This is a genomic window from Aeromicrobium fastidiosum (assembly GCF_017876595.1).
Classification (GTDB): Bacteria; Actinomycetota; Actinomycetes; order Propionibacteriales; family Nocardioidaceae; genus Aeromicrobium; species Aeromicrobium fastidiosum.
Map to the genome: position 1 here is coordinate 618053 of NZ_JAGIOG010000001.1, position 56711 is coordinate 674763.

Sequence of the window (56711 nt, forward strand, 5' to 3'; positions counted from 1 at the left end):
GGCTTGGGGTGCGTGATGTCCTCGATGAGCTCCATGCGCTCGTCGTACTCGATGCCGTCCATCTTCATCTCGTTGATCGCCTCGCCGCGAGCGCGGTGGCGCTGGGCGTTGATGATCGGACGGGGATCGTCGAGCGTCGCCTCGATGACCGAGACGACGTCGAGGGCGTACGTGGGCGACTCGCGGTCGAGCAGCTCGAGCGAGGCGACCGCGAACGGCGACAGGGGTTGGTTGAGGGCGAAGTTGGCCTGCAGGTCGATCGTGAGCCGCAGGGTGCGGCCGTCCTCGTCGGGCGGGTCGATGCGTTCGACGACCTCACCGGCGAGCAGCGCCTCGATGATCTCGTCGACCTGCGCCAGCATCCGGTCCTGGGCGTCCTCGGTCTCGCCGCTCTCGCGCAGCAGGCGCTCGAGGGACGCTCGCGCGTCGCCGGGTCGCGAGACGATGTCGAGCACCATCGCGTGGCTGACCTTCATGCGCGAGACGAGAGCCTCCGGCGTACCGGTCGACAGCTTCTCGAACGTCCCCTGCCCCCACGACACGAAGCCCTCCTGGGGCTTCTTGCGGTTGATGCGCTTGAGCTTCTTGGGGTCGTCGCCAGCCTTGCGGACGAGCCGGGCGTTCTCGATCTCGTGCTCGGGCGCCTCGACGACGACGTGGCCGATCGTGTCGTAGCCCGCGCGTCCGGCCCGGCCGGCGATCTGCTGGAACTCGCGCACCTGCAGCTGACGCTGACGGACGCCGTCGTACTTCGACAGGCCGCTGAACAGCACCGTGCGGATCGGCACGTTGATGCCGACGCCGAGCGTGTCGGTGCCGCACACGACCTTGAGCAGACCCTGCTGCGTCAGCGTCTCGACGAGGCGGCGGTAGCGCGGCAGCATGCCGGCATGGTGCACGCCGACGCCCATGCGGATGAGCCGCGACAGCGTCTTGCCGAACGCCGACGAGAACCGGAAGTCGCCGAGCGCGTCTGCGATGGTGTCGCGCTCCTCGCGGGTGGCGACCTTGATGCTGGTCAGCGCCTGCGCCCGCTCGAGCGCAGAGACCTGAGTGAAGTGGACGACGTAGACCGGGGTCTGGCCCGTCTCGATGAGCTGCTCGAGGGTCTCCTGGACGGGCGTCGAGACGTACTCGCTGACCAGAGGAACCGGACGCTCGGTCGAGCTGACGACCGCAGTGTCACGACCTGTGCGCCTGGCGAGGTCGGCCTCGAGCTTCGTGGTGTCGCCGAGCGTCGCCGACATCAGCAGGAACTGCGCCCTCGGCAGCTCGATCAGCGGCACCTGCCAGGCCCAGCCACGGTCGGGGTCGGCGTAGAAGTGGAACTCGTCCATCACGACGAGCCCGATGTCGGCGTCGGCGCCCTCGCGCAGCGCCATGTTGGCCAGGATCTCGGCGGTCGCGGCGATGATCGGCGCGTCGGCGTTGACGGCCGCGTCACCCGTGACCATGCCGACGTTCTCGGCACCGAAGATCTCGCACAGGTCGAAGAACTTCTCGCTGACCAGCGCCTTGATCGGCGCGGTGTAGACGCTGCACTCGCCACGGGCCAGCGCTGCGGCCATCGCGCCGGTCGCGACGAGGCTCTTGCCCGAGCCGGTCGGCGTCGCGAGGACGACGTTCGACCCCGCGACGCACTCGAGGATCGCCTCGTCCTGCGCGGGGTACATCGTCAGGCCGCGCGACTCGACCCACTCGGTGATCGCGCCGTAGACGGCATCCTCGTCGTAGGCCGCTCCGGTCTTGGGCAGCAGGTCGATGAGGCGCATGCCTCCATTGTCGCGGGTGAGCGCGACCCGCTCAGCCGCCGGCCTGCTGCCGCAGCCCGGCCAGCAGCAGGTCGAGGCCGGCTCGGAAGACCTCCGAGTCGTCGTGCTTCTCGAACTCGCCCGCGGTCTGCTGCAGGAACGGGAACTCGTCGGGGTCGAGCGCTCGCCAGCGATCGGCGTACATCCGCAGGAACTCGTCGGGCGACAGGCCGCTGTCGACGAACTCCTGCGGCGGCGGCTGCGCCACGTCGATCGCGAGGCCCACGACGTAGCCGACGAGCGTCATGACGGCTTCCATCTGCTGCTTGGGCGTGAGGTCGAGACGCATGGCCTGCCTCCCCAGACGGTCGAACATGCGCATGGTGTTGGTCTGCAGGTCGGTGTTGCGCATCAGGAAGATGCCGAGCCACGGCCGGCGCAGCATCTCGTCGTAGAGGGCTACCGACAGCTGCCGCAGGTTCTCGATCGGGTCGGGGTCGTCGAGCAACTGCTCGGTCGCGACCAGCACCTCGCCCATGACGTGGTCGGCGGCGCGGTCGAGCAGCTCGTCCTTGCCGTCCACGTACCAGTAGATGCTGCCGACGCCGCCACCCAGGCGCGATGCCAGCGCGCGGAACGTCAGCGCACCCTCGCCGGCCTCGTCGAGGAGGGCGACGGCGGCCTCGACGACGGCCTCGAGCGAGTGGGACGCCCGGCGGCGTACGGGGGCTGGCATGAGCCCATTCAACCACCCACTTGCGCTGGACCGAACGACGTTCTATATTTCGAACGTCGTTCGATAACCGAACAACGTTCGATCCACGAAGGAGGTGTCGCCATGGGTGACACGACCACCCCTCCGGCAGCCGGCCAGTCCGCCAGCTCGTCGCCCCCCACCCACCAGTCCCTGCGCTCGGCCGCCCTCCCCCTCACCGCCCTGTGCCTCGCCTTCTTCGTCGAGATGGTCGACAACACGCTGCTGTCGATCGCCCTGCCGACGATCGGGCGCGACCTCGGCGGCGGAACGACCGCGCTGCAGTGGGTCACGGGTGCCTACTCCCTGACCTTCGGCGGACTGCTGCTCACGGCCGGCTCGGCCGCTGACCGCCTCGGCCGCCGCCGCGTGCTGCTGACGGGACTGACCCTGTTCGGGCTCATCAGCCTCGGCGCCCTGGCCGTGTCGTCGCCCGGCGAGCTCATCGCGCTGCGCGCGGCCCTCGGCGTCGCCGCGGCCATGATGGCCCCCGTCACGATGTCGCTGATCTTCCGGCTGTTCGACGACGAGGCCCTGCGGTCACGCTCCATCACGATCGTCATGATCGTCGGCATGTCCGGGTTCGTCCTGGGCCCGTTGCTGGGCGGCACGGCCCTGACCCACGTCGGCTGGGAGTGGCTGCTCGTCGTCAACGCGCCCGTCGCCCTGATCGCCTGGATCGGTGTCCGCGTCGGCGTGCCGAAGGACCGCCGCGAGGACCTCACCGGCGATGCGCTCGACCTGCCCGGCGCGGCGCTCAGCGTCCTCGCAATCGGCCTCGGCTGCTACACCCTGACCAGCGGCGTCGAGAACGGCTGGCTGTCGCTGGCCACGTGGGCGTCCGGCGTCGGATCGCTCGCCGCGGTGATCGCGTTCGTGCGGCACGAGCGGCGGACCGACGCGCCGATGCTCGACCTCGGCATCTTCTCGACGGGGCCCGCCCGCGGCGCGGCCCTGGCCCAGATGGGCGCCGCGATCACGATGGCCGGGGCGATGTTCGGGCTGATCCTGCACTTCCAGTACGCCTACGGCTGGAGCCCCGTCCGGGCCGGCCTGGCGAACCTGCCCCTCATCGTCACGATGCTGGCCGCGACGCCACTGTCGGAGCACCTGGCCAAGAAGTACGGGCACCGCATCTCGTGCCTGATCGGCGCGGTGCTGCTGGCCGGATCACTGGTCGGCCTGGCCTGGTCGGTCGAGCACGGCTACCTCGCGATCGCGATCTCGATGGTCACGATGACGATCGGCCTGCGGACCATCATGACGATCTGCGCCATCGCCCTCGTCGAGGCGATGCCCAAGAACCGCACGACGATCGGCGCTGCCCTCAACGACACCGCGCAGGAGGTCGGCTCGAGCATCGGCACCGCCGTCGTCGGGACGCTCATCGCGGCGCTCGTCACGTCGACCCTGCCCGCGGGCACGTGGACGTCCGCGATGGTCGCGTCGTTCTTCGACGGCGAGCGCACGACCTACCTGGTGCTGGCCGCGGTCGTCGGCGTCGTGTCGACCTGGGGTGCGCTGTCGCTGACCGACTCGCACACGTCGGACGAGCGCTGAGCGGCGACACCGCAGGGGCTAAGCAAGCGCTTAGCCCCTGCGCTATCGTCGTGCCATGAAGGCGATCCAGATCACATCACTCGACGGCCCCGAGGCACTCGAGCTGCACGACGTCCCCGAACCCGTGGCAGGCGAGGGACAGGTGCTGATCCGTGTGCGCGCGGCCGGCGTCGCCTTTCCCGAGGTGCTGCTGTCCCGAGGGCTCTATCAGATGAAGCCCGAGCTGCCGTTCGTACCGGGTGCCGAGATCGCCGGTGAGGTCGTCACCGCACCTGAAGGGTCGGGCTTCGCACCCGGCGACCGCGTCGCGGCCCTGTGCCTCCTGGGTGGGTTCGCCGAGCTCGCCGTCGCACCGGTGACCGAGACGTTCGCACTGCCCGACAACATCTCGTTCGAGCAGGGCGCGTCGATCATCTTCAACTACGGCACGGCCTACTTCGCGCTGATCGAGCGCGGCGGGCTTGTGCCCGGCGAGTCGGTGCTGGTGCAAGGCGCTGCCGGCGGCATCGGCACCGCCGCGATCCAGGTCGCCAAGGCCTTCGGTGCCGGCCGCGTCGTCGCCGTCACCTCGACCGCCGAGAAGGGCGCCGTCGCGCTCGAGGCAGGTGCCGACGAGTTCGTGCTGGCCGACGGGTTCAAGGATGCCGTCGTCGCGGGCGGCAAGGTCGACGTCGTCGTCGACCCGGTCGGCGGCGACCGCTTCACCGACTCGCTGCGCTGCCTCAAGGACGACGGCCGGGTGCTCGTGATCGGATTCACCGCCGGCGACATCCCCACCGTCAAGGTCAACCGACTGCTGCTCAACAACGTCTCGGTCGTCGGCGTCGGCTGGGGCGCCTACGTGATGCAGCGCCCGGGCCACATCGGCACCGAGTGGGCGGCGCTCGAACCGCACCTGGCCAGCGGCGCACTCACCCCTGTCATCGGGCCGTCGTTCCCGCTCGCCGAGGCGTCGAAGGCATTGCTGACTCTCGACGAGCGGCGGGCGACCGGCAAGGTGCTGATCACGCCTTAGTGCTGCAATCACGGGACTTTGTACCCTGATGTTCGAACACCTATTCGAACACAATTGGCACATGGACCCGCAGCCGACCCTCGACGCGATGAACGCCACGGCGCGCGTCCTGACGTCGGGCGACGTTCGGGAGCAGCTCCACGCCCTGCAGATCCTGAGCGATGCCGTCGACGGTGCAAAGGCGGCGCTCCTGGCCGACCTCGACACCTCCAAGGACTACGAGATCGACGGCGCAGCAACGCTCAACGCGTGGGTGCGCAACCAGCTGCGAGCCAGCACCAAGCAGGCCTCGATCCTCGTGCGCAACGCCCAGGCCCTGCGCGACCTCCACGTGGTCGCCGAGGCGGCGCTGGCAGGTCAGATCGGCTCCGCGCACGTGCAGGCCTTCGTTTACGGCCTCAAGCACGTCGGGATCGAGGTGATGCGTCAGCACGAGCAGGTCCTGGTCGACGTGGCACTCGAGAACGGTCCGGGCGAGCTGTTCGAGGTCGTCAAGCACCTCAAGGACGTCCTGCACCCCGAAGATCTCGACGAGAGGTGGAAGGACGGCATGGACAAGGAGGACTTCGCCGTCGACGCCGTCCCCGACGGCTGGCACGTCACGGGGTTCCTCAACACCACGACCGGGGCAAAGCTCAAGCGCGTCCTCGATTCCATCTCCGCTCCCCACGACAAGCACGACGACAGGTCGGGGGCGCAGCGCCGGGTCCAGGGGCTCGACGACCTGCTGTCGTCGATCCTCGCCAACGGTCTGCCCGACGACAAGGGCGTCAAGCCGCACATGACGGTCTACGCCGACGCTGACACGGTTGCCGCAGCGGCCGAACGCGTCAAGCAGGAGACCGAGAAGCCGTGGCGCACGCCCGACCCCATGCCGGACGTCGAGCCGGCCACCCTGGCCGGCCACGGCCATATCGGACCCCACCTGCTCATGTACTTTCTGTGCATCTCCGACGTCACGGCGTTCCTGATGAAGGCCGGCGGCGGCTGGCGACAGGACCAGGTGCTCAACGCCGGCCGCACCCGCCGCCTCGCGACGCAGAAGCAGCGCCTCTCGGTTCTCGCCCGCCAGAAGGGCGTGTGCGCCACACCCGGTTGCCAGCACACACACCTGGAGATCCACCACACCGTCTGGTACTCCCGCGGCGGTCGGACCGACCTCGACCTCCTCGTCGGGCTCTGCGTCAGGTGCCACCATCTCCTGCACCGCGGCGGACTGCACATCACCGGCGACGCTGTCACGGGCTTCATCTTCACCAACCGTGACCACCAGCCACTGCGGCGACGACGACGAAGCAGCTACCGCCGAGCCGCCTGACGCCCCCGGTCCGGCGGCCCGTCGCCATGCCCGGGTTGAGGCAGCTCGTCGCGGGTGACGAAGGCCAGCTGGGCAGTCTTGTCGGGCAGCTCGACGACGTCGCTGCGGCGCAGCCCGGCCCGCTCGAACCGGGCGATCGAGGCCGCGTTGCGGACGTCCGGCTCGACCACGATGCGCTGCACCGCGGGGTCGGACAACACGACGCCGAACAGGTACTCCAAGAGGTGCCCCGTGAAGCCCGGTTCCGGCACGTCGGCCGGACCGACGAACAGGTGGCAGCCGAGGTCACCTTCCTGCACGTCGTACGTCTCGCCGACGGCGTCGTGCTGCGGCTCGTAGGTCTGGAAGATCGCGACCGGTCGGTCGTCACGGTGCACGAGGTAGGCGTGATGGGTCGACAGGCCGTCGAGGAACGCATAGACCTCGCCGACCTCGTCGCGGGTGTACGTCGTCATCCCCCAGAACTCGGCACGCGGCTGCGTCACCCACGCGTGCAGCAGGTCGAGGTCGCCGACCGGGTCGACGGGGCGGTGCGTGAACGTCATGGCTGCTCCTGAGGGATAGGCACGAGACGGCCTGCGGCCCAGTGCTCGAGCTGGTCGTGGTGGTGCGGGTCGGCTGGGTCGCCGGACGCGCCGAGCGGCACGATCCACCGGCTGGCAGAGCGGTCGGCGAGGTCCCACACGTAGCGGGCGACGGGCCCCCTGAGCACCACGTCGGTGACGCCCGGGACGCTCGACGTCGACAGGACACACTCGGTGTCGCCAGACAGGGCGACCGCAGGGACGCCGGCCGGTGCCCACACGTGCGTCGCGCCCCACGTGGCGGGCGCGCCGGTGCGGCCGATCTCCTCGAGTGCCTGCCCCGCCAGCGACACGAGATCGATGCCCCACGGGGTCGGCGTGCGCGCCAGCAGACGGTCGAGCTCTTGCGCCAAGCGACCGGTCAGGTCGGTCCACGGGTCGAACAGTGCCGGGTACGGCGACGCCTCTCGCAATCCCCCGAAGGCCGGCTGCTCGGCGAGCAGCCGCACCAGGGCGCCCCGCACCGCCGCGAACGTCGCGGCACCGGCACTGTCGGCATCCATGCGCCCGTCCCAGGAGTCGATGACGGCGCGCACCCGCTCGGCGTCCTCCCCGAGATCGATGGCACGGCCGAGCAGCCCTCGCAGCGCGAAGGAAGGAGCCAGCGTCGTGTCGACGTGGAGCGCGGCGGCGTCAGCGACCGTGAGGTCGTCGAGGTCCCCGATCAGGGTGCGGAGCCGGTCGGCCCGGTGCGGCGGAGCGAACTCGTGACCCACCGCGGCACTCTCGGGCCCACGACGCTCGTTGGCCGTGACGAGAACGTCGTCCGGCGCGAGCTCGGTGGCCGGCAGCGGGTCGAGCCAGCCCGTCCAGGCATGGCGCTCGTCCCACGCCGGGACGGGCACGCGTCGGGCCTGCTCGTCGCGCGTCGGCACGCGTCCGGCCACCCGGTAACGGGTGCGGCCGGTGCGATCGGCGATGACGACGTTGTTGACGGGCAGCACCCACCGGTCGAGCGCTCGGTCGACGTCCTCGACCGAGCGCGACCGCAGCAGCGGCACGATCGCGTCGAAGCCGAGATCGCGCCCGACGCGGGCCGAGGTGCGCAGGCTGAGCCCCTCTCCGGTGTCCGGTCCGCCGACGACCACAGGGCCCTGACGTGTCACGACGACCTCGACGTCGATCGGGTCGGCTCCGCGGACGGCGATCGTCTCGGTGCGGACGTCCGCGGCGTACCAGCCCTCGGACCCCTTGGCCTCGACACCGTCTCCGGTGCGGCGCAGGTGCTCGATGAACAGGTCCTCGTAGTCGGCCATCGCATTCGTGATGGCCCACGCGACGTCGCCCGCGTGGGCGAAGTGCTGCACCCCGGGCACGCCCGGAAAGGCCAGCCCGACGACGTCGACGCCGGGGCAGACCAGGCGCACCTGCTGGTAGACGCCCGGCGACTCCAGCACGCGGTGCGGGTCGCCGGCGATCATGGGGCTGCCCGACGCCGTCCGGCCGCCGCCGGCGACCCAGGCGTTGCTGCCCGACAGGGCCGGGCCCTCACCGCCGATGAGGTCGAGCGCGTCGTCGCCGAGCGTCGCCGCGACCCTCGCTCGCCACAGCTTGGTCGCGAACGTCCCGAACAGGGCGTGCTGGACGAGGAAGATGCCGAGCGGCGTCCACGGCATCCACGTGCCCGGCTGCCGGCGCACCAGCGCGGACTCGATGCCCGCGACGTACGCCGAGCAGAACCGTTGCGTCTCCGCTCCCATCCGGTCGAAGCACGCACGGGCGGTCTCGGCCAGCAGCGACTGCCGGGCGAACACGTCCCAGCCCGCTCCCGCGATGCCCAGCACCTCCGAGGTGCGGCCCTCGAGGTGCAGGCGGTCGAGCTCGATCTGGTCGCCGCGGTCGATCGCGGTGACGCGGCCCTGCTCGTGGGCGAGGTCGTCGATCGACGTGCCCCGGATCGTGGGCACCCCGAACGCGTCCCGGGTGACGCTCACCGGCGGTACCGGGCGATGGGGTTGTCGAGCGTCCCCGCGAACAGCAGCGACTCGGCCTGGTCGCTCAGGTCGACCATCTGGCGGGTGTCGCGCAGCTGGAGCCGGTTGAGGCACGAGTGCGCGAACTCGGGGGCGAACAGGTCGATGCGGGCGAACGCCTCGGCCAGCTCGGGGTGGTCGTCCTGGTGCTCACTGATCGTCCGCGCCACGAGCGCCCAGAAGTCGTCCGAGGCCAGCATCCCGTCCTCGGCGAGGATCGCGGCGAGGAAGCGCAGGAACCCATCGAACACGTCGGTCAGCACCGACAACGCCTTGACGTCAGGCGGCACCTGGGCGCGCACCCGCTCGACGTCGGCGGGCAGGTCGATGTCGCCGAGCACCGCGATCTCCTCGCCGATGTCCTTCATCACCACGCGGGTCGGCACGTGTCCGTCGAGCACCAGGATCAGGTTCTCGCCGTGCGGCATGAAGGCCAGCTCGTAGCGGTGCAGGCAGTGCACGACCGGACGCAGGTAGGCCCGCAGGTAGCGGCCCACCCACTCGGCCGGGCCGAGGCCCGAGGCGCGGATCAGCGCCACGGCGTACGACGCACCGTCGCGGTCGCGGTGCAGCAGCGACGCCATGGTCGCCAGCCGTTCACCGTCCGCGAGCTGCGCCTCGGGGCTCTCGCGCCACAGCGCCGCGAGCATCTTGGTGTACGGCGAGGGCGTGCCCAGCCGGTGGTACACGTCGCCCGTGTAGCCGATCGCGGCCCGCTCACGCAGCACCCCGAATCCCGTCGACCGCAGCTCGTCGTCGGATGCGACGACGTCCGCGACCCAGTCGTTGATCGCCGGCGTGGCCCGCATGTAGCGGGGCGACAGACCCCGCATGAAGCCCATGTTCTGGATCGACAGCGCGGTCTTGACGTAGTGGCGGTCGCGGCGGGACGTGTTGAAGTACGTCCGGATCGACTGCTGCGCCTGGTACTCGTCGTCGCCGTGGCCCAGCAGCACCAGGTCGCCGCGGCCCAGGTCGGCCGCGAACGTGATCGCGATCTTGTGCTCCCACTGCCACGGGTGCACCGGCACCAGCAGGTAGTCGGACGGCTCGAGTCCCCGGCCGCGGAGCGTCCCGTCGAAGCGTTGACGTGCGGCGGCGTCGAGCTCGCCGGCGTAGAACGACTGCTCCTCGAGCCCTTCGCCGAGCGACAGGTGTGCCAGCTCGCGACGCGCCGCGACCCAGACGATCGTGAACCGCGAGCCCGTCTCGGGGGCATAGGCCTCGTAGTCGCTGACGGAGAAGCCGATGCGGCCGTTGTTGGCGACGAACGCCGGGTGCCCTTCGGTCATGGCGGCCTCGATCGCCTGGAAGTCGGCACCCACGAGGTCGCGGGCCGAGGTCGTGTGGTGGACGTGCTTCCACGCCGATCCGGCGAGGGTGCTGCTGATCTCCTCGAGGTACGTCGGCAGCAGGTCGTCGGGAATGCCCAGCACCTCGGCGTGCTCGACGACGAAGGCCAGGGCGTCGACGTCGGCGGCCTCGTCGTCGACCGTCCGGTGGATCGACCAGGGGCCGACGACCCAGTGGTCGAGCTCGTAGCGGTGGGCGTGGAACCGGTAGCGGACGCGCCCGTCGGGCGAGACGATCTCGTGATCGACCCCAACGGGGCGCGGGTCGAGGAGTCGCTCGTGGGCGAACTCGCCGATCGCCTTGGCGACCAGCATGCGGTGGGCGCGGCCCATCGACTCGTCGGTCAGGTGCGTGGTCGGCTGGCTGGCCTCGAAGTCGGCCCGGGTGCAGATGCTGAGCGCCGCGACCTTGTCGGACAGCTCGACCTCGCCGACGACGCGGAAGCCCGCCGCGGCGTTGAGCGCCGCGATGCGACGGTTGCGCACGTCGGGCTCGACGACCACGCGCTGGCGGCGTGGGTCGTCGAGGCACAGCTCCATGACGGTGCGGAACACCGCCGACGTGAACCCGCTGCGGGGCTCGTCGGTCGGGGCCACCAGCAGGTGCATGCCGATGTCACCCAGCTGCCAGTCGTACCGTCCGGCCAGCTCGCTGTGCTCGGGGTCGTACGTCTCGGCGAGGAAGGCCGGCGCGCCGTCGACCCGGCCCAGCCAGGCGTCGTGGTGCGGATCGGCGACGATCGCCGCATAGGCATCCCACACGTCCTGCACCGTCGCGTCCTGCATGCCCCAGAACACGGATCGGGGGTGCGTGATCCACGCGTGCAGCAGGTCGCCGTCGCGGTCGACGTCGACGGGCTCGATCGTGATGCGTCCGACCCGGGTCTCGCGGGCCAGGAGCACGTCGGCGGTCATCGCGACACCTCCGCCGGACGGCGAGCCAGGTCGGCCGGCACCCCGAACTCCTGGAACGCGATGCGCTGCTCGACGGGGTAGACCTCGCGCCCGCACAGGCCCCGGATGATGATCGAGTTGCGATAGGCGCCCATCCCCAGGTCGGGGGCGATGAGCCCGTGCGTGTGCTCCTCGGCGTTCTGCACGTAGACCTCCTGGTCGTCATGGTCGATCGTGTAGTCGGCGGCGACGTCGTAGCGGCCCCGGGCGTCGAGCCGGATGCGTCCGGCGATGCCTGCCACGAACGCCGGCAGCTGCGACCGGTAGCCCGTCGCGAGCACGAGCCCCTCGGTCTGCAGGTCGAGCGGCTCGTCGAGCTCGGTGTGGCGCATCGCGAGGGAGTAACAGCCCGAGGCGGCGTCCCACGAGGCGTCCGTCAGCTCGGTGTTGGTCAGCAGGCGCGTGGGGACGTCCCCGTGCACCCGCTTGCGGTAGAGCGTGTCGAAGATGGCGTCGACGAGGTCGCGGCTGATGCCCTTGTAGAGCGACCGCTGCTCGCGCAGCAGCTCGTCGCGCGTCGCCGCCGGCAGGCCGTGGAAGTGCCGGGTGTACTCCGGCGACGTCATCTCGAGCGTCAGCTTGGTGTACTCCATCGGGAAGAACCGGGGCGACCGCGTGGCCCAGACGAGCTCGTAGTCGTGGGCATCGATGTCCTCCAGCAGGTCGAGGTAGACCTCCGCGGCGCTCTGGCCGCTGCCGATGACCGTGATCGAGCGCTGTGCCTGCAGGGCCGCCTTGCGGGTGAGGTAGTCGGCGGAGTGGATGACCGGGCCGTCGAGCCCACTGGCCGCAGAGGGCACGTGCGGCGTCGTGCCCGTGCCGAGCACGAGCCGGCGCGCCCGGTACGTCTCGGTGGCACCCGACCGCAGCCGGGTCGTCAGGACGTACGCCTCGCCGTCGTGCTCGACGCGATCGACGTGACGTCCGAACCGGACGCCGTCGACCTGCGCCGCCGCCCACCGGCAGTAGGCGTCATACTCCGCGCGCAGCGGGTAGAAGCTCTCGCGGATGTAGAACGGGTAGAGCCGACCGGTCTGCTTGAGGTAGTTAAGGAACGAGTATCGCGACGTGGGGTCGGCCATCGTCACGAGATCGGCCATGAACGGCACCTGCAGCGTGGCGTCCTGCAGCATCATGCCCGGATGCCAGCTGAACTCCTCACGGGACTCCAGGAAGACGCCGTCGAGGCCGTCGACCGGCTCGGCGAGGCACGCCAGGCCCAGGTTGAAGGGGCCGAGGCCGATCGCGGCGAAGTCGTACGTCTCCATCAGTGCACCTCCTGCGTGGTGTGCAGGTCGTCGAGCAGCTGGCGGCCGAAGCCCGTCACGAGGGCGAGGACGGCCCCCAGGTCGTCGACCGTCGTCTCGGGGTTGAGCATCGTGAGCTTGAGCCACGCCCGTCCGTCCGAGCGGGTGCCGGCGATGACGGCCGTTCCGCTGCCGGCGATCATCTGCCGGATGCCCGGGTTGACCCGGTCGGCGTCGTCCTCCGACAGGCCCGCGGGGCGGAACCGGAACACCAGCGTGCTGAGCGCCGGCGCGGTCACGACCTCGAGATCGGGATCGTCCAGCACCAGCTCGTGGGCCGTGACGGCCAGGTCGATCACGGCGTCGACGTACTCGCCGATGCCGTCGGCACCCATGGCCCGCAGCGTCATCCAGAGCTTGAGCGCGTCGAACCTGCGCGTCGTCTGCAAGCTCTTGTCGACCTGGTTGGGCTGGCCCGACGAGCGGGGGTTGAGGTAGTCGGCGTGGTACCTGACGTGGCGCAGGGCGTCGCCGTCGCGGACCAGCACGGCGCTCGAGCTGACGGGCTGGAAGAACGTCTTGTGGTAGTCGACGGTCACCGAGTCGGCGCGCTCGATGCCGTCGAGCAGGCTGCGGTGCTGCTGCGACACCAGCAGGCCCCCGCCGTAGGCCGCGTCGACGTGCATCCAGACTCCGTGCTGGGCGCAGACGTCGGCGATGCCGGCGAGCGGGTCGATGCTGCCGTAGTCGGTCGTGCCGGCGGTCGCCACGACCGCCATCGGGACGTGGCCGGCCGCGCGGGCGTCCCAGATGGCACGGTCGAGGGCGCGGACGTCCATGCGGCGGCGGTCGTCGGTGGGGATCGTCACGACGGCGTCGGGCCCGAGTCCGAGGACGTTGGCCGACTTCTGCACGCTGAAGTGGCTGTCCTGCGACGAGAAGATGCGCAGACGCGGGGACGTGTCGGCATGGAAGGCCTGGCCTCGGGCCATGAGCAGCGCCTGCAGGTTCGACTGGGTGCCACCGCTCGTGAAGACGCCGTCCGCCTCCGGCCCGAGACCGATGCGGTCGGCGGTCCAGCGGATCAGCCGGCGCTCGATGAGCGTCCCGCCCCCGCTCTGGTCCCAGGTGTCGAGCGAGGAGTTGACCGACGACACCAGCACCTCGGCGACCAGCGCCGGTATGACGACGGGGCAGTTGAGGTGGGCCAGGTAGCGCGGCTCGTGGAACCACACGGCGTCGTCGAGGTAGACCGACCTCACCTCGTCCAGCACGTCGGTCATGTCGGCGAGCGGACGATCGAGGTCGACGTCGTCGACCTTGGCGGCCACCTCGGCGACGCCCGCACCCGACCACGGCCCCCTGACGCCGACGACGTGATCGGCCACGGCCGCGACCCCCCGGCCCATCTCGTCGCGGTAGCGTTCGATGTTGGCTGCGTTGAACAGGTGGTGACGCACCAGTTTCCTCTTCTCCCCGAGTGATTAGGACAGGCTTACCTAACCGGAGAGCTGGGGCCGAATCAAGCAGGTGCGAGATCCCTCACAGACGTTCGCTGTCGAGCGTCGCCATCTGCGCCTCGGCGTAGCGAGTGCCCGCGACCTCGTCCGCCGGGACCGCGGCCTCGATCGCGACGAGCTGCTGCTCGTCCAGCGTCACGGTGGCAGCGCCCAGCGTCTCGGTCAGGCGCTCCCGCGTCCGCGCACCCACCACCGGGACGATGTCGTCGCCACGCGAGCCCACCCACGCGATCGCGGCCTGCGCGACCGTGACCCCGAGCTCGTCCGCGACGGCACGAAGGGCCTCGACGAGAGCCAGGTTGCGATCGAGGTTGTCGCCCTGGAAGCGCGGCGTGTGCGACCGGAAGTCGTCGGCACCCGTGCGGCTGGCGTCGTAGTGACCGCTGATCAACCCCCGCGACAGGACGCCGTAGGCCGTGATGCCGATGCCGAGCTCGCGGCAGGTGTCGAGGATGTCGCCCTCGATGCCACGCGAGACGAGCGAGTACTCGATCTGCAGGTCGCCGATGGGGTGCACGGCGTGGGCGCGCCGGATCGTCTCCGACCCGACCTCCGACAGACCGATGTGCCGCACGTAGCCGGCCTCGACCATCTCGGCGATCGCCCCGACGGTGTCCTCGATCGGCACGGACGGGTCCAGCCGTGCCGGACGGTAGATGTCGACGTGGTCGGTGCCGAGTCGCTGCAGGGAGTAGGCCAACCACGTCTTGGTCGCGGCCGGGCTCGCGTCGAAGCCGAGCCACGAGCCGTCCGGCCCGCGGAGCGCCCCGTACTTGACGCTCAGCGTCACGGCCTCGCGGTCGCGTCCCCGCAGAGCCTCCTGCACGAGCAGCTCGTTGTGGCCCATGCCGTACAGGTCGCCGGTGTCGAGCAGCGTCACACCCGCGTCGAGCGCAGCGTGGATCGTCGCGATGCTCTCGTCACGGTCGGCGGGGCCGTACAGGGCGGACATCCCCATCAGGCCGAGCCCGATCGCGGGGGTGGCACCCAGGGTGCCGAGGCTCTTGGTGGGCAGTGTTGTCGAGGAGTTGTCGGTCGTCATGCCTCCACCGTGCACCGCCCGGCGCAGCCGCGAAAGAGGAGCGCTCAACCAGGGACTGCCGATCCCTGTATCAGCCCGGCACGCACGGTCATGATGGAGGCATGGACCGTGACGCCCTCGCCGACTTCCTGCTGCGCCGCAGGGAGGCCCTCAAGCCGGCCGACGTCGGCCTGACGGCGGGACCCCGTCGACGCGCCCCCGGTCTCCGCCGGGAGGAGGTCGCCCACCTGACCGGCATGTCGGTCGACTACTACGCCCGCCTCGAGCAGGCCCGCAGCCCCCAGCCGTCCACGCAGATGCTCCGCGCCCTGGCTCGCACGCTGCGGCTCAGCCGCGACGAGAGCGATCACCTGCACCGCCTCGCGGGCCACCCCGCCCCCGACCGCGTCGGGTCGTCGTCGCACGTGCGTCCCGTGCTGCTCCACGTGCTCGACCAGCTCGACGACTGCGCCGCGTTCGTCTGCTCCGACACCGACGAGGTGCTGGCCCAGAACCGGCTGTCCGTGCTGCTGCAGGGCGACCACTCGGGGGCGTCGGGCCTGTCCGCGAGCTCGTCGTACCGGTGGTTCACCCAGCCGGGGGCGCAGGACCATGTCGTCGCCGAGGACCGTCACGAGCACAGCCGTGCGCGGGTCGCCGACCTGCGGGCCACCTGGGCGCGACGCCACCAGGACGACGACATCCGCCGGCTCGTCGACGCCCTGCTGGCCGAGAGCCCGGAGTTCGCCGAGATCTGGGAGCGCCACGAGGTCGGGGTCAAGCACCTCGAGCACAAGCGCTTCGTCCACCCCCAGGTCGGACAGCTGACGGTCGACTGCGAGACGCTCGCGACCGACGCCGACGGCCAGCGCCTCATCATCCTCGGTGCCGCGCCCGGCACCGAGGCGCACGGCAAGCTGCAGCTGCTCCGCGTGTTGGGCGAGCAGAGTCTGGACGAGCAGAGTCTGGACGCCTGACCGTAAGGTCGACCCGTGGCACAGTTCAGCGGATTCCCCGAGGCAGCCCTCGACTTCTACGACGACCTGGAGATGGACAACACCAAGACGTTCTGGGAGACGCACAAGCACGTCTGGGCGGAGTCGGTCTCGGCACCCATGAAGGCGCTGACCGCCGCGCTGGCGGCCGAGTTCGGCGAGGCCAAGATCTTCCGGCCCTACCGCGACGTGCGGTTCGCGAAGGACAAGACGCCCTACAAGAACCACCAGGGCGCGTTCGTCGCGACGGGTCCGTCGACCGGCTACTACGTGCAGGTCGGCGCACCCGGGGTGCGGGTCGGTGCCGGCTTCTACGACGCATCGACCGCCCGGCTGGCCAGCATCCGCGAGGCGATCGTCGACCAGCGCCGCGGCCAGGAGCTCGAGGACCTGCTCGCAACGCTCAGGGCAGCCGGCTGGGAGGTCGGCGGCGACCGCCTCAAGACGTCACCCCGCGGCTACGACGCCGACCATCCCCGCATCGAGCTGCTGCGGCACAAGTCGCTCACGGCCGGACGCTCGTACGGCTTCGAGCACTTCGTCCACACCGCCGAGCTGCTCGACCACGTGCGCGCCGACTGGCGAGCAGCCACTCCCCTGATCGAGTGGTTCCAGGCCTACGCCCGCACCTGAGCCCTAGAGGTTGACGGCCTTCATGCCCGCCTCCGGGTAGCGCTCGCCGGCTGCGACGCCGACAGGTGCGATCTCGTCGAGCGACGCGAGGTCGTCGGCGGTCAGCTCGATGTCGGCGGCCGCGACGTTCTCCTCGAGGTACGTCCGACGCTTGGTGCCGGGGATCGCGACGACGCCTTCCTGGTGCAGCACCCACGCGAGGGCGAGCTGCCCGGGCGTGACGCCCTTGGCCTCGGCGATCGACCGGATGCCCCGCACGACGGCGAGGTTGGCCTCGAGGTTGTCGTCGCTCCACCGCGGGTTGCTGCGGCGGAAGTCGTCGGCGTCGAGCTGGTCGGCCGACGCGATCGCGCCGGTCAGCAGTCCACGTCCGAGCGGCGAGTAGGCGACGAACGCGATGCCGAGCTCACGGGTCGTGTCGAGCACGCCGTTGACCTCGGGGCTGCGCTCGAACAGCGAGTACTCGGTCTGCACCGCGGTCAGCGGATGCGTCGCGTGGGCCCGGCGGATCGTCTCGGGAGCGGCCTCGGAGATGCCGAGGTACTTGACCTTGCCCTCGGCGACGAACTCGCCCATCGCGCCGAAGGTCTCCTCGATCGGGACGTTCGGGTCGACGCGGTGGATGTAGTACAGGTCGATCGTGTCGCGGCCCAGGTGGCGCAGCGACCGCTCCAGCGCAGTGCGCAGGTACTCCGGCGATCCGTTCGGCCCGCGGCGCTCGCCGTCGTCCGTGATCTCGACGCCGGTCTTGGTGGCGATCGCGTACTCGTCGGTGCGGTCGCCGATCGTCCGGCCGATGAGCTGCTCGTTGAGGAACGGGCCGTACATCTCGGCGGTGTCGATCAGGCTGACGCCCAGGTCGAGCGCGCGGTGCAGGGTCGCGGCCGACTCCTCGTCGTCCCGCGCGCCGTAGAACGCGGACATACCCATCGCGCCGAGGCCCTCGATGCCTGCCTCGAGGCCCTGGCTTCCCCATGCTGTGGTCTTCATCGATCCATCACTTTCCCTTCATGACTGCAGTGTTGTAGAAGTCGATCTTGCGGTTGATGGCCGCGAGATGCGTCTGCACCTCGGCGAGCTCCTCCAGGACGTGCTCGCGGTGCGCCTCGAGGATCGCGAGCCGGTCGGCCTCGCTGCCCTCGACGCGGTAGAGCTCGACGAACTTCTTGATGTCGCGGATCGGCATGCCGGTGCGGCGGAGCATCACGAGCGTCCCGAGCCAGGCGACGTTCTCCTGGGTGTAGCGGCGTTGGCCGGACGACGAGCGTCCGGGACGGTGGAGGGTCAGCCCCTCCTTCTCGTAGTAGCGCAGCGTGTCGACGCTCAACCCGCTCGCCTCGGCGGCGGCGCTGATCGTCATGCCCTCGGTGGGCGCATCCGTCACGGTCATGACTCCAGCATGAACCCTGGAGCGCACTCCAGGGCAAGTCGAGCGGCGGCGCTCGGATGTGGCTGGCACGATCGAGTCATGACCGACCGCATCGAGACCACCCGCTTGATCGACGCCTCCCCCGCCGACGTGTTCGCGGTGCTGACCGATCCTCAGGGGCACGTGGCGATCGACGCCACCGGGATGCTGCAGGGTGCGGACGGCGAGCGGGTGACGGCGGCCGGGGACTCTTTCGTCGTCCACATGGACCGGGAGTCGCTGAACGACATCCCGGACTACGGCAAGTACGACGTCACCGTCACGATCCGCGACTTCGAGCCGGACCGGTTGATCTCGTGGACGATCCTCGGTCGGGTGCGGCCGGGAATGGGTCACGTCTACGGCTACCGGCTCGAGCCGGCGGACGAGGGCGGCACCCTGGTGACGTCGTTCTACGACTGGTCGGACATCAGCGACGACTGGCGCGCGAGCGGCGTCTTCCCGGTTGTGTCGGAGACGGCGCTCAGCGGCACGCTCGGCATCCTCGACCGCACCGTGCGACGCGGATACTCCCGCGGATGATCGTCGAGCACGCGCTCCTGCCCGTCCGGCCCGGGCTCGAGGACGAGTTCGAGGCCGCGATGGCGGCTGCGAAGACGATCATCGCCTCGATGCCCGGGTTCCGGCGGCTCCAGGTGTCGCGCGGCATAGAAAGCCCGTCGACCTACCTGCTGATCGTCGAGTGGGACACCCTTGAGCACCACACCGAGGGGTTCCGCAGTTCGGCGCAGTACGAGCTGTGGCGAGCGGCTCTGCACCACTTCTACGACCCGTTCCCGGTCGTCGAGCACTTCAGCCCGGTGACGGAGGCATAGGCCTGCGTCACTGGGGTGATCATGCTGCCGGGCTCTCCGGCCGACGTTTGGTGGTCCAGTGCAGGAGACCGTGTCCCTTGTAGCCGTGATGTCGTCGGCAGAACGGGCCGAGGTTGTCTCCGGTGGTGGGCCCTTCGGGGAACGGGATGCGGTGGTCGAAGTCGCAGAACTTGGCCGGCACCATGCATCCGGGGCCTTGGCATGTTCCGTGGAGGAACTGCAATGCGATCTTGAGGGTGTCGGGGGCCAATCGGCCGATGTAGTCGTGGGCGAGGACGTCGTCAGAGACCGGATCGACCACGATGCGGTGCCAGAAGGTGCTGCCGGAGCCGACCACGGCGGCGATCCATGCGGCTGGGACGCCCCAGCGGCCGTCGGCCGACTCCGCGAAGCCCGGAGTGAACCCGGCGAGCACGTCCGCGCCGACGGTGACCGCGATGTTCGCATCGATGGCCGACCCCGTGGCGTCCGAATCGGTGCACCAGGCCACCAGCACGTCGGCCTCACGCTGAGCGATTGTGCGCTCGTCATCAGGATCCGCCGGCCGACGTGCGGCCTTGCGGTAGCGGTCTTCGATCGCGGCAAGCTCGTGCGACGGCAGGTAGGCGTTGAGCCAGCCCATCGAGTCGTCGCCGTGCTTGACCGACACGTACCGCTTCTTGCGCTCACCCTCAGCACGCTCCACCGCCAGATCGGCCTCGACCCGACGGACGAACGCCTTCAACCAGGCGCGCAGCTCGGCCACCGTGTGGGTCTCGGCGTAGCCGACGACCCGCCGGTCAAGACGGTGCACCGACTCGGCGCGCTTGAGCTGGTCGATCGTGCTGCCGATCTCGCGCACCCGCGCCAGATCGACTCGCCCGTCGAGGAATGCGTCCCACGTCGTCGGCGACTGGTCGCGGACCGTGCCGGAGAACGACAGTCGGTACTGCACCTGCCCCTCGCTCATGCCGGAGGCCTCAGCGATCGTCAGCGCGACGGACCCGCGCTCGACGTGCCTCCGCATCGGCGACTCGTCCGACGCGGCGATCCGCTCCAGCTCGGCATCGCGGTAGTCGAGCATCGCCACGACCTCGCGCGCCTCAGCACGCGCCCGCTCCCGAACGACGTCAGTCACGACGTCGATCGGAACAGCTGAAGTGGTGGCCATGCATCCAACCTAGACGCCGCCACCGACACCCCTTTTCACTGCAACCGGAGGGTGTGCACAACTTCGAAAGGCTGTCATAGGAACGTTCGCCACGGCTCTTCACGCCGATCCGGTAGTCCCGCCAAATCCCATGGTCCATGAACTACCGCCACCTATCTCGGCAGACAGTTTCGGAGAACTCGCCGGAACATTCGACCTATTGTGACGCACCCCAAAGCGAGGCACCCCCAAAAAGGGCCTGCCGAAACGCTGCGCTAGGAAGGTTCGACACTAGTCTTCGATCTGCGAAGAGCAGTATGGCGGCGTGTTAGGGGCGGCGCGTAACGACGAGCCCCGCGGGCGCAATCTGCCGTACTTTGCAATCGTCGAGTGCGTCCACCCGCGACAGGACCGACTACTGACCGAGACGCGCGCGCATAGACATCTACGAGCCGGTGCCGCCCGTCTCATCGGCTCTATCGTGACGCGATCCTGAGCCGCGTGCACGCACGACTCCGGACCCGGGTGTGCGAGGCCACGCCGCAGATCGTCGCTGCCGCCAACCAGCTCGATGCCGACCCGAAAGGACAGGTGGACAAGCTGTTACACGAGCAACTAAGGCTGCCTACAGCAACAAGCCCGTCCCAAGCATCGCCCTTCGCGCTTCCAACTACCGAAAATGGGGGCGGGGTACCCGGTACCGCCATGCGCTGGTGTGTGACCGAAGCCGTGCGGGGCGCCTGATCAATATACTTCTTGAACGCGTTTCAGGAGCAATTCCGTATGGAGATCAACCGCGCCCCAGTTGGTGAACCAGCGATCCTGGAGCTCCAAAAACGCTGTGACATCTGCGTGAGTGTCAACCTTGCATGTCGCCAACAGTGCGCGCTTGGTCTGCATCGCAGCGTGGGGATCCGTACAGACACCCAACACGTACAAAGGGATCTCCGAATACCGACGCGTTGTTCGCGCGAGCGTTTCGACTCGGTCCACAACCCAGGACTCAACTGCTGCGCGCAGTGAAGTGTATGGCGGATAGTCCTTGATATAGCGAAGCAGTTCCACGACCACCATGGGGTCGAACCAGTCGGGGATGGACAACTTTCCCAAGCTGCCGAGCCTGGCGAAATCGCACAATTCGTCTGGCTCCAGCCGGTAGTGATCTCCAAGATCGCCGAGCAGCGTGAGCAGATACAAGCCTTCGACAGCGCTCCGTTCCTCGAGAGGATTGCGACGCAATTGAATACGAGTCTCCTTGAAGATCAGGTCGTCGATGGCACCCGACCGGTCTAGTCCAACGCTCAGTTGATGAGCAGCTTTACGGCAGAGCGAAACGATGCGAGACAGCTTGATGGCGGGAGTCACTCTAGGTGAACCCCCGTAAACGTAGAACGCGAGTTCTACTCCCTCGCGCAGGCAGTGTGCCAATTCCTGGAGACTGCGCCTTGTCGGTTGGACACCGTCTTGCGGCGGAGCAACAGTCGGCGCAGTTTCTATCAACCATCGGTTGTGCGCGGAGATTGCGGACTCCAAGGCAGTTTCAATTGTTGCAAGAGTGAAATTGACCATCTCCGACGGCGCGAGACCGGTCTCCCGAAGCACGGTCTTGTAACTTGAGACGAGCTTGGCAATATCGCCCTCGAATCGCAATGGTGAACCGACCAAAGTTTCATCGGGTTCTAGTCTCAGTCCGCGACGAAGGTGCGAACGTATTCGGTCCTTTGCGATCGAAATGTCTGAGATGAAAGGAGTAGTATGGACCGATTCTTTCGCAGCATTTAGGTGGAATCGGTAAGGCCTCAGCCTGTCCTCGATTGCACTCACGATGCGATCTTGGTCATTCAGATCTCTCATGAAGATGAAGAAATCGTCCACGTATCGCAGGATTTCATAGTCGGTGCCGTGCCGGAGACCGACCTTTTCGAGGGCGACTTCCACATCCGAATCGACTCGCTGCAATACGACCTCAGCAAAGATTCGGGAAACCTCGGGTCCAATCAGGATCCCGTGAGTCTCGTTGTCATTCATGGCTCGTATCAAGCCGTCAAAGTCCTTCGCGAATGTATTGTCGAACACCTGACGCCTCTCCTGCTTGACGGCCTCTTTTGTGTGCGTCGCCCACTCGATAGAGTGGGTGTAGATGCTGTCAAAGCACTTGGAAATATCAAGGCGAAGAAGATGCCCAAAACGTCGTTCGCTAGCGCGATACTCTGGGGATTCGTGGAACTTGTAGATGTTGTCATATCTTGCGTAGACAAAGTACGACCGAATTCTGTCGTACTCGTATCCGCTAGTTTCGATACTTCCCAGCCCCTTAGTGCTGAGCAATTCGTTGAACACCGAATCTTGGTGGATGGTGTAGCGCGTCATTCGCTTCGGGTGTCGGATACTGAAATCGCTGCGACCCGAATGGTAGAGAATGAGGCTGCGATAGCGCTGATAGAAGCCGACGAAGGCAAACTGTGACATCGGATGGGGAATCGAGAGTTGTCGCGGTCGCATACCGCCATAGCGGACTCCGAATTGAAAAGGGACGGTCGGACTCTCAAAGTGTTTTCGCGACACCGAGAGCCAGACTTTTCCATCGTGCGTCTCGGGATGAATCTGAACATCCGGGCCGAAAATAATCCTTAGAGCCGGTCGGACACCGTGGTTGATTTCACGGAAACGTGCCGTCGTTCGATCGAGTCTGAGGTCGCAGTCATTCAAGAATTTGTAAAACCCGCTGTTGCTAAATGTGACAGGGACCTCGAACGGAAGTGTTTCCGACAGAAGAACACGGGCGGGCTTGTGCCGAACATTGTGCCTACGCTTTGTCATCAAACTTCCAAATTCTGACTATCTGACGGAGCTGTTTCGAAGAGAAGCGGTGATAGATTGTCTTCTCGAAGCCGTCACAGAACGACATTTCTTTTGCTGCCATTAGCACGGCTGGCGGCATCGCCACTGACGCAACATGGGCATCTAGTGCGGCGTCGAGTTCTTCGAGGATCTGTGTTCGCCCAGGCAGGAGGCTGTTGGAGAAGTAGATTCCAACTAGCCCCTGCCGCTTATTGTTAGCGAGGCGCGTGTTCCCGGTTAAAAACCGTAGCCGTTGGAGAAGTTGAACAGCAGATCGCGAAGTGCCGCCCTCATTGCGATACTGATCGAAGGTGAGCTGGAGTCGCTGCAGATACCGGTCGGCACGGGACCGCGTCAAGTCGGCGGTGCACCCGGTATGGGAAAGAGTGAGTCGGTAGCCGAGAAAATCAAACCCTATCGCAGGCTCGCTTGCTTTTGGTCGACTGGTTGCAAACGTTTTCGCAGGATTAAGACTAAGACCCAGCGAGTGGACGATATCTGAAACGGCTTTCAGTCGATTGTTCACTTTTGGATCCTGGTCGGCAACGCCGAGGACTAGAACAATGTCATCGACGTATCGTACGTACAGGTACACGGACTGGGACTTGGAAATCAGCAAATCCAATTGCTTCGCATACGCTTCCGCGAGTGCAGCGCTGAGCGCCAACCCCCGCGGCAGTCCGATCGGCTTACCTGTGCGATTTTCGGACTCCGCAAGCATGGAATCGACGACACGACAGGTCGTGCGGGATAGAGAGTCGGAGCTTCGCAGCATGGCTCGAAGTCGGTCATGCGGGATGCTCTCGTAGAAGCTTGCGAGGTCCGTACGGAGAACCATGAGCGGCACTTGGTTGTCGATTGTTCGAAAAAGTTGCTCCGCCGTGATGGAGCGCGACGGAGCTTCGACGCTCAGCGCCAATCGCACGTTTCGCTCACTCTGTCTGCTCAGAAAGTAGGTGATTGGATCGTCGGGCGGCAGCGTATAGGTGGGCTTGCCACGTACCACCGGGCCGGGAACGGTTTTTAGGCTCAAGGAGTCAGCGTCAATCTGCTGATTCACTAGGAGGCTTGTGCCGGAAAGATGCGCGACCAAGAGTTCGTCGCGCTTGCGTCGCGCCGTCTTTATGTCGACGTCGTGCGAAGCGGCACAGTCTTCGTAGTCAGTGGATCCGAGAGTGCGCGTCGCTAGGTCTTCACGCCGTTCTGCGACCAAAACTCGGATCTGATTCGATGCGTCCTGTACGGCTGGGTAAAACGTCGACAGGTCCTCGCCGCGACGAGTTCGTAGGTCCCAGATGCGTCGAAAGTTCGCGGCGGAGTAGCTTTGATCTGCCATGCGAGCTCGCTTACCTGCTGAATTGTGGCGGTTGGAGCCGGACGCTTCGCCGGGCCCAAGTCAGCGTGTCACATCTGGAGCGGACTGACGTCGCTATTTGCAATGATCCCGTTCACGCTACAGGGCGACATGTTGAAGATTCGGCGCATCATCGGCTTGGCTTGCAAAGTCGGACCACGAGCCTGCGATTCTGGCCCCGCGTTCCCTATCCGACGCGAATGCCGCCGCGCATCCAGAACCGCAAGTCGCGCGTCGGTCTGATGGAATACCCACCATTCCCCCGGCTGGTCGCGCATCGATCGGAACGACAGCGTCCCTTAACCACAAGCATGCTCAGTATCAGTGGGATGCTCGGTTTCATCGCTGCTATCGAAGACAGCCATGACCGCCGAACGGGTGAGTGCAGCGCGACACCCCAACCAGCAGCACCCTGGCACGTCAGCGAGCAATCCGCCGCAGCAAATAAACATCCATGATCCACCCCACCCGGGTCTTCACGTCGATCCGCGTCGTCAGCACCTCGACCGCGACCTCGGTGACCCGGCCGCTGACCAGGGCCTCGTCGGCGGTGCCGAGGTTGGCGCCCCACCAGATCGTCCACTCCTCGAAGCCCTCGAGGTCGATCGTCGAGTTGAGCATCACGAGGATGTTCTCGGCCCCGGAGTCGCGCGCCTCGTGCAGGCGGCGGCCCGTCGTGACGAGGATCGGCTGGCCGATGTCGTGCAGAACGATCCGGTGTCGTGCCGCGAGCTGCTGCAGGCTCGAGATGCCCGGGATGACGTCCCACTCGGCCTCGACCTGTCCGCGCGCGAGCACCTTCTCGACGATGCGGATCGTGGAGTCGTAGAAGGCAGGATCGCCCCACACCAGGAAGCCGACGTCGCCCTCGTTGTCGAGCAGCACCTGCTCGTACGCCGCCGCGCGCGCGTCGTGCCAGTCGACGACGGCCTGGTCGTAGTCGGACGGCGAGCGGTCGCGCTCCGGGTCACGCACCGCGATGACCGGCGGGACGACGTCGAGGTGCCGGGCCAGCAAGGCCTCGCGGGCGGCCAGCAGCGGGTCGTCGGCACCGTCCTTGCGCGGTTTGTCGGCCGTGACGAAGTAGTCGACCGACCGCAGCGCCTCGACCGCCTCGACCGTCACCTGGTCGGGGTGACCCGCGCCGATGCCGATGACCCGGATGCGCCGGGGCGCGGCATCGGTACTCATTGCTGCCGGTCCTCCAGGTCACCCTCGATGTCGAGGTAGACCTGCTGCATCGCGGCCATGACCTCGGCGTCGGGCTCGGCCCAGAGGTCGCGGTCGGCGGCCTCGTTGAGCCGCTCGATGATGCCGCGCAGCGCCCAGGGGTTCGACTTCTTCATGAACTCCTGGTTGGTCTCGTCGAGCACGTACTCCTTGGCGAGGGTCTCGTACATCCAGTCGTGGACGACGCCGGTCGTGGCGTCGAAGCCGAACAGGTAGTCGACCGTCGCGGCGAGCTCGAACGCGCCCTTGTAGCCGTGGCGCTGCATCGCCCCGATCCATCGCGGGTTGACGACGCGGGCACGGAACACCCGGGTCGTCTCCTCCTGCAGCGTGCGGGTGCGGACGGCGTCGGGCGAGGTCGAGTCGCCGACGTACGCCTTGGGGTCCTTGCCCGTCAGGGCGCGCACCGTCGCGACCATCCCGCCGTGGTACTGGAAGTAGTCGTCGGAGTCGGCGATGTCGTGCTCGCGGGTGTCGATGTTCTTGGCCGCCACCGCGATGCGCTTGTAGTTGGCGCGCATGTCGTCTGCCGCCGGTGCACCGTCGAGGTCGCGGCCATAGGCGAAGCCGCCCCACGCGGTGTAGACCTCGGCGAGGTCGTCGTCGTTCTTCCAGTTGCCGGCCTCGATGACCTGCAGGATGCCCGCGCCGTACGAGCCGGGCTTCGATCCGTAGATGCGGGTCGTGGCCCGTCGCTGGTCGCCGTGCTCGGCCAGGTCAGACTGCGCGTGTGCGCGGACGTAGTTCTGCTCGAGGGGCTCGTCGAGCTCGGCGACCTGCGTGATCGCGTCGTCGAGGATCGCGATGACGTGCGGGAACGCGTCGCGGAAGAAGCCCGAGATGCGCACCGTGACGTCGATGCGCGGGCGGCCCAGCTCGTCGAGCGGCACGATGCGCAGGTCGTTGACGCGACGCGAGGCCGGGTCCCACTGCGGCTCGACGCCGATCAACGCGAGCACCTCGGCGATGTCGTCGCCCGACGTGCGCATCGCCGACGTGCCCCAGACCGACAGGCCCACCGAGCGCGGGTACTCCCCCGTGTCGTTCAGGTGGCGCTCGATCAGCGAGTCGGCCATCGCGCGTCCGGTCTCCCACGCGAGGCGCGACGGGACGGCCTTCGGGTCGACGGTGTAGAAGTTGCGACCCGTCGGCAGGACGTTGACGAGTCCGCGCAGCGGCGAGCCCGACGGTCCGGCGGGGATGAACCCGCCGTCGAGCGCGTGCAGGACGTGGTCGAGCTCATCGGTCGTCTTGGCCAGTCGCGGGACGACCTCGGTCGCGGCGAACTCCAGCACCTGGACGACCTCGGGCACGTCGGTGATCGTGCGGGCAGCCGACGGATCCCAGCCGGCCTCTTCCATCGCGAGGACGAGCGAGCGTGCCTGCTCCTCGATCTCGTCGATCGCGGTGAGGGCGGCGTCGGCCTTGAGGCCGAGGGCCGAGCGCAGGCCGGGGACGGCTCCGGTCTCGCCGCCCCAGATCTGGCTCGCGCGCAGGATCGACAGCACGAGGTTGACCCGCGCCTCGCCGGCGGGAGCCTGGCCGAGGACGTGCAGGCCGTCGCGGATCTGCGCGTCCTTGATCTCGCACAGCCAGCCGTCGACGTTGAAGATGAAGTCGTCGAAGTCGTCCTCGTCGGGGATGTCGTCGAGGCCGAGGTCGCGGTGCATCTCGGCGGCCCGCATGTGCGTCCAGATCTGCGAGCGGATGGCCGGCAGCTTGGCCGGGTCCATCGCGGCGATGTTGGCGTACTCGTCGAGCAGCTGCTCGAGCTTGGCGATGTCGCCGTAGCTCTCCGCGCGCGCCATCGGCGGGATCAGGTGGTCGACGATCGTGGCGTGCGCGCGACGCTTGGCCTGCGCGCCCTCGCCCGGGTCGTTGACGAGGAACGGGTAGATCAGCGGCAGGTTGCCGATCGCGGCGTCGGTGCCGCACGCCGCCGACAGTGCGGCGTTCTTGCCCGGCAACCACTCCATCGAGCCGTGCTTGCCGAGGTGGACGACGGCGTGTGCCCCGAACGCCTCCTCGACCCAGCGGTAGGCCGCGAGGTAGTGGTGCGACGGTGCCATGTCGGGGTCGTGGTAGATCGCGACGGGGTTCTCGCCGTAGCCGCGGGGCGGCTGGATCATGAGGATGACATTGCCGGCGCGGATCGTCGCCAAGACGATCTCCTGGTCGTCATTCACGAACAGCTTGCCCGGCGCGGGACCCCAGGCCTCGAGCATCGCGTCGCGCAGGTCGGGGTGGAAGCCCTCGAACCAGCCGCGGTACTGCGCGGCCGGGATGCGCACGTGGCTCTCGGTGAGCTGCACCTGCGTGAGCCATTCCTCGTCCTGCCCACCGGCGGCGATGAGCGCGTGGATCAGCGCATCGCCGGCCTCCGTGAGGTCGTCCATCTCCAGGCCCGGGACGGTGCCCGGCTCACCGAGGTCGTAGCCCGCGTCGCGCATCGCGCGCAGCAGGCGGATCGTCGAGGCAGGGGTGTCGAGTCCGACGGCGTTGCCGACGCGGCTGTGCTTGGTCGGGTAGGCCGACAGCATCAGCACGACCTTCTTGTCGGCCTGGGGCAGGTGGCGCAGCCGGGCGTGCGCGATCGCGATGCCCGCGACGCGCGAGCTGCGCTCGTCGTGCGCGACGTAGCGCGGCAGGCCGTCCTCGTCGATCTCCTTGAACGAGAACGGCGCGGTGATGATGCGGCCGTCGAACTCGGGGATCGCGATCTGGTTGGCCGAGTCGAGCGGCGTCACGCCGTCGTCGGACGCCTCCCAGTCCTCGCGGCTCGACGTCAGGCACAGCCCCTGCAGGATCGGGATGTCGAGCGCCTTCATGCGCGCGACGTCCCACGATTCGTCGTCGCCGCCGGCGCTGACGGTGCCGGGCTTGGTGCCGCCGGCCGCGAGCACCGTGACGATCAGGGCGTCGAGCGTCGCGAGCTCGTCGAACAGCGCGTCGGGGGCGGCGCGCAGCGACGAGCTGAAGATCGGGACACCGACGGCCTCGCCGGTCGCGTCGATCGAGTTGGCCAGCGAGTGCGCGAAGCCGCTGTTGCCGGACGCCTCGTGGGCGCGGTAGTAGAGGACGCCGATCTTCGGCAGGTCCGTGCTCACCTCAGGCCGGGCTGCGAGGCCCCACTCGGGCAGCACCGCCGGGGGCTCGAAGCCCTCGCCGGTCAGCAGCACCGTGTCGGACAAGAAGTGGTGCAGCTGCTCGAGGTTGGCCGGCCCGCCCTCGGCGAGGTAGACGTGCGCGTCGGCCGCCACACCGATCGGGACGGTCGACTGCTCCATGAGCTCGGCGCTCGGCGTCTGCTCACCACCGAGGACGACGATCGGCTTGCCGATGTCGCGGATGCGCCAGAAGCCCGAGCACAGGTCCTGCGGCGAGCCGAGGATGCGGGCCACGATCAGGTCGGCCTTCTCAAGCGCCTCGGCCATCTCGGTGTGGTTCGGCCGGGACGGGTTGGCGTACAGGTAGTCGGCCCCCGAAGCCCTCGCCGACAGCAGGTCGGTGTCGGACGTGGACAGCAGCGCGATGCGCGTCATGTTCCTCCTCGGGGTTCTCGCCCCGTCTGGTGGGTTGCTCCACGCAGTGTCTGGCTGGGCCCCCGTCGGGAGCCTCACAGTGGCGGAACCGCTCCGGACTCGCACCGGATTCCTGCGTCGTGGAAGTGCCGTCAGCCTACCCGGCCGAGGCCTGTCAGTGGACTCCTGAGCCGAGACCCAGCTCGCGCAAGCCCTCGGCGACCTGCTCGATGCCGTCGACGTTGCGGATCGACGGGTCCATCGTGGTGCCCGGCAGGATGATGTAGCGCTTCTTCTTGACGGCCGTGAGGTTCTTGGTGGCGGGGTTCGACTCGAGGAAGGCGATCTTGGCCGCGGCGGTGTCACCCTCCGACCCGCGCGTGAGGTCGGCCAGCACGAAGACGTCCGGGTCGCGGTCGACGACCGACTCCCAGCTGACCTCGGGCCACAGCTGGTCGAGGTCGTCGAAGGCGTTCTCGGCACCCACGGCCCGGGTCATGATGCCGGGGGCACCGCAGCAGCCGGCGAAGTACGGGGTCTTGGTCGAGGAGTACCACCAGGCCGTCGAGACGTCGCCGGCGTCGAGGCCGTCCGCGGCGGTGGCGGCGCGTCGCTTCAGGTCGGCGACCAGCTCGTCGCCGCGCTTGTCGACCCCGAACAGCGTCGCGACGTCGCGGATCTCCGCGTACTGGTCGTCCAGCGTGAGCGCCTTGGTGTGAACGGCCTCCTGGCCCGTGCACTCGCTCGGCGACTGGTAGACGTCGATGCCGAGCTCGGCGAACCGCGAGCGGTCGGCGATGCCCTCGTCGGTGAAGGTGTAGTCGAACGTCGCGTAGACGAGGTCCGGCTCCGTCGCGACGACGGACTCGAACGAGGGGAACTCCTCCGAGAACAGGTTCAGGCCGTCGAGGTCCTTCTTCAGGCCGGGCAGGACGTTGGTGTCGCCGAGGCCCGCCCCGACGATGCGGTCGCGGAGACCCAGCGTCAGCAGCAGCTCGGTCGCCGGCTGGTTGACCGACACGGCACGCCGCACAGGACGGTCGAGGGCGACGGTGCGGCCGCAGTTCGTCACGCTGACGGCGCGGTCGGCCGAGCCGCGGTCGACGCCATCACCACCGGACGACGACGAGCCGCAGGCCGCGAGCGGGAGCAGGACGAGCAGGCCCGCCGCGAGGGCGGACAGGCGACGGGCAGGACGGGGTGACGACATGGGGCGTCCCTCTCAGGGATCCGGGGGCCCGTGCGCGAGGCCCCGTTGGCGGTTGACGTCGACCGGGACCGGTCGGCGGCCAGCAGGTCTTCGGACTCGGGATCAACCGGACGGCGCGCCTTCCCGGACCGTCTCCGGTCCAGTGGCCTCGTGCTCCGCCCGTCACCCTCACCGCTGCGCGTCAGTCCCGGAGTCTCACCGGGTTCCCTGGCTCATCACTGAGTTGACTGGCACCCGGAACGTAGCAGCGGACGTCCACCGAGAGCCACGTGGCTCTCGTCACGTGGCGCGTATGCCGATATGCTTTGCCATATGCGCACGACGATGAATCTGCCCGACGACCTGTACCGCGCGGCGCGCGTGCGGGCAGCCGAAGAAGGCCGCACCGTCACCTCCCTGCTCGAGGAGGCCCTCCGGAACCTGCTCGACAAAGAGTCGCCCAACCCAGCTCCGTATCGCGTCACCCCCTTGACGATGGGCCTGCCCGGCGAGCCTCCTTTCGACCTCAGCGACAACTCCGCCGTCCTCGACTACCTCGACGCCCACGACGACCACGACGACCGTGCTGATTCCTGACGTCAACGTGCTAGTGGATGCCTGGCGCCCGGGTTCGGCCCGCCACCAGAGCGCACGTCAGTGGCTCGAGAACGCGTCGCAGTCGACCGAGCTCGCGCTTCCGGACGCCGTGCTGGCGGGAGCCACTCGCATCCTGACGTTGAGGGTCAGGGGCCTCGGCTTCACCGTGACATCGGTGCTCGACGAGGTCGCAGCCCTACTGTCCGCTCCCGGCGTCCGTCGCGTCTCCTCCGGCCCCCGACACTGGGCCATCTTCGACTCCCTGTGCCGCGAGCTCGGGGCCACCGGCAACACCATCCCCGACTGCTACCTGGCTGCCCTCGCGATCGAGAGGAAGGCGACATTCGTCAGCCGCGACCGGTTCTTCTCGACCGTCCCCGGTCTCGACTGGATCGACCTGCCGCCCACATCCTGACGGTCGTCGGAGACGGGCAAGATCACGACACAGTGTCAGATCCTTGCGCGCGTCGGCCGCGATGTGGTGAAGTAAGGCTGCACTAACTAAGGACGGCCTTAGTTGGTGGTGCGCGAGAGCCCGCCCCGCACGCGACCCCCCTTCCGAACAGGACAGCCATGTTCAGCATCGGCGGCGCCAGCCTGCCCTCCTCCCGATCACGACGCCTCGGGCTCGTGATCCTCGCCAGTCTCGTCATCGCCGCGGCGTTGACCTTCATGACCCCGTCCGCGCAGGCCGTGGACAAGGTCGCCGTCACCGACGGCACCCTGACGTGGGGCGTCAAGCAGTCGTGGCGCAGCTACATCGGCGAGGCGGGCATCACCGTCTCCGGCGGCGTCACCCGCACGACGGACGGCGCGTTCACCTGGCCCATCACGACCGGGACGTACGACGACGCGACCAAGGCGCTCGACCTGAGGCTCGCTGGCTCCGTCCGGTTCACGGCCCACGAGGGCGCCCTCGACATGACGATCTCCTCGCCGAGGCTCGTCATCTCCGGCGACGAGCCGCAGCTGTTCGCCACCGTCGTCAGCAAGGACGAGTCGTCCGGCCAGCTCGTCGACTTCGGCGAGACCGTCCAGTCGAAGGCGGCCAGGCTCACGGTCGCCGCGCCGTCCGACGCAGCCCGGGTCATCACCACTGGGACGCTCGACTGGGGCATCAAGAAGTCGTTCCGCGACTACGTCGTCGGCTCCATCGCGCACGGCGCCATCACGGTGTCGGACGGCGCGGAGAAGAACGACGACGGCACGTTCGCCTTCAGCGTCGACTCCGGCACGTGGGACCCGAAGACCCAGGAGCTCTCGGTCGACTACGACGGCACCGTGCAGTTCACCGGCCACGACGGCCTGCTCGAGGTGACCGTCACCGACCCCGAGCTCGACGCCACTGGCGACGCCGGCGTCCTGACGGCGCAGGTCGTCAGCAAGAGCCTGGAGGCCGGCCAGCCCACCGACTACGGCCGCATCGCGATCGCCGACGTCGACACGGACGGAGCCATCAGCGCGGCCGGTTCGAGCCTGACGATCAAGGACGCGCCGGCGACGCTCACCGAGACCGGCGCTCCGGCCTTCGGCGGCTTCTACACCGCCGGCACCGCCCTCGATCCGATCGGCGGCACGGCGACACTCGGAGCCGCGGTGGGCGGCGAACCGGCTGTCCCGGCGAAGCCGCCGACGGTGGCACCGTCCACGGGCAGGGTCACGCCCCAGCTGTCGGCCAAGCTGTCGAAGACGTCGATCAGGGCCCGGCAGCGCGCCAAGGTCAAGATCGCCGTGACCCTGCCCGGTGCCAAGGCGGGGACGCTGCCCACCGGACAGCTCGTCGTCCGCGACGGCGGCACGATCATCTCCGTCAGGAGCCTCAAGGCGTCCCACCGCGGAAGGATCACGGTCACCCTGCCGCGGCTCGCCCAGGGCAGGCACTACGTCAAGGTCACCCTGAACGGCAACCCCGTCCAGCTGCCCGTCACCTCGCCGTACCGGACGCTGCGCGTCAGGTAGCACCTCGGGCAGCCGGGTCGGGTCGGGTCGGGTCGGGTCGGACGATCGGTGATGACCGTTCGTCCGGCCGGACCGACCGCTCGTCGTGCGCAGGTGGCGACGTGGGTCACACGTGTGGTCTGGTGAGAGACGGCCCGATCCGGCGGGCCACGATCCACACCTCGGGGGCACATCATGAGCATCACGTCTGCGTCACCTCGCACCAGCGGCAATGTCAGGAGCATCGCGATCTGGACGGTCGTGGCCCTCGTCGGCGCGACGTGCTGGAGCGTCCTCGCGCTGTCACGCGGCGAGAACGTCTCGGCGCTGTGGATCCTGTTCGCGGCGCTCTCGTCGTACGCGATCGCCTACCGCTTCTACTCCCGCTTCATCGCCAAGAAGGTGCTCGAGCTCGACGACACCCGGGCCACTCCGGCCGAGCGCCTCGAGAACGGCGTCGACTACGAGGTGACCGACCGCCGCGTGCTGTTCGGCCACCACTTCGCGGCGATCGCCGGGGCCGGCCCGCTGGTCGGGCCCGTGCTCGCGGCGCAGATGGGCTACCTGCCCGGCACGATCTGGATCATCGTCGGCGTCATCCTGGCCGGGGCCGTGCAGGACATGGTGGTGCTGTTCTTCTCGATGCGCCGCGATGGCAAGAGCCTGGGCCAGATGGTGCGCGAGGAGATCGGCGTCGTCGGCGGCACCGCGGCACTCATCGCGGTGTTCGCGATCATGATCATCATCCTGGCGGTGCTGTCCCTCGTCGTGGTCAACGCGCTCGCCGAGTCCGCGTGGGGCGTGTTCTCGATCGGCCTGACGATCCCGATCGCCCTGTTCATGGGCTTCTACCTGCGCCACATCCGTCCGGGCCGCGTGCTCGAGACGACCGCGATCGGCGTCGTCGCCCTGCTGCTCGCGATCATCGGCGGCGGCTACGTCGAGCAGCTCGGGCTGGAGGAGGCGCTGACGATCTCGAAGGAGCACCTCGTCATCGCGCTGGTCGTCTACGGCTTCATCGCCTCGATCCTGCCGGTGTGGATGCTGCTGACCCCGCGCGACTACCTCTCGACGTTCATGAAGGTCGGCGTCATCGTGCTGCTGGCCGTCGGCCTGGTCGTCGCCGCCCCCGTGCTGCAGGCCGATGCCGTCACGTCGTTCGCGACCGACGGCGACGGTCCGGTGTTCGCGGGCAAGATCTTCCCGTTCGTGTTCATCACGATCGCGTGCGGTGCCCTGTCGGGCTTCCACGCCCTGATCGCCTCGGGCACGACGCCCAAGATGATCAGCAAGGAGAGCCACGTCCGGATGATCGGCTACGGCGGCATGCTGATGGAGTCGTTCGTCGCGATCAGCGCGCTCATCGCGGCGGTCGTGATCGACCAGGGGCTGTACTACTCCATGAACGCGCCGGCCGGCATGACCGGCGGGACGGTCGAGGGTGCGGCGCAGTTCGTCGGCACGCTCGGCTACAGCATCACGCCCGACCAGCTCAGCGCCGCGGCGGCCGCGATCGAGGAGCAGACGCTCGTCTCGCGCACCGGCGGCGCACCGACGCTGGCCTTCGGCCTGTCGCAGGTGTTCCACGAGGCGTTCGGCGGCAACCTGCAGGCGTTCTGGTACCACTTCGCGATCATGTTCGAGGCGCTGTTCATCCTCACCGCGGTCGACGCCGGCACCCGCGTCGGACGCTTCATGCTGCAGGACACCATCGGCAACGTCTGGAAGCGCTACGGCGACGTCTCGTGGCGTCCCGCCGCCTGGTCGGCCAGCGCCATCACGGTCGGCGCCTGGGGCTACATGCTCTACATCGGCGTGACCGATCCGCTCGGCGGCATCAACCAGCTGTTCCCGCTGTTCGGCATCGCCAACCAGCTGCTCGCCGCGATCGCGCTGACCTTGTGCGTCACGCTGCTCATCAAGCACGGCAAGCTGCGCTACGCCTGGGTGCCGGGCATCCCGCTGGCGTGGGACCTCGTCGTCACGATGACCGCGAGCTGGCAGAAGATCTTCTCCGACAACCCGGCCCTCGGCTACTTCGCCCAGGCATCGCGCTACCGCGATGCCCGCGACTCCGGCCAGCTGTTGGCCCCGGCGACAGACCAGGACCAGATGGGCCAGATCATCACCAACTCGACCACCAACGGCGTGCTGCAGTCGGCGTTCGCGGTGCTCGTGATCATCGTGGTCGCCAATGCCGTCGTCATCTGGGTGCGCGCGATCCGCGCCGGGTCGTTGCCCACCACCGAGGTGCCGCACACGCCGTCCGCGATCGTCGCGCCCGCCGACTTCTTCGCGACCGCCGAGGAGAAGCATGCGCTCGAGCAGGCCGGGACGCGGCGATGAACGCCCTGGCCCGCGCGTGGCGCGGCGTCCGCTGGTACCTGCGGACGTTCAGCGGCGAGTCGCGCTGGGACGACTACCTGGCGGCGTGCGAACGCGACGGCGTCACGCCCACGACCCGCCGGGAGTTCGAGCGGCACCGCGCCGACCAGGTCGAGCACGCGCCGATGGCGCGGTGCTGCTGAGGAACGGGTGCTGCTGACACGCACCACTTGCGGAGATCCGTGGTCGACGCAACCATGGGGCGAACGACCTTGGGGGAGTTCGCCATGACCGACCAGGCTTCAGCACCGTCCGACGCACCTGACGAGCAGCTCGAGCGCTCCATCACGGGCCGGCTGCTGTTCTTCTACGTGCTGGGAGACGTGCTCGGATCGGGCATCTACGCGCTGATCGGCGTCATGGCCTTCACGGTCGGTGGTGCCTTCTGGCTGTCGTTCGTCGTCGGCGTCACCATCGCCCTGCTGACGGGCTTCGCCTACGCCGAGCTGATCACGAAGTACCCGCAGGCCGCGGGCGCCGCGCTCTACACGCACAAGGCCTTCGGCAGCCGCCCGCTCACGTTCCTCGTGACGTTCTGCCTGCTGGCCGCGACGATCGCCGCCGCCGGCACGCTGGCTCGGGTGTTCGGCGGCACCTACTTCAAGGAGTTCGTCGACGGCGTCCCGGTCGCCCTCGTCGGCATCGGGTTCATCGTCGTCCTGTCGCTGCTCAACTTTCGCGGCATCACCGAGTCGGTGTGGGCCAACATGATCATGACCCTGGTCGAGACGACGGGGCTGCTGATCATCCTGGTCGTCGGCGGGACGGTGCTCGCCAACGGCGATGCCGACCTGACGACGCCGTTCGACCTCAACGACGGCAACCCCCGCCCTCGTGGTGCTGAGCGGGGTCGCCCTGGCGTTCTTCGCGATGACGGGCTTCGAGAACGCCGCCAACATCGCCGAGGAGACCCGCGACCCGAGCACGGTCTTCCCGAAGGCGCTGCTCGGCGGCATGGCACTGGCGGGCGTCCTCTACATGGTCATCGCGTTCATCGCCGCGATGGTCGCCCCGATGGCCGACCTGACGGCCGGCGACGGCGAGAAGGGCAGCCTGCTGACCGTCGTGCAGGCCGGCCCACTGGCCATCCCCGAGCTGGTGTTCTCGGCCATCGCGCTGGTCGCCGTCACCAACACGACCCTCGTCTCGCTCGTCGCCCAGTCGCGGATCATGTACGGGATGGCCAAGCAGGGCATCGTCCCGCGCGTGTTCGCCAAGACCCACGCCACGCGTCGCACGCCCTGGGTCTCGATCGTCTTCACCGCAAGCCTCGTGTGCCTGCTGCTCGTCATCGCGGACGTCGACCGGCTCGCGACCGTCACGGTGCTGTTCCTGATCGTGGTCTACGGCATGGTGTGCCTCGCGGCACTCAAGCTGCGGTCGTCGCGCGTCGAGCACCGCCACTACACGGCCCCGACCGCCCTGCTGGTGACCGGCGTCATCGCCAACGCCGCGATCCTCGTCTACACGATGATCGACGACCCCGGGTCGATCGTGTGGTGCGGCGGCATCCTCGCGATCGGGGTCGTCCTCTACTTCGTCAACAACGCCGTCATGAAGGGCGCGCCGCCCGTCGACGCCGCCGACCTCACCGCCTGACCGATCACTCGGCCTCACCCGAGACTCTGCTCCACCGAAGAAGGGGACACACCATGCACGTCATCATCGCCACCGACGGCTCCAAGCAGTCGCTCCAGGCGGCCCGCTACCTGCGGTCGGTCGCCGACCCCGAGTCCATCACCTCGGTCAGCGTGCTCGCCGTGGTCAGCCCGCTGGCCGCCGTGCCGTTCGCGACCGAGAGCGACAGCGGCCACAAGGACATCGAGGACCTGTCGTTCCGCACCGCGGCCCAGGCCGCGACCGCCCAGGTCGCCGCAGAGCTCGACGGCTGGGGACCCAAGATCAGCCAGCAGATCCGCAGCGGATCGCCCGCCTCGGAGATCCTCAAGGCGGCGAAGGCCAAGGACACGGGTCTGATCGTCGTCGCCAGCCAGAGCTCGCGCGCCAGCGCCGTGCTGATGGGATCGGTCGCCCACCGCGTGCTGAACCAGGCGACCTGCCCCGTGCTGGTCGTCCGCCCCGGGGCCAAGCCCAAGAAGGTGGTGCGCAAGAAGTAGCCTCTCGAGGCCGGACGTCGACGGGCGACCAGATCACCACCACACAGACGAGGAATCCTGATGAGCTGGATCGGACCCGCGGCCAAGAAGGCCGTCAAGTACGGGCCCCAGGCCAAGATCGCCTGGGACAAGGCTGGGCGGCCCGCTGCCGAGATCGCGGCCAAGAAGGCGCAGACCCAGCTGCAGCGCCGCAAGGCGTTCGCCAAGGCGGCGACCGTGGTCGAGGGCTCGGTCATCCGCCTGATCCACGCCGGCGAGCCCGTCCACGTCGTGCTGGCCCACGGCGAGCCGGTCGAGGCCTACCCGCCGGTCGACGTCGAGCTGCCCGTGCTGCTGAAGGACGCCGATCTCACCGCCGCCGTGACGTCCGAGGACCACGAGGCCAGGCGGGTCAAGGCCCGGGTCGCACGGGCCCGGAGTCGGGGTCGGGGTCGGGGTCGACTGACGTCGTCCGACGAGGCGACGGGCGACTGACCCACCGTTCGCCGTCGCGTGAAATCATGACCGGATGACCTCGCGCACGCACGCCGACCGCTGCCCCGGGGTGTTCCGCCCGTGGATCGCGGCCGACGGCGCGATCGTGCGGTTGCGACTGGTCGGTGGCGTGCTGCCTTCTTCCGCGCTGAGGACGCTGATCGGCATCGCCGAGGAGCACGCCGACGGCACCGTGCTGATGACCAAGCGCACCAACCTGCAGCTGCGCGGCATCCAGCACGACGACGGCTGCGTGCCGCCCTCGCTGGTCGATGCGCTGACCGAGGCCGGCTTCCTGCCGTCGCCCAGCCACGAGCTGGTGCGCAACGTCATGGTGTCGCCGCTGACCGGACGCATCGGGGGCCAGGCCGACCTCCGTGGCGTCGCCCTCGAGCTCGACCGGCTGCTGTGCGCCGAGGCAGATCTGGCGCGCCTCGCCGGACGGTTCCTGTTCGTGCTCGACGACGGCCGTGGCGACGTCGGGCACCGCAGCCTCGACCTCGGGCTGACCGCCACCGACGCCGCGCACGTCCAGCTGCGCATCGGCACGACCCTGTGGGGGCCCGTCGTCCCCATCGACGACGCCCCGGCGGCCCTCGTCGACCTCGCCCTGCGATTCGTCGCGGCGGCCGGCTCGGGCGACACCGCGGCGTGGCACGTCGACGAGCTGCCCCGGCACGGTGCCGAGCTCGTCGCGGAGCCGCACGCCCGGGACGCACGCACCCACGTCCGTTCGCTCCCCCTGCCGCACGGCATGATCGCCCAGGACGACGGCACCGAAGCCATCCACCTGGACGTCCCCGACGGCCTGCTGACCCGCGGGCTCGTCGACGCCATGGCCCAGCACTGGGCCGACGAGGTCGTCGTGACCCCGTGGCGCAGCATCATCATCCCCGACCTGGAGACCGAGTGAACCTCACACGACCGTCGCGCCACTTCGACTACGTCGACGACGGCGGCGCCATCTACGTCGACTCCTTCGCCACGATCCGCGCCGAGGCCGATCTGACGCACCTGCCGGCCGACGCCGAGAAGGTCGCCGTGCGCATGGTGCATGCCTGCGGCCAGGTCGACCTCACCGCCGATCTCGTGATCCACGACCGTCTCGTGACCGCCGCCCGCGGCGCCCTGCAGGCGGGTGCCCCGATCATCACGGACGCCACGATGGTCGCGTCCGGCGTCACCCGCGCCCGGCTGCCCAAGGACAACGAGGTCATGTGCTTCCTGCGCGACGAACGCGTTCCGGGGCTCGCTGCGGCATGGAGCACCACTCGCTCGGCCGCCGCGGTCTCGCTCTGGGAGGAGCACATGGAGGGTGCCGTGGTCGCGTTCGGCAACGCCCCGACCGCACTGTTCCACCTGCTCGAGATGCTGCTCGACGGCGCTCCCCGACCCGCAGCGATCATCGGCACGCCGGTCGGGTTCATCGGGGCGCGGGAGTCCAAGGACGCCCTCGCGGCGCTCACGGAGGTGCAGGCCGACCTCGACATCCCGTTCCTGACGGTGCGCGGACGCCGCGGCGGATCGGCGATGGCCGCCTCGGCGATCAACGCCCTCGCCCAGGAGAAGGAGTGAGCGGCGCGCCCGGTCGCCTCTGGGGCGTCGGGCTCGGCCCGGGCGACCCTGAGCTCATCACGCTGAAGGCCGCGCGGCTCATCGAGTCGGCCGACGTCATCGCGTACCACCAGGGCGTCGGCAAGCAGTCGAACGCGCGTCGCATCGCGGTCGGGCTGTTCCCGGACGGCGTCGTCGAGGAGGTGCTGCAGTACCCCGTCACGACCGGCACCACCGACCACCCCGGCGGCTATGCCGGCGCGATGGCCGAGTTCTACGAGGAGTGCGCCGCCCGGCTCGGGGCGCACCTCGAGGCGGGACGCGACGTCGTGATCCTGGCCGAGGGCGATCCGCTGTTCTACGGCTCCTACATGTACATGCACGACCGGCTCGCCGACCGGTTCGAGACCGAGGTCGTGCCCGGCGTGCCGGCCTTCGCCGCCGCGACCGCGGCCGTCGCCTCGCCGCTCGTGCGCCTGACGGACGTGCTGACGATCCTGCCCGGGACGCTGCCGGAGCCCGAGCTCGCGCGTCGTCTCGCCGACACCGACGGTGCCATCATCATGAAGCTCGGCCGCACGTTCCCGGCCGTCGTCTCCGCGCTGCGCCAGGCCGGACGCCTCGACGGGGCGCTCTACGTCGAACGCGCATCGATGCCCGAGCAGCGGTGGATGCCGGTCGCCGACGTCGACCCGACCTCGGTGCCGTACTTCTCGCTGATCGTGGTGCCGGGTGACACCAAGCCGCGCCCGCGGGGACGGGAGAATCGGGATTCATCCGCGCCGGCGCGGACAAACCTCGATTCTCTCGTCGCCCCCGTGGCCGAGGTGCTGGTCGTCGGGCTGGGTCCCGGCCCCGACCGCTGGATCACCCCCGAGGTCGCCGACGCGCTGGCCGACGTCCAGCACGTCGTCGGCTATGCGCCGTACGTCGACCGCGTGCCGCAACGCGAAGGGCTGACCCGTCACGCCTCGGGCAACACCGTCGAGGTCGACCGTGCCCGCCTGGCCCTCGACCTCGCCCTGGCCGGCGAGCGCGTCGCGGTCGTCTCGGGCGGCGACGCCGGCATCTTCGGCATGGCCGCGGCCGTCTTCGAGGCCGCCGCCGACGACGTCTACGCCGACGTGCCCATCCGCGTCCTGCCCGGGCTGTCGGCCGTCCAGGTCGTCGCTGCGCGCGCCGGTGCGCCGATCGGGGGCGACTTCGCGGTCATGAGCCTGTCCGACCGGCTCAAGCCGTGGTCGGTCATCGAGCAGCGCCTGCGGGCCGTCGCCGAGGCCGATCTCGTGCTGGCCGTCTACAACCCGCGGTCGAGGTCGCGCACGACCCAGGTCGCCGACATGCAGCGCATCCTGCTCGAGCACCGCGACCCCGGCACCGTCGTCGTGGTGGGGCGGGACGTCGGCCGCGCCGAGGAGTCGTTGCTCGTGACGACGCTCGGCGAGCTCGACCCCGAGTCGATCGACATGAAGTGCCTGGTGATGGTCGGTGCCGGCGGCACGCGGGTCACGGCTGCCGGTCAGGCGTGGACGCCGCGCTCGGTCGAGGGCGACTGAGCCGTTGGCGACTGGCCCTCAGCGGCCGAGCAGCCTGCGCCACCGCCGCAGCACGCCCCACACCGTGACCTTCCACATCGCCTCGGCGACGATCCCGCGGCTCATCTTGGACTGGCCGAGCTCGCGCTCCCGGAAGGTGATCGGGTGCTCGACGATCGTGCCGCCCGCGTCGAGCACCCGCAGCGTCATGTCGACCTGGAAGCAGTAACCCTTCGAGTCGACGCCGGTCAGGTCGATGTGGCGCAGAACGTCGGAGCGGTAGACGCGGAATCCCGCGGTCGCGTCCCTGACGTGGATGCCGAGCATGAGCCGCGCGTAGGCGTTGCCGCCGCGGCTCAGCAGCTGCCGGCTGCGGGGCCAGTCGACGACGGCCCCGCCCGGCACCCAGCGTGAGCCGATGACCAGGGAACCGTCCGCCCCGAGGTGCTCGACCATGGCCGGCAACGACTCGGGAGCGTGCGACCCGTCGGCGTCCATCTCGACCAGCAGGTCGAAGTCGCGCTCGAGACCCCAGGCGAAGCCCGTCAGGTAGGCCGATCCGAGACCCAGCTTGCCCGTGCGGTGCAGCACGTCGACCCGGTCGTCGACCGCGGCGATCGCCTCGACGACGTCGCCCGTGCCGTCAGGGCTGCCGTCGTCGACGACCAGGACCCGGTGGTCGGGGGACGCTGCGAGGGTCCGCTCGACGATGCCGACGATGTTGTCTCGCTCGTCGTAGGTCGGGATGATGACCAGGATCCGTGGCCGCTGCATCCGACCCATCATGCCGCAGGACGGGTGCAGGTCAGGCGGTCGGGTCGTCGCCGACCTTGACCAGCAGCTTGCCGAAGTTCTTGCCCGTCAGCAGTCCGAAGAACGCCTCGGGTGCGTTCTCGATGCCCTCCACGACGTCCTCCTTGTACTGCAGCGAGCCGTCGGCGATCCACGCCGCGGCGTCGCGCTGGAAGTCCTTGTAGTGAGTCTTGACGAACTCGTTCTGGATGAAGCCGCGCACCGTGATGCTCTTGGTCAGGATCGACTGCATGAGCCGCGACGTGCGGTCGGGCCCCGCGGGCAGCTCGGTCTCGTTGTAGTGGGCGACGAGACCGCACACCGGCACGCGGGCGTAGGTGTTGAGGCGCGGCAGCACGGCGTCCCAGACGTGGCCGCCGACGTTCTCGAAGTAGACGTCGATGCCGTCGGGCACGACTGCCTTGAGATCGTCCTTGAACGTCGGCGAGCGGTGGTCGAGGGCCTCGTCAAAGCCGAGCTCGCGCAGGAAGGCGACCTTCTCGGGTCCACCGGCGATGCCGACGGCGCGGGCGCCCTTGATGCGCGCGATCTGTCCGACCGCCGAGCCGACCGGCCCGGCGGCGGCCGCCACGACGACGGTCTCGCCGGGCTGCGGGCGGCCGATCTCGAGGAGTCCTGCATAGGCCGTGAATCCCGGCATGCCGAGCACGCCGACCGCGGTCGAGATGGGGGCGCGGGACGGGTCGAGCTTGCGCACCTGGTTGGCCGGCAGCACGCCGTGGGTCTGCCAGCCGAGGCCGCACAGCACGATGTCGCCGGGCACCAGCGACGGATCGCGCGACTCGACGACCTCGGCGACGGTGCCGCCCTCCATGACGGCGCCGACCTCGACGGGCGCGGCGTACGACTTGGCGTCGTTCATGCGTCCGCGCATGTAGGGGTCGAGCGACAGGTAGATCGTGCGGAGCAGCACCTCGCCGTCGGCGGGCTGCGGCACGGGTGCCGTCTCGATCGTGAAGTTCTCGGCGGTGGGCTCGCCGTGGGGACGAGAGGCGAGCAGGACGCGGGTGTTCAGCGTGGTGTCAGTCATCGCTCTCGACAGTACCCACCGGTCCTCGCGCGGGCCGGTGCGGGCGACACTGGGGGCATGACTCAGAACAGGGCGTTCTGGCGCTCGATCGAGGCAGTTCACGACGTCGTCTACTTCGCGCCCGATGCGAAGCAGCGCTACGAGGCCCTCGGCCTGAAGGGCTACTGGATGGGCTACGTGGCGTCGCGGTCGGCCGCGCTCGGCACACCGTCGCCGACGACCGTCACGGCCCTGTTCCACGGCTTCGCCCCGGCGCTGGTCCGGCGGGCGCTGCCGGACGCCTGGGAGCGTGCGACGCCGGCGGACGTCCTGGAGGCCCGGCTGACGATCGCCCGCGACGCCTTGGCTCCTGTCCTGGACGGGGTCGACGTCGACCGGGTGGCCCGCGAGCTCGAGCAGGTCGTCGCGGGCCTCGACTTCGCCGGCAAGCCGCTCGCCGCGGCGCACGCCGACGTCCCCGCGCCGGGCGACGAGGTCGGACGCCTCTGGCACGCGGCGACGGTCGTGCGGGAGTACCGCGGCGACTGCCACGTCGCGGTGCTGACCGCCGCCGGGCTCGACGGTGCCTCCGCCAACGCCCTGGCCGTCGCGGCGGGGCTCGCCCCGGCCGAGCAGCGCACCGTCCGGGGCTGGACCGAGGAGGAGTGGGACGACGCGGTCAGCCGCCTCGGCACCCGCGGCTGGGTCGACTCGACCGGCGCGCTGACCGACACCGGACGGTCGGCGCGCGCCCAGATCGAGGACACCACGGACCGGGTCTGCGCCGCGGGCCTCGACCGTCACGCGACGGGACGTGCCATCACGGTCGAGGCGGCGCTGACCGGCATCGCCCGCAACCTCGACCACGCCGGTGCCGTGCCGTATCCCAACCCCACCGCCGTCCCCCGCCCCTGACGGTGGGCCACACTGGCGGGGTGACCCTCCGCAGAAGCTTCTGGCACGCCGTCGAGACCATCCACCACGTCGTCTATTTCAGCCCCGACGCCAAGGCCGCCTTCGAGGCCGTCGGGCTCAAGGGCTCCTGGATGGGCTACTTCGCGTCGCGCTCGGTCGCGCTCGGGACCCCGCCGCCCGAGGTCGTCGTCGCGACGTTCCACGGCTTCGCGCCACGCATGGTGCACCGCGCCCTGCCCTCCGCGTGGCAGCTCGCCTCCCGCGACGACATCCTCGCGGCCCGTCTCGACCTGGCCCGGTCGACGATCGCGCCCGGCTTCGAGGGCGTCGACGTCGCCGAGCTGGCCCGGGGCCTACAGGCCGGGCTGGCCGGCCTCGACCTCGCCGGACGCCCCCTCGCCGCGGGTCACCGCGCACTCCCCGTGCCCGACGACGATCTCGCTGCCGTGTGGCACGCCGCCTCGACGCTGCGCGAGTTCCGCGGCGACTCGCACCTCGCGGTGCTGACGGCCGCCGGCATCGACGGAGCCGCGGCCAACGTGCTCGCGGTCGCGGCCGGCATGGCCATGGACGGCCAGCAGCAGCTGCGCGGATGGACCGACGAGGAGTGGGCTGCGGGTGCCGACCGCCTGCGCTCGCGCGGCTGGATCGGCGACGACGACTCCATCACGGAGGCCGGCATCATCGCCCGCACCCAGATCGAGACCGACACCGACCACGCCACGGCCGCCGGCATCAGCGCCGAGGCCGTCGAGCACTTCTCGTCGGTGGCCGCGCTGGCCGTGCAGGCGTCCAAGCAGATCGTCGCCGCGGGGATCGACCCGACGGGTCACTGACGCGCAGCCTCAAGATGTGGTCAGCGGCCCGTCCAGACCGGCTCGCGTCCCTCCGCGAACGCCGTGACGCCCTCGCGCGAGTCGGCGGACATGATGACGGGCGAGGCCATGACGCTCTGTTGCTGAAAGGCCTCGTCCAGCTCCCAGCCCGGTGCCTCGTCGACCATCCGCTTGCCGACCGCGACGCTGAGCGGCGCGTTGGCGGCGATGCGGCGGGCCAGGTCGAGGGCGACGTCCAGCGTGGTGCCGGGTGCGACGACACGGTTGACCAGGCCCAGCTCGGCGAGACGCGACGCCGGCATGGGCTCACCGGTCAGCGTCAGCTCCATCGCGATGTTGCGGGGCAGACGGTCGCGCAGCCGCATGACGCCACCCGCGGCAGCGATGAGCCCCCGCTTGACCTCGGGGATGCCGAACACGGCGTCGTCGGCCGCCACGATCAGGTCGGCCGCCAGCGCGAGCTCGCACCCGCCGGCCAGGGCGCTGCCCTCGACCGCGACGACGAGCGGCTTGGTGGGGGGCTGACCCGTGAGGCCCAGCGGGCCGCGTCGTTCGGTCACGGGGAACTCGCCGCGCGCCGCCGCCTTGAGGTCCATGCCGGCGCAGAACGTCCCGCCGGCACCCGTCAGCACGATCGCGCGGACGGTGTCGTCCGCCTCGGCGTCGTCGATCGCCCGCTCGAGCGCCGTGGCGGTGCGGGCGTCGATCGCGTTGCGCACCTGCGGACGATCGAGCGTCACGACGGCCACCGCACCGTCGCGCCGGGTCGTCACCGGCGCTGACGGCGGTGCCGGCAGAGCGGCGACCTTGCGGCGCAGCACCGTGACCGTGTCGCCGTCGAGACGCACCGATCGCCCGAGCGGATCGCCGTCCAGCGCGAACGCGATGACAGCAGGGGCGTCGCTGCGCACCAGCACCCGGTCTCCGTCCGGGGTCAGCGTGCTGAGGATGGCCGCCTCCGGCGCACCGTCGCGGGCGTACGGCACCGTGGTCGCCTCGACGACCACCTCGCCCTCGTAGCGGCGCAGAACTCGACGCGCGGCCGGGCGCTCGACCATGGGCCGCAGGTGCGCGAACGCCGTCGCGGGCGGCGTCGCCGAGTAGAGCCCCACGGAGTGCTTCGTGGCGTACCAGCCGAGCGACGTCGACAGGCCCGTGCTGGTCGGGTCGCCGCGCAGGATCGGCACCAGGGTCGCGATCGCGTGGGCGCCGTAGGCGTTGCCGGGCCCGCCCGCGAACGTCAGGCCGCCCGTGACCGACAGCGGACGATCCGGGTCGTCGACCGGCAGCCCCAGCGCGTCGGCCGCGATCTGCACCGCCGCTGGGAAGCACGAGTACAGGTCGACGTGTCGGACGTCGTCGATCGTCAGGCCAGCGTGGTCGAGCGCGGCCCGACCGGCCGTGCGGATCGCCGGCGACGTCGAGAAGTCGGCCCGCTGCGACACGAACCACTCGTCGCTGGCGGAGGCACCGGCCAGCACGAAGACCCACTTCTCCTGCGGGATGCCGGCGGCGTGGGCGGCGGCCACGCTCGTGACGACGATGCCCGCGGCGAGGTCGACCGTCAGGTTGGCGCACATCAGCTTGGTGTACGGATCGCTGATCGCCCGGTTGTCGGGGGTCGCCGTCGCGAGGTCGTCGGCCGCGACCGCGGTCGGGCTCCACGCGAAGGGGTTCGCCGCGGCGATGCGCGAGAAGCCCGACCACAGCCCGGCGATCGCGGCCCGGTGCGTCGCGACGTCGTGGCCGAGACGTCGGCGCACGGCCGACTCCATCAGGGCGTACATGAACACCGGAGCGCCGAGACCCACCGCGGTCTCGGCCTCGTGGTTGGCGACCCGGTCGTCGCCCACGACCCGGTCGGGTGCCGCGTCGTCGGGCTGCTCGGGCCAGTCGGGGCTGCGGCCGTCCTTCTGCAACGCGGCGAGGGTCGAGCCTGCCTCCGCGCCGGCCACCAGCACGATGCGCGACCGGCCGGACGCGACGGCGGCGGCCGCCTCGTTGACCAGCAGCTGAGATCCGTCGCCGCCGTAGGGCGTCGACTGCACGCGCTCGTCGGGCGTCGCGCCGACCGCCTCGGCCAGCAGCGCCGCCTGGTCGCGGTACGTCCACGAGGCGCTCGGGACGGCGTAGACCGCATCGGCCGCACGCAGCAGCTGCTCCCCCGCGCCGGAGTCGTCGGCGGCGGCTCGCAGCGCCCGAGCGGCCAGCGTCACGGGGTCGCCGTCGGGATCGGGCACGTGCTGGACGACCTGGCCGACGCCCACGACGACGGGGGTCGTCGGGTCGAGCAGCCGGCCGCTCGCGACGTGCAGCACGGGCTCGTCGCGGACGGTCCACGTCGGACGAGAGCCGGCCGAGCCCAGGGCAGCCAGCCGTCGGACGGAATCGGCCAGCGCGGTGTCGATGCTGCGCACGACGGTCGTGCCGATCGGACCTCGCAGCGGGGGCCCGTCGAGGCCGACGTCGACGCGGACGGTCGAACCGGCTCCGTCGGCAACGACGGAGCACCACAGGCCGAGCACGATGCCCATGGGACCGGTGCCTCGCAGCGCGAGTCCCTGATCGGTGACGGCCATGGCCGTCCAGCGGACCTCCGCGGGGATGTCCATCAGCAGGATCTGCTGGGCGAACGTGTCGCCTGTCGAGACCACACCGGGCGGATCGCCGCGCCACGCGGAGTGCAGGGCGAACCACTCGGGCAGACGCCCGAGGTCGTGCAGCGCCTCGGCCAGCTGCATCGGTGCCGTCGGCGAGGACGCGACCGAGACGCTGCGTCGTCCGAACTCCTCGAGCCCCTCGGGCGCGGGGACGTCCACGGCCGCCTCGGCAGCCGCGCCCCGCCCCTCAGCCGCACCCCGCCCCTTGAGCCTGTCGAAAGGAAGCCCCGCCAGCAGCGCCTTGCGGGTCTCGGGGTTGCGGGCCATCCCCGCGAGAGCGGAGGCGGTGCCGGCAGCCTGGACGGCACGACGTCGGACGGACTTCTTCTGGCTCATGGCAACTTTCCGTACGATCGGACTGTTTATGTCGTGAGAAGTCTGGCCGAGTCCCCCGGGTCTGGCAAGGTGGCCCCATGCCGCAGACCTCCCCGCGCCGCTCGCAGCAGCAGCGGTCGACCGTCACGCGGGCGAGGATCATCGATGCGACGGTCGCCTCGCTGCTCGAGCTCGGTTACGCGGCGACGACGATCTCGCGGGTCCAGGAGCGCGCCGGCGTCGCCCGAGGCACGCTGCTGCACCACTTCCCGCACCGGGCGTCCCTGCTGGTCGCGGTGGTCGAGGACGTCGCGAGTCGCCGGCTGCACGTGCTGTCAGACGCCGACGGAGCCGCCCGCCCACACGGTTCGGGCTGGGACGCCGCCGTCGACCTCGTCTGGCGCGACCTGCAGAGCCCGGCCTTCCTCGCGGTGCTCGAGCTGTGGGTCGCGGCGCGCACCGACCCCGACCTGCGCTCAGCCCTCGTGCCCGTCGAGCGCACCGTGTTCGAGGCGGTGCACCGGGCCGTGACGACCCTCGTCGCCGACACCGACCCGCGGGTGCCGACCGTCGTCCAGTTCACGATCGACCTGCTGACGGGGTCTGCCATGACGACGCTGCTCGTCGACGACGGATCGCAGCAGCTGCTCGTCGAGCGCTGGCGGCGGGCGATCCCCGTGCTGCTGGGCCAGGCGGACGCCGCCGACTGGGTCTAGCGTTGACGCATGGCGACACCCGCGATCGAGATCGAGGTCGGCGGCCGCACCGTGCGCGTGTCCAACCCCGACCGGGTCTACTTCCCCGAGCACGGCTGGACCAAGCACGACCTCGTCGACTACTACCTCGCGGTCGGCGAGCCGCTCGTCAACGCGCTGCGCGAGCGTCCGTGCATGCTGCACCGGTTCCCGAAGGGCGTCGGCGGCGAGAAGGTGCACCAGAAGAAGGTGCCCAACGGGGCACCGCCATGGCTCGAGACGGTCAGCGTCCACTTCCCCCGGTTCGACCGCGACGTCGACGAGGTGTGCGTCACCGAGGTGGCGGCGATCATCTGGGCGGTGCAGATGTCGACCGTCGAGTTCCACCCGTGGAACAGCCGGCGCGGGCACGTCGAGCAGCCCGACGAGTGGCGCATCGACCTCGACCCCGGCGATGCCTGCGACTTCGCGACGGTGCAGCGCGTCTCGCACGTCGTCCACGGGGTGCTGGACGAGCTGGGGGCCACGGGCTACCCCAAGACGTCCGGCGGGTCGGGGCTGCACGTCTACGTGCGCATCCCGCCCGACCACGGCTTCGACGACGTCCGCCGTGCCGCCCTGGCCTTCGCCCACGAGCTCGAGCGACGCACCGACGAGGTGACGACGGCCTGGTGGCGCAAGGATCGCGATCCGTCACACGTGTTCGTCGACTACAACCAGAATGCCCGCGACCACACGATCGCCGCGGCCTACTCGGTGCGCGGATTCCCCGACGGGCGCGTCTCGACCCCTGTCGAGTGGCACGAGATCGACGACCTCGACCCGCACGACTTCACGATCGCGACCGTCCCCGAGCGGCTCGCCCGCATCGGCGACCTGCACGCGACGATCGACGACACGCCGTTCGACATCCGGCCGTTGCTGGAGTGGGCCGACCGCGACGGGGCCGGCGAACCGGCCCCGTGAGGTTCAGGCGACCTCGACCTCGAGCTTGACGTCGACGTTGCCGCGGGTCGCGTTGGAGTAGGGGCACACCTGGTGCGCGACCTCGACGGCCTTCTGCGCGTCCTCCTGCGAGACGCCGCCGCCGAGCTCGACGTGCAGCGTCACGGCCAGCGCGAAGCCACCCTTGCCGTCAGGGCCGATGCCGACCTCGGCGGTCACGGCCGAGTCGACGACGTCGACGCCGTGCACCGAGCTCGAGGCCTTGAGCGCCGAGTGGAAGCACGCGGCGTAGCCCGCCGCGAACAACTGCTCGGGGTTGGTCGCGCCGCCGGCACCGCCCAGCTCCTTGGGCGTGCGGACGTCGGTGTCGATGAGTCCGTCATTGGAGCGGACGTGGCCGTTGCGGCCGTCGCCGTCGGACGTGGCGACGGCGGTGTAGGCGATGGACTCGGGCATGCGAACTCCTGAAGTGTAGGTAGACTGACTAGTACGTCTACTACGATACCCCGAGGAGCATGATGAGCGTCATCGAGCTCAAACCAGTTCGCGAGCGCATCCTCGACGCCGCGATCGAGCACTACTACGCGGACGGCATCCGGGCCGTCAGCGCCGACAAGCTGATCGCCGCGGCCCACGTCTCGAAGATGACGTTCTACCGCCACTTCCCGACCAAGAACGACCTCGTCGCGGCCTATCTCGCGGTGCGCGCCGACGACGAGCAGTCGGCCGTGACGGCCAAGCGCCGCGAGCTCGCCGGCGACCCGGCGGGCGTCCTGCGGTGGTACGCCGACCAGGTCGGTGCCGCCAGCTGCACACCCGGCTTCCGCGGCTGCCCGTTCATCAACGCCGCCGCCGAGATCTCCGACCCCGAGCACCCCGGCACCGCGATCATCCAGGGGCACCGCGCCTGGCTGACCGGCCAGGTGCACGAGCTGCTCGACGAGCTCGGCGTCGATCACGCCGGCACCCGCGCCGAGCAGATCATGATGCTGCGCGACGGCGCGATGGTGTCGGGCTACCTCGGCCGCGCCCCCGAGCAGGTCGCGGACGACCTGGTCGCTGGGGGACGCTCCATCATCGGGCGGTAGGCCTCAGGGACGGGTGACCCCGCGGAACCGCCCACCGCCGAAGTGCTGCAGAGCCTGCGCGATGCGGTCGACCTCGGCGACGTCCTCGCTCGCGCTGAGCACTGGCGGCGGGACGCCGATGGCGCGGGTGAACGGATCGGCACCGATCAGCGGCAGCAACGGACGCAGGTCGGGGCGACCGCCGAAGTTCTCTGTCGCGGGCGCCAGCCGCACCCGGATGCGGATCTTGGTGCGCAGCGCCTTCGGGTCGACGACGTCGTTGCGGATCGCGGATCGGACGCTGACCCACAGGTCGACCGCTGCCAGCTCGCCCCACGAGACGAGCACCGTCCCGCGCCCCGTGGAGGTGGTGATCCCGGTCGTGTCGATGCGCAGCGACGAGCGTCCGGCTCCGCGCAGGCCCCACAGGCCGAGCGCGCCGAACCCTCCGAAGAACGCGGCACCGATCCATGCCGCCACCACGCCCGCGTTGCCGTTGCCGTTCGCCGTCGGATCGCCCAGCACGACCCAGGCCAGGGCGATGAGCCCCACGACGAGGCAGCCCAGGCAGATCCAGCGGGCCACGCGGACGTCCGGGGCGAAGGACAGCTCGAGCGGCTCCACGTCAGCGCAGCTTCTGCGAGCGATCCCGCGCCGGGTCGTAGAGGTACGACTCGGAGCCGCGGACGTCCGGGGCGAGCGCCCGTCCGACGAGGATGACGGCCGCCTGACGCAGCCCCGCAGCCTCGACCTGGTCGGCGATGTCGCCGAGCGTGCCGCGCAGCACGACCTCGCTCGGCTGGCTCGCATTGGCGACCACCGCGACGGGGCACTCGGTGCCGTACGACCCGGCGAGCTCGGCGGCGAGCACCCGCGTGCGCGTGATCGCGAGGTGCAGCACGAGGGTCGCGCCCGACGCGGCGAAGTGGGCCAGCGACTCCCCCTCGGGCATCGCGGTCGACCGCGCCTGGGTGCGGGTCAGCACGACCGACTGGACGACCTCCGGCACCGTCAGCTCAGCCCCCAGCAGGGCGGCTGCGGCGGCGTAGGCCGGGACGCCGGGGGTGACGTCCCACGGCACGCCGTGCGCGTCGAGCCGGCGGGTCATCTCGTGGATCGCCGAGTAGATCGAGGGATCTCCCGAGCACAGCCGGACGACGTCCAGACCCGCGGCGTGGGCGTCGACGAGACGGGCGGTGATCTGGTCGAGATCGAGGTCCTGCGTGTCGACGAGGTCGGCACCTGCGGGGCAGTGCCCCAGCACGGCCTCGTCGATGTAGGTGCCGGCGTACACGCAGACGTCCGCCCGGTTGAGCAGCGCGACCGCCCTCAGCGTCAGCAGGTCGGCGGCACCCGGCCCCGCACCGACGAAGTGGACGGTCACGCGGGTGCCTTGGTGACGGCCCACTGCATGACGGCGCGCGCGGGCGTCCATCCCGTGAAGGTGCCGATGGGGGCTGCGTGCTCGACGTGCAGGCGGGTCAGCTCGCCGCCCAGTGTCGCGTAGCGGTGGGCGAGCAGCGCCTCGGTCTCGAGGGTGACGCCGTGGACGACGAGTCGTCCGCCCGGCAGCAGGGCGTCCCAGCAGGCATCGAGCAGGCCGTCCTCGGTGGCACCCCCTCCGATGAAGATCGCGTCCGGCGCCTCGAGGCCCTCGAGCGCCTCGGGCGCGCGGCCCGTGACGACCCGCAAGGCCGGGACGCCGAGGGTCGCGGCGTTGCGGACGATGCGCCCGGCCCGGTCGTCGCGGGCCTCGATCGCGATCGCCCGGCACGTCGGGTGGGCGCGGAGCCACTCGATGCCGACCGATCCGGCACCGGCACCGACGTCCCACATCAGCTGCCCGGGCACGGGGGCCAGCCGCGCGAGGGCGGACGCGCGGACGTCCCGCTTGGTGATCTGTCCGTCGTGCTCGAAGGCGTCCTCGGGCAGTCCCGCGACGAAGCCCAGGGGCCGCGCACCCGAGCTGACCAGCTCGACCGCGACGACGTTGAGGGCGGGCATCGCCTCGTCGCGCCAGGAGGCGGCGACCCCGTCGACCCGGGCCTCGTCGGCCGATCCCAGGTCTGACAGCACCGTCATGGGGCTGCCGCCATAGCCGGCCGCGGTCAGCAGCGCGGCGACCTCGGCCGGCGTGGACCCGTCGGACGACAGCACCAGCAGCCGCAGCCCGGGGGCGAGCGAGCGTGCCACGAGGTGCGGGTCGCGGCCCACGAGCGTCACGACCTCGGTCGACTCCGCCGACCACCGCATGCGGGCCCGGGCGAGCGCGACCGACGACAGCGCCGGGACGACCGTCACGGCGTCCTTGCCCAGCAGGTCGACCAGCGTCGTCGCGATGCCCGACACGAGGGGGTCGCCGGAGGCCAGGGCGACGACGTCGTAGCCGTCGAACTGCGCCAGCAGCGGCGGCAGCGCCTCCAGCAGCGGTGACGGCCAGGCCTGGCGGATCTGCTCCGGCACGTCGGGGAGCATCGCCAGGTGTCGCTCGCCGCCCAGCACGACCGCCGCGCCGTCGACCAGCTCCCGCGCCGCCGCGGACAGACCGCTCCAGCCGTCCGCGCCGATACCGACGACCGTCACCCGTGTGCTCACAGGCATCGACGATATCCCGCTTCGGCCGGACAGGATGTCGCCGACCGGGGGGACCCATCTTTCGGCGTTCCGGTAGCCGGAGCCGCGTCAACGCAGAAAGATCAGTCGTCCTCGGACGGAATGTTTCGACGTTCCTGCAGCCAGGGCACCGCGAACGCAGAAAGATCGGTGAGCCTCGGGGCCACCGACTCGCCTACTCTGCTGGCATGCAGCCCAACAAGGCCGTCTCCCGTTGGGGCTTCATGGCGTCGCTGGTGACGGCTGCCCTCGTCCTCGCCACGGTCTCGGTGGCATTCATCGGCTTCGCCGTGATCGCCGGCACTGGGGGGACCGAGGACGGCACGATGCGCGAGCACGCGTGCGTCACGATCGGGTCCGACGACCGCATGACCGAGGACGACTTCGCGCGGGACGGATCGCTCCTGCGCGCCACCGACCGCGAGACCGTCTGCCGCCCCTACGACGCCCTCGGTCACCCGCGCCTGGTGCAGGCGCTCGTCGACGTGCGACCCCTCCCGATCGTCCTGGCCGCCCTGGCCTGCCTGATCGGCCTGCGGCGGGTCGTCGAGGGCACGCGGGACGACGGCCCGTTCAGCACCGAGGCCGTCCACCGTCTCAGGCGGCTGCGCCCGTGGGCGACCGCGTACGCCCTCGCCGGTGCCACCGTCTACTGGGCGCTGGGCGGGGTGGCCAACGACGTCGTCGCCGACGCGAGCTGGCCCAGCGACGTCGGCTTGTTCTGGCCCGCGATCGGCACCTACGTCGCGTTCACGATCGGCGTCGCCGTCTTCGATCTCGGCACCTCCCAGCGCATGGACGCCCACGAGCGGGGGCGCAGCAGCGCCGGGGACGCCTAGTCCCGCGCCGCAGCAGGAGGTGGATCCGCAACCGTGTCGGCGCTGAGACGGTTGCAGATCCACCTCCCGGGTGGGCGCATGGACGCACCGCGACCGTTACCCTTGCGAGCAGAAGGCTCGAGGTGCCCCGCGAGGGGAGAATCGGGAAGCCGGTGAGAATCCGGCACAGGGCCCGCTGCGGTGACCGAGGCACAGACCTCGGAAGTCCGAAGACCGGCCTCGCGCCTGACCGGCGGACGCAACCGCGTCCGGCGGACGTCGGCAGACGAGCGGGAGCCCCACATGCCACAGCACTACCCCTTCAGCGCCGTGGTCGGATCCGACGACATGGCGCTCGCCCTGACCCTCTCCACGATCTCGCCGGCCATCGGTGGCGTACTGGTGCGCGGCGAGAAGGGCACCGCCAAGTCGACGATGGTGCGCGCCCTCGCCTCGATCCTGCCGCCGATCGACGTCATCGCCGGCGACCGGTTCTCGTCCGATCCCCGCGAGGCACGACCGCTCTCGCCCGACGGCCCCTTCGCCCCTGACGCGGACGTCGAGACGCGCCCCGTCCGTCTCGTCGAGCTGCCCGTCGGTGCCACCGAGGACCGCGTGCTCGGCTCGCTGCACCTCGAGAAGGCCCTGTCGGAGGGAGTCACGGAGTACGAGCCCGGCCTGCTGGCCCGCGCGCACCGCGGCATCCTCTACGTCGACGAGGTCAACCTGCTGCACGACCACCTGGTCGACCTGCTGCTCGATGCCGCCGCGATGGGACGCTCGACGGTCGAGCGCGACGGCGTCTCGGTCGAGCACGCCGCGCGCTTCGTGCTCGTGGGCACGATGAACCCCGAGGAGGGCGAGCTGCGGCCCCAGCTGCTCGACCGGTTCGGGCTGACGGTCGAGGTCGCCGCGCCGCGCGACCCCGCCACCCGGGTCGAGGTCGTCCGCCGCCGCCTCGCCTACGAGACCGACCCCGACGCGTTCGCGGCCCGCTTCGCCGACGACGAGGCGTCGCTGACCGATCGCATCCAGGCCGCGCAGAAGCTCGTCGAGCAGGTCGATCTGAGCGACTGGGCGCTGCTCAAGATCGCCGAGGTCTGCGCCGCGTTCGAGGTCGACGGCATGCGCGCCGACATCGTCACGGCCCGTGCCGCCTCGGCCCACGCCGCATGGAACGGACGCACTGCCGTCACACGCGACGACATCCGCGCCGCGGCCCGTCTGGCCCTGCCGCACCGCCGGCGCCGCAACCCGTTCGACGCCCCCGGCATCGACGAGGACCTGCTCGACCGCATCCTCGGCGACGACGAGCCCGAGCCGCCGGTGCCGGACGGAGACGGCGAAGCCGAAGCCGACGAAGACGCTGGGCCTGACGTTTCTGCAGACACGCCGTCGGCGAGTCCGTCAGAACGTCAGGGCCACGGTGAGGGCGAGCCGCAGGCTCAGAACCCGACGCCCCCGCAGGCCGCATCCGACCAGGCGCAGGGCGAGGCAGACAGCTCAGCGGGCGAAGCAGACAGCTCGGCCGATCAGACCGCCGGCGGCACCGAGGACGTGACCGTCGCGTCCGCACAGCAGCCCTACCGTCCCAAGCTGTTCACGGTGGGCGGCACCGGTGCCGGCGAGTCGGGACGTCGCTCGCGGGCCATCACCGAGACCGGCCGACGCATCGGTGCCGCGCCTCGCACCGGCCAGGGCGGCTCGATCCACCTCACCGAGACGATCCGCGCCGCCGCGCCGCACCAGCTCGCCCGCGGCAGGGCGACCGGCTCGGGCGGGCTCGACTTCCGGGCGTCCGACCTGCGCCTCGCGATCAAGGAGGGCCACGAGTCCAACCTGATCCTGTTCTGCGTCGACGCCTCCGGCTCGATGGCCGCGCGCCGCCGCATGGAGCAGGTCAAGACCGCGATCCTGTCGCTGCTGATGGACGCCTACCAGCGCCGCGACAAGGTCGGGCTCATCACGTTCCGCGCCGACGGGGCCGATCTCGCCCTGCCACCCACCGGATCGATCGACATCGCCGCAGCGCGCCTCGCCGACCTCCCTGCCGGCGGACGCACCCCGCTGGCCGAGGCCCTGCTCAAGACGGCGGACGTCCTGCGGCTCGAGCGGGTGCGCGATCCCCGCCGGCGTCCGCTGCTCGTCGTCATCACCGACGGTCGGGCGACGTACGGCGACCGTGCCCTCGAGCGAGCGCACCAGGTCGCGGCTCACCTCGGCGCGACCGGCGTCGCAAGCCTCGTGATCGACTGCGAGACCGGAAAGTTCAAGATGGGTCTCGCCCTCCAGCTCGCCGACCACCTGATGGCCGAGTACGTCCCGCTGGGCGAGGTGAGCGCCTCGGCGCTCACCGAGGTCGTGAAGGGAGCGGCCTGATGCCCCAAGGCGTCCCCCTCACCGTCCCTGACGACGGCCTCACGACCAAGCAGCGCCGCAACCGTCCGCTCGTGATGGTCCACACGGGCGCGGGCAAGGGCAAGTCGACCGCCGCGTTCGGCATGGCGATGCGCGCGTGGAACCAGGGCTGGGACATCGGCGTCTTCCAGTTCGTCAAGTCGGCCAAGTGGCGCATCGGCGAGCAGACCGTGCTCGAGCGCCTCGCCGAGCTGCACGACACGACCGGCGTCGGCGGGCCCGTCGAGTGGCACAAGATGGGCTCCGGCTGGAGCTGGTCGCGCAAGGAGGGCTCCGACGACGACCACGCCGCCGACGCCGCCGAGGGCTGGGCCGAGGTCAAGCGCCGCATCGCCGAAGAACGCCATGATCTCTACGTGCTCGACGAGTTCACCTACCCGATGAAGTGGGGCTGGGTCGATGTCGACGACGTCGTCGAGACGCTCGTGAACCGTCCCGGACGTCAGTACGTCGTCATCACGGGACGTCACGCCGACCCCAAGCTCGTCGAGATCGCCGACCTCGTCACGGAGATGCAGCACGTCAAGCACCCCTTCGACAACGGTCAGAAGGGTCAGCGAGGCATCGAATGGTGAGCACGCCGACCTCCCGCACTCTGCCCCGCCTGGTGATCGCCGCGCCCGCTTCGGGTCACGGCAAGACCACGGTCGCAACGGGACTCATGGCCGCGCTGACCCGCGCGGGTCACGACGTCTCGTGCCACAAGGTCGGCCCTGACTACATCGACCCGGGCTATCACGCACTGGCCACGGGCAAGCCGGGCCGCAACCTCGACCCGCACATGGTCGGCGAGCACCGGCTCGTGCCGCTGCTGCTCCACGG

At 69.8% G+C, this 56711-nt stretch carries 49 protein-coding genes, 2 pseudogenes and 3 riboswitches (2 of these 54 running past the window's edge); of the genes and pseudogenes, 28 read left to right on the plus strand and 23 right to left on the minus strand.

Annotated elements, in window-relative coordinates; all coding sequences use genetic code 11:
- Positions 1 to 1772 carry the 5' portion of a DEAD/DEAH box helicase gene (locus JOF40_RS03080; RefSeq protein WP_129180000.1) on the minus strand. 772 nt of this gene lie to the left of the window's left edge, so only the first 1772 of its 2544 coding nucleotides appear in the window; the start codon lies at positions 1770 to 1772; its stop codon lies beyond the left edge, outside the window.
- Positions 1773 to 1803: 31 nt separating this feature from the next.
- Complete coding sequence (locus tag JOF40_RS03085; protein ID WP_129180002.1) at positions 1804 to 2487, minus strand: TetR/AcrR family transcriptional regulator; 684 nt, start codon at positions 2485 to 2487, stop codon at positions 1804 to 1806.
- Positions 2488 to 2589: 102 nt separating this feature from the next.
- On the opposite strand from JOF40_RS03085, the gene JOF40_RS03090 reads away from it, so the two are divergent.
- The 3 genes from JOF40_RS03090 (at position 2590) to JOF40_RS03100 (ending at position 6398) form a co-directional block, all read left to right on the plus strand.
- The gene (locus JOF40_RS03090; protein ID WP_129180004.1) at positions 2590 to 4065 is read left to right on the plus strand and encodes an MFS transporter; all 1476 of its coding nucleotides are present in this window, start codon (positions 2590 to 2592) and stop codon (positions 4063 to 4065) included.
- Positions 4066 to 4120: 55 nt separating this feature from the next.
- Positions 4121 to 5080, plus strand: a complete 960-nt coding sequence (locus tag JOF40_RS03095; RefSeq protein ID WP_129180006.1) for an NADPH:quinone oxidoreductase family protein — start codon at positions 4121 to 4123, stop codon at positions 5078 to 5080.
- A 61-nt stretch (positions 5081 to 5141) separates the two neighbouring features.
- Entirely contained in the window at positions 5142 to 6398 is a 1257-nt protein-coding gene (locus JOF40_RS03100; RefSeq protein WP_245343092.1) for an HNH endonuclease, read from the plus strand.
- On the opposite strand, the gene JOF40_RS03105 is transcribed toward JOF40_RS03100, so the two are convergent.
- From JOF40_RS03105 to JOF40_RS03130, 6 genes are all read right to left on the minus strand, one after another.
- Positions 6380 to 6943: a GNAT family N-acetyltransferase gene (locus JOF40_RS03105; protein WP_129181855.1), complete on the minus strand. Its 564-nt coding sequence runs from the start codon at positions 6941 to 6943 to the stop codon at positions 6380 to 6382. The two genes, JOF40_RS03100 and JOF40_RS03105, sit on opposite strands and share 19 nt — an antisense overlap.
- Positions 6940 to 8916 (minus strand): penicillin acylase family protein, encoded by a 1977-nt coding sequence (locus tag JOF40_RS03110; RefSeq protein ID WP_129180008.1) that lies wholly within the window; start codon positions 8914 to 8916, stop codon positions 6940 to 6942. The genes JOF40_RS03105 and JOF40_RS03110 overlap by 4 nt, the downstream gene beginning before the upstream one ends.
- On the minus strand, positions 8913 to 11222 hold the full coding sequence (locus tag JOF40_RS03115) for a GNAT family N-acetyltransferase (protein WP_129180010.1): 2310 nt from the start codon (positions 11220 to 11222) through the stop codon (positions 8913 to 8915). Before JOF40_RS03115 ends, JOF40_RS03110 begins: the two co-directional genes overlap by 4 nt.
- Positions 11219 to 12529 carry a lysine N(6)-hydroxylase/L-ornithine N(5)-oxygenase family protein gene (locus JOF40_RS03120; RefSeq protein WP_129180012.1) on the minus strand — a complete coding sequence of 437 codons (1311 nt, stop codon included), beginning with the start codon at positions 12527 to 12529 and terminating at the stop codon, positions 11219 to 11221. The genes JOF40_RS03115 and JOF40_RS03120 overlap by 4 nt, the downstream gene beginning before the upstream one ends.
- Positions 12529 to 13968, minus strand: a complete 1440-nt coding sequence (locus JOF40_RS03125; RefSeq protein ID WP_281286486.1) for a pyridoxal phosphate-dependent decarboxylase family protein — start codon at positions 13966 to 13968, stop codon at positions 12529 to 12531. Before JOF40_RS03125 ends, JOF40_RS03120 begins: the two co-directional genes overlap by 1 nt.
- Before the next feature lie 82 nt (positions 13969 to 14050).
- The gene (locus JOF40_RS03130; RefSeq protein ID WP_129180014.1) at positions 14051 to 15070 is read right to left on the minus strand and encodes an aldo/keto reductase; all 1020 of its coding nucleotides are present in this window, start codon (positions 15068 to 15070) and stop codon (positions 14051 to 14053) included.
- A gap of 101 nt (positions 15071 to 15171) precedes the next feature.
- Here JOF40_RS03130 and JOF40_RS03135 point away from each other — a divergent pair, with 101 nt between their 5' ends.
- Both JOF40_RS03135 and JOF40_RS03140 read left to right on the plus strand, forming a co-directional pair.
- Positions 15172 to 16026, plus strand: coding sequence for a helix-turn-helix transcriptional regulator (locus tag JOF40_RS03135; RefSeq protein WP_129180016.1), 855 nt, complete (start codon positions 15172 to 15174; stop codon positions 16024 to 16026).
- A 15-nt stretch (positions 16027 to 16041) separates the two neighbouring features.
- A complete protein-coding gene (locus tag JOF40_RS03140) occupies positions 16042 to 16677 on the plus strand; it encodes a DUF2461 domain-containing protein (protein WP_281286487.1) in 636 nt (211 codons plus the stop codon).
- Positions 16678 to 16680: 3 nt separating this feature from the next.
- On the opposite strand, the gene JOF40_RS03145 is transcribed toward JOF40_RS03140, so the two are convergent.
- Positions 16681 to 17667, minus strand: a complete 987-nt coding sequence (locus JOF40_RS03145; protein ID WP_129180018.1) for an aldo/keto reductase — start codon at positions 17665 to 17667, stop codon at positions 16681 to 16683.
- A gap of 7 nt (positions 17668 to 17674) precedes the next feature.
- On the minus strand, positions 17675 to 18067 hold the full coding sequence (locus tag JOF40_RS03150; protein ID WP_129180020.1) for a MerR family transcriptional regulator: 393 nt from the start codon (positions 18065 to 18067) through the stop codon (positions 17675 to 17677).
- Positions 18068 to 18145: 78 nt separating this feature from the next.
- On the opposite strand from JOF40_RS03150, the gene JOF40_RS03155 reads away from it, so the two are divergent.
- Positions 18146 to 18628, plus strand: coding sequence for an SRPBCC family protein (locus tag JOF40_RS03155; protein WP_129180021.1), 483 nt, complete (start codon positions 18146 to 18148; stop codon positions 18626 to 18628).
- On the plus strand, positions 18625 to 18921 hold the full coding sequence (locus JOF40_RS03160; protein ID WP_129180023.1) for an antibiotic biosynthesis monooxygenase family protein: 297 nt from the start codon (positions 18625 to 18627) through the stop codon (positions 18919 to 18921). Before JOF40_RS03155 ends, JOF40_RS03160 begins: the two co-directional genes overlap by 4 nt.
- Positions 18922 to 18940: 19 nt before the next feature.
- Here the strand turns inward: JOF40_RS03160 and JOF40_RS03165 are convergent, their stop codons facing one another.
- The 6 genes from JOF40_RS03165 to JOF40_RS03190 form a co-directional block, all read right to left on the minus strand.
- A complete protein-coding gene (locus JOF40_RS03165; RefSeq protein ID WP_129180024.1) occupies positions 18941 to 20071 on the minus strand; it encodes an HNH endonuclease signature motif containing protein in 1131 nt (376 codons plus the stop codon).
- 723 nt (positions 20072 to 20794) lie between these two features.
- On the minus strand, positions 20795 to 22870 hold the full coding sequence (drt3b, locus tag JOF40_RS03170; RefSeq protein ID WP_129180026.1) for an antiviral reverse transcriptase Drt3b: 2076 nt from the start codon (positions 22868 to 22870) through the stop codon (positions 20795 to 20797).
- Positions 22857 to 24227, minus strand: coding sequence for an antiviral reverse transcriptase Drt3a (gene drt3a, locus JOF40_RS03175; RefSeq protein WP_129180028.1), 1371 nt, complete (start codon positions 24225 to 24227; stop codon positions 22857 to 22859). The genes drt3b and drt3a overlap by 14 nt, the downstream gene beginning before the upstream one ends.
- 438 nt (positions 24228 to 24665) lie before the next feature.
- On the minus strand, positions 24666 to 25436 hold the full coding sequence (cobF, locus tag JOF40_RS03180; RefSeq protein ID WP_129180030.1) for a precorrin-6A synthase (deacetylating): 771 nt from the start codon (positions 25434 to 25436) through the stop codon (positions 24666 to 24668).
- Positions 25433 to 29017, minus strand: a complete 3585-nt coding sequence (gene cobN / locus JOF40_RS03185) for a cobaltochelatase subunit CobN (protein WP_129180032.1) — start codon at positions 29015 to 29017, stop codon at positions 25433 to 25435. The genes cobF and cobN overlap by 4 nt, the downstream gene beginning before the upstream one ends.
- A 44-nt stretch (positions 29018 to 29061) precedes the next feature.
- Positions 29062 to 29132: riboswitch (cobalamin riboswitch) on the minus strand.
- 39 nt (positions 29133 to 29171) lie between these two features.
- The gene (locus tag JOF40_RS03190; protein WP_129180034.1) at positions 29172 to 30206 is read right to left on the minus strand and encodes an ABC transporter substrate-binding protein; all 1035 of its coding nucleotides are present in this window, start codon (positions 30204 to 30206) and stop codon (positions 29172 to 29174) included.
- A gap of 64 nt (positions 30207 to 30270) precedes the next feature.
- A riboswitch (cobalamin riboswitch) is annotated at positions 30271 to 30453 on the minus strand.
- A 77-nt stretch (positions 30454 to 30530) separates the two neighbouring features.
- On the opposite strand from JOF40_RS03190, the gene JOF40_RS03195 reads away from it, so the two are divergent.
- From JOF40_RS03195 to JOF40_RS03245, 12 genes and pseudogenes are all read left to right on the plus strand, one after another.
- On the plus strand, positions 30531 to 30782 hold the full coding sequence (locus JOF40_RS03195; RefSeq protein WP_209674347.1) for a hypothetical protein: 252 nt from the start codon (positions 30531 to 30533) through the stop codon (positions 30780 to 30782).
- Positions 30783 to 30795: 13 nt separating this feature from the next.
- Positions 30796 to 31197, plus strand: coding sequence for a TA system VapC family ribonuclease toxin (locus tag JOF40_RS03200; protein WP_188111654.1), 402 nt, complete (start codon positions 30796 to 30798; stop codon positions 31195 to 31197).
- A 158-nt stretch (positions 31198 to 31355) separates the two neighbouring features.
- A complete protein-coding gene (locus tag JOF40_RS03205) occupies positions 31356 to 32741 on the plus strand; it encodes an HtaA domain-containing protein (protein WP_129180040.1) in 1386 nt (461 codons plus the stop codon).
- A gap of 174 nt (positions 32742 to 32915) precedes the next feature.
- Entirely contained in the window at positions 32916 to 35066 is a 2151-nt protein-coding gene (locus JOF40_RS03210) for a carbon starvation CstA family protein (RefSeq protein ID WP_129180042.1), read from the plus strand.
- Positions 35063 to 35248, plus strand: coding sequence for a YbdD/YjiX family protein (locus tag JOF40_RS03215; RefSeq protein ID WP_129180044.1), 186 nt, complete (start codon positions 35063 to 35065; stop codon positions 35246 to 35248). Before JOF40_RS03210 ends, JOF40_RS03215 begins: the two co-directional genes overlap by 4 nt.
- A gap of 216 nt (positions 35249 to 35464) precedes the next feature.
- Positions 35465 to 35830: pseudogene (locus JOF40_RS20325) on the plus strand (amino acid permease); the annotation flags it as partial.
- Between the two features lie 145 nt (positions 35831 to 35975).
- On the plus strand, positions 35976 to 36704 hold the full coding sequence (locus tag JOF40_RS19890; protein ID WP_129180046.1) for an APC family permease: 729 nt from the start codon (positions 35976 to 35978) through the stop codon (positions 36702 to 36704).
- Between the two features lie 65 nt (positions 36705 to 36769).
- Positions 36770 to 37222 (plus strand): annotated as a pseudogene (locus tag JOF40_RS03230) (universal stress protein); the annotation flags it as partial.
- Between the two features lie 60 nt (positions 37223 to 37282).
- Positions 37283 to 37696: a hypothetical protein gene (locus tag JOF40_RS03235; protein ID WP_129180048.1), complete on the plus strand. Its 414-nt coding sequence runs from the start codon at positions 37283 to 37285 to the stop codon at positions 37694 to 37696.
- A 34-nt stretch (positions 37697 to 37730) separates the two neighbouring features.
- Positions 37731 to 38609, plus strand: coding sequence for a ferredoxin-like domain-containing protein (locus tag JOF40_RS03240; RefSeq protein ID WP_129180050.1), 879 nt, complete (start codon positions 37731 to 37733; stop codon positions 38607 to 38609).
- Entirely contained in the window at positions 38606 to 39271 is a 666-nt protein-coding gene (locus tag JOF40_RS19570) for a precorrin-8X methylmutase (RefSeq protein ID WP_129180052.1), read from the plus strand. The genes JOF40_RS03240 and JOF40_RS19570 overlap by 4 nt, the downstream gene beginning before the upstream one ends.
- Positions 39268 to 40806, plus strand: a complete 1539-nt coding sequence (locus JOF40_RS03245) for a precorrin-2 C(20)-methyltransferase (RefSeq protein ID WP_129180054.1) — start codon at positions 39268 to 39270, stop codon at positions 40804 to 40806. The genes JOF40_RS19570 and JOF40_RS03245 overlap by 4 nt, the downstream gene beginning before the upstream one ends.
- Positions 40807 to 40824: 18 nt before the next feature.
- Here the strand turns inward: JOF40_RS03245 and JOF40_RS03250 are convergent, their stop codons facing one another.
- On the minus strand, positions 40825 to 41559 hold the full coding sequence (locus JOF40_RS03250) for a polyprenol monophosphomannose synthase (RefSeq protein WP_129180056.1): 735 nt from the start codon (positions 41557 to 41559) through the stop codon (positions 40825 to 40827).
- A gap of 31 nt (positions 41560 to 41590) precedes the next feature.
- On the minus strand, positions 41591 to 42628 hold the full coding sequence (gene curA, locus JOF40_RS03255; protein ID WP_129180058.1) for an NADPH-dependent curcumin/dihydrocurcumin reductase: 1038 nt from the start codon (positions 42626 to 42628) through the stop codon (positions 41591 to 41593).
- Positions 42629 to 42685: 57 nt separating this feature from the next.
- Between curA and JOF40_RS03260 the strand changes: the two genes are divergently transcribed.
- Both JOF40_RS03260 and JOF40_RS03265 read left to right on the plus strand, forming a co-directional pair.
- Entirely contained in the window at positions 42686 to 43522 is an 837-nt protein-coding gene (locus JOF40_RS03260) for an SCO6745 family protein (RefSeq protein WP_129180059.1), read from the plus strand.
- Between the two features lie 20 nt (positions 43523 to 43542).
- Complete coding sequence (locus tag JOF40_RS03265) at positions 43543 to 44358, plus strand: SCO6745 family protein (protein WP_129180061.1); 816 nt, start codon at positions 43543 to 43545, stop codon at positions 44356 to 44358.
- 20 nt (positions 44359 to 44378) lie between these two features.
- On the opposite strand, the gene JOF40_RS03270 is transcribed toward JOF40_RS03265, so the two are convergent.
- Positions 44379 to 47354: a crotonase/enoyl-CoA hydratase family protein gene (locus JOF40_RS03270; protein ID WP_129180063.1), complete on the minus strand. Its 2976-nt coding sequence runs from the start codon at positions 47352 to 47354 to the stop codon at positions 44379 to 44381.
- Between the two features lie 77 nt (positions 47355 to 47431).
- Between JOF40_RS03270 and JOF40_RS03275 the strand changes: the two genes are divergently transcribed.
- Together JOF40_RS03275 and ligD are read left to right on the plus strand one after the other, a co-directional pair.
- A complete protein-coding gene (locus JOF40_RS03275) occupies positions 47432 to 48049 on the plus strand; it encodes a TetR/AcrR family transcriptional regulator (RefSeq protein WP_129180065.1) in 618 nt (205 codons plus the stop codon).
- Between the two features lie 9 nt (positions 48050 to 48058).
- Positions 48059 to 48994: a non-homologous end-joining DNA ligase gene (gene ligD / locus JOF40_RS03280; RefSeq protein ID WP_129180067.1), complete on the plus strand. Its 936-nt coding sequence runs from the start codon at positions 48059 to 48061 to the stop codon at positions 48992 to 48994.
- 3 nt (positions 48995 to 48997) lie between these two features.
- Here the strand turns inward: ligD and JOF40_RS03285 are convergent, their stop codons facing one another.
- Positions 48998 to 49429 (minus strand): organic hydroperoxide resistance protein, encoded by a 432-nt coding sequence (locus JOF40_RS03285; protein WP_129180069.1) that lies wholly within the window; start codon positions 49427 to 49429, stop codon positions 48998 to 49000.
- A 62-nt stretch (positions 49430 to 49491) separates the two neighbouring features.
- On the opposite strand from JOF40_RS03285, the gene JOF40_RS03290 reads away from it, so the two are divergent.
- The gene (locus JOF40_RS03290; protein ID WP_129181863.1) at positions 49492 to 50061 is read left to right on the plus strand and encodes a TetR/AcrR family transcriptional regulator; all 570 of its coding nucleotides are present in this window, start codon (positions 49492 to 49494) and stop codon (positions 50059 to 50061) included.
- 3 nt (positions 50062 to 50064) lie between these two features.
- On the opposite strand, the gene JOF40_RS03295 is transcribed toward JOF40_RS03290, so the two are convergent.
- From JOF40_RS03295 to cbiE, 3 genes are read right to left on the minus strand one after another with little or no spacing between them, the layout of a single operon-like run.
- Positions 50065 to 50664, minus strand: coding sequence for a hypothetical protein (locus JOF40_RS03295; RefSeq protein ID WP_129180072.1), 600 nt, complete (start codon positions 50662 to 50664; stop codon positions 50065 to 50067).
- Between the two features lies 1 nt (position 50665).
- Positions 50666 to 51424, minus strand: coding sequence for a precorrin-4 C(11)-methyltransferase (cobM, locus tag JOF40_RS03300; protein ID WP_129180074.1), 759 nt, complete (start codon positions 51422 to 51424; stop codon positions 50666 to 50668).
- Positions 51421 to 52641 carry a precorrin-6y C5,15-methyltransferase (decarboxylating) subunit CbiE gene (cbiE, locus tag JOF40_RS03305; protein ID WP_129180076.1) on the minus strand — a complete coding sequence of 407 codons (1221 nt, stop codon included), beginning with the start codon at positions 52639 to 52641 and terminating at the stop codon, positions 51421 to 51423. The genes cobM and cbiE overlap by 4 nt, the downstream gene beginning before the upstream one ends.
- 200 nt (positions 52642 to 52841) lie before the next feature.
- Here cbiE and JOF40_RS03310 point away from each other — a divergent pair, with 200 nt between their 5' ends.
- The 4 genes from JOF40_RS03310 to cobBC form a co-directional block, all read left to right on the plus strand.
- Positions 52842 to 53492: a hypothetical protein gene (locus tag JOF40_RS03310; protein ID WP_129180078.1), complete on the plus strand. Its 651-nt coding sequence runs from the start codon at positions 52842 to 52844 to the stop codon at positions 53490 to 53492.
- Positions 53493 to 53595: 103 nt separating this feature from the next.
- Positions 53596 to 53728, plus strand: a riboswitch (cobalamin riboswitch).
- 46 nt (positions 53729 to 53774) lie between these two features.
- Positions 53775 to 55850 (plus strand): magnesium chelatase subunit D family protein, encoded by a 2076-nt coding sequence (locus tag JOF40_RS03315; protein ID WP_129180080.1) that lies wholly within the window; start codon positions 53775 to 53777, stop codon positions 55848 to 55850.
- Positions 55850 to 56464: a cob(I)yrinic acid a,c-diamide adenosyltransferase gene (cobO, locus tag JOF40_RS03320; RefSeq protein WP_129180082.1), complete on the plus strand. Its 615-nt coding sequence runs from the start codon at positions 55850 to 55852 to the stop codon at positions 56462 to 56464. Before JOF40_RS03315 ends, cobO begins: the two co-directional genes overlap by 1 nt.
- A protein-coding gene (gene cobBC, locus JOF40_RS03325) for a bifunctional hydrogenobyrinic acid a,c-diamide synthase/histidinol phosphate aminotransferase CobBC (protein WP_129180084.1) crosses the window boundary here: on the plus strand, positions 56458 to 56711 show its 5' portion. Its footprint extends 2290 nt past the window's final position; the window shows 254 of its 2544 coding nt (coding positions 1–254); it begins with the start codon at positions 56458 to 56460; its stop codon lies off the right edge, out of view. The genes cobO and cobBC overlap by 7 nt, the downstream gene beginning before the upstream one ends.

Excerpts from the sequence above, each read along its gene's own strand:
- JOF40_RS03085 (WP_129180002.1), bottom strand. The coding sequence starts at position 2,487 with ATGCCAGCCCCCGTACGCCGCCGGGCGTCCCACTCGCTCGAGGCCGTC.
- JOF40_RS03090 (WP_129180004.1), top strand. The coding sequence starts at position 2,590 with ATGGGTGACACGACCACCCCTCCGGCAGCCGGCCAGTCCGCCAGCTCG.
- JOF40_RS03095 (WP_129180006.1), top strand. The coding sequence starts at position 4,121 with ATGAAGGCGATCCAGATCACATCACTCGACGGCCCCGAGGCACTCGAG.
- JOF40_RS03100 (WP_245343092.1), top strand. The coding sequence starts at position 5,142 with ATGGACCCGCAGCCGACCCTCGACGCGATGAACGCCACGGCGCGCGTC.
- JOF40_RS03105 (WP_129181855.1), bottom strand. The coding sequence starts at position 6,943 with ATGACGTTCACGCACCGCCCCGTCGACCCGGTCGGCGACCTCGACCTG.
- JOF40_RS03115 (WP_129180010.1), bottom strand. The coding sequence starts at position 11,222 with ATGACCGCCGACGTGCTCCTGGCCCGCGAGACCCGGGTCGGACGCATC.
- JOF40_RS03120 (WP_129180012.1), bottom strand. The coding sequence starts at position 12,529 with ATGGAGACGTACGACTTCGCCGCGATCGGCCTCGGCCCCTTCAACCTG.
- JOF40_RS03130 (WP_129180014.1), bottom strand. The coding sequence starts at position 15,070 with ATGACGACCGACAACTCCTCGACAACACTGCCCACCAAGAGCCTCGGC.
- JOF40_RS03135 (WP_129180016.1), top strand. The coding sequence starts at position 15,172 with ATGGACCGTGACGCCCTCGCCGACTTCCTGCTGCGCCGCAGGGAGGCC.
- JOF40_RS03145 (WP_129180018.1), bottom strand. The coding sequence starts at position 17,667 with ATGAAGACCACAGCATGGGGAAGCCAGGGCCTCGAGGCAGGCATCGAG.
- JOF40_RS03150 (WP_129180020.1), bottom strand. The coding sequence starts at position 18,067 with ATGACCGTGACGGATGCGCCCACCGAGGGCATGACGATCAGCGCCGCC.
- JOF40_RS03155 (WP_129180021.1), top strand. The coding sequence starts at position 18,146 with ATGACCGACCGCATCGAGACCACCCGCTTGATCGACGCCTCCCCCGCC.
- JOF40_RS03160 (WP_129180023.1), top strand. The coding sequence starts at position 18,625 with ATGATCGTCGAGCACGCGCTCCTGCCCGTCCGGCCCGGGCTCGAGGAC.
- JOF40_RS03165 (WP_129180024.1), bottom strand. The coding sequence starts at position 20,071 with ATGGCCACCACTTCAGCTGTTCCGATCGACGTCGTGACTGACGTCGTT.
- drt3b (WP_129180026.1), bottom strand. The coding sequence starts at position 22,870 with ATGACAAAGCGTAGGCACAATGTTCGGCACAAGCCCGCCCGTGTTCTT.
- drt3a (WP_129180028.1), bottom strand. The coding sequence starts at position 24,227 with ATGGCAGATCAAAGCTACTCCGCCGCGAACTTTCGACGCATCTGGGAC.
- cobF (WP_129180030.1), bottom strand. The coding sequence starts at position 25,436 with ATGAGTACCGATGCCGCGCCCCGGCGCATCCGGGTCATCGGCATCGGC.
- cobN (WP_129180032.1), bottom strand. The coding sequence starts at position 29,017 with ATGACGCGCATCGCGCTGCTGTCCACGTCCGACACCGACCTGCTGTCG.
- JOF40_RS03190 (WP_129180034.1), bottom strand. The coding sequence starts at position 30,206 with ATGTCGTCACCCCGTCCTGCCCGTCGCCTGTCCGCCCTCGCGGCGGGC.
- JOF40_RS03195 (WP_209674347.1), top strand. The coding sequence starts at position 30,531 with ATGAATCTGCCCGACGACCTGTACCGCGCGGCGCGCGTGCGGGCAGCC.
- JOF40_RS03205 (WP_129180040.1), top strand. The coding sequence starts at position 31,356 with ATGTTCAGCATCGGCGGCGCCAGCCTGCCCTCCTCCCGATCACGACGC.
- JOF40_RS03210 (WP_129180042.1), top strand. The coding sequence starts at position 32,916 with ATGAGCATCACGTCTGCGTCACCTCGCACCAGCGGCAATGTCAGGAGC.
- JOF40_RS03215 (WP_129180044.1), top strand. The coding sequence starts at position 35,063 with ATGAACGCCCTGGCCCGCGCGTGGCGCGGCGTCCGCTGGTACCTGCGG.
- JOF40_RS19890 (WP_129180046.1), top strand. The coding sequence starts at position 35,976 with ATGACGGGCTTCGAGAACGCCGCCAACATCGCCGAGGAGACCCGCGAC.
- JOF40_RS03235 (WP_129180048.1), top strand. The coding sequence starts at position 37,283 with ATGAGCTGGATCGGACCCGCGGCCAAGAAGGCCGTCAAGTACGGGCCC.
- JOF40_RS03240 (WP_129180050.1), top strand. The coding sequence starts at position 37,731 with ATGACCTCGCGCACGCACGCCGACCGCTGCCCCGGGGTGTTCCGCCCG.
- JOF40_RS03250 (WP_129180056.1), bottom strand. The coding sequence starts at position 41,559 with ATGCAGCGGCCACGGATCCTGGTCATCATCCCGACCTACGACGAGCGA.
- curA (WP_129180058.1), bottom strand. The coding sequence starts at position 42,628 with ATGACTGACACCACGCTGAACACCCGCGTCCTGCTCGCCTCTCGTCCC.
- JOF40_RS03260 (WP_129180059.1), top strand. The coding sequence starts at position 42,686 with ATGACTCAGAACAGGGCGTTCTGGCGCTCGATCGAGGCAGTTCACGAC.
- JOF40_RS03270 (WP_129180063.1), bottom strand. The coding sequence starts at position 47,354 with ATGAGCCAGAAGAAGTCCGTCCGACGTCGTGCCGTCCAGGCTGCCGGC.
- JOF40_RS03275 (WP_129180065.1), top strand. The coding sequence starts at position 47,432 with ATGCCGCAGACCTCCCCGCGCCGCTCGCAGCAGCAGCGGTCGACCGTC.
- ligD (WP_129180067.1), top strand. The coding sequence starts at position 48,059 with ATGGCGACACCCGCGATCGAGATCGAGGTCGGCGGCCGCACCGTGCGC.
- JOF40_RS03285 (WP_129180069.1), bottom strand. The coding sequence starts at position 49,429 with ATGCCCGAGTCCATCGCCTACACCGCCGTCGCCACGTCCGACGGCGAC.
- JOF40_RS03290 (WP_129181863.1), top strand. The coding sequence starts at position 49,492 with ATGAGCGTCATCGAGCTCAAACCAGTTCGCGAGCGCATCCTCGACGCC.
- cbiE (WP_129180076.1), bottom strand. The coding sequence starts at position 52,641 with ATGCCTGTGAGCACACGGGTGACGGTCGTCGGTATCGGCGCGGACGGC.
- JOF40_RS03310 (WP_129180078.1), top strand. The coding sequence starts at position 52,842 with ATGCAGCCCAACAAGGCCGTCTCCCGTTGGGGCTTCATGGCGTCGCTG.
- JOF40_RS03315 (WP_129180080.1), top strand. The coding sequence starts at position 53,775 with ATGCCACAGCACTACCCCTTCAGCGCCGTGGTCGGATCCGACGACATG.
- cobO (WP_129180082.1), top strand. The coding sequence starts at position 55,850 with ATGCCCCAAGGCGTCCCCCTCACCGTCCCTGACGACGGCCTCACGACC.